Raw genomic sequence first — 42,969 nt, 5'->3', positions numbered from 1 at the left:
TGGGGGAAGGATGACGGGTTGGGGGGGGGAGGATGACGGGGTGGGGGAAGGATGACGGGTTGGGGGGAGGATGACGGGGTGGGCAGGGTCAGGCGTCGAGGAGGGTCAGGATCTCCTGGGCCGCGAGGGTTGCCGTGGTGCGGCCTTCGCGGAGGGCGGATTCGAGCTGGGGGAGCCGCGTCTTGACCTGCGGGTTGTCCTTCAGGCGCTGCAGCATGCGCTCTTCCAGCATGGCCCACATCCATTTGACCTGCTGCTCGGCGCGACGCGCCCGCAACTGCCCGCTCTTCTCGAAGAGGGCGCGATGGCGCTGGATCTCGGCCCATAGGGTGTCGAGGCCCTGGTTCCTGGCGCCGGAAATGGCGATGACCGGGGGAGACCAGAGGGCGCCGCGGGCGACGAAGATCTGCAGGGCGGCCCGATAGTCGGCCACCGCCGCCGTCGCGCGGGCCATGTTGTCGCCATCGGCCTTGTTCACGGCGAGCATGTCGGCGATCTCGATCACCCCCTTCTTGATGCCCTGGAGCTCGTCGCCGGCCCCCGGCAGCATGAGGACCAGGAAGAAATCAACCATGTCGGCGACCGCCGTCTCGGACTGGCCGATGCCGACGGTCTCGACGATGATCACGTCGAAGCCGGCGGCCTCGCAGACGATCATGCTTTCGCGGGTGCGCCGGGCGACGCCGCCGAGGGTGCCCGCGGAGGGGGAAGGGCGGATGAAGGCGTTGGGATCGACGGCAAGACCCGACATGCGGGTCTTGTCACCGAGGATCGAGCCACCGCTGCGCTGACTGGTGGGGTCGACGGCGAGGACCGCGACCTTGTGGCCGGAGGCGGTCAGATTGCCGCCCAGCGTGTCGATGGTGGTGCTCTTGCCGACGCCGGGGACGCCGGTGATGCCGAGACGATGGGCATGGCCCGCATGGGGAAGCAGCTTCAACAGCAGCTGCTGGGCCAGCGCCTCATGATCGGCGCGGCGGCTTTCGACGAGAGTGATGGCGCGGCCGAGAGCGGCCCGTTCGCCGGCAATGACGCGCCGGCTCAGGTCGTCGAGGTCGAGGATCGGGGGCTGAGCATCGGTCATGGGAAGCGTTCATATAGGAGAGACCGCCGAAACTGAAGCCTGGGGATCACGTCGTGGCGGGCGTGTCAGCGGTCTAGGAATGGAGGCCCGCGGTGGAGAATATGTTGACGATCACCACGCCCACAAGGATGAAGCCGATGCCGATCAGCCCGGGCAGATCGATGCGCTGGCCGAGGAGGAAATAGCCGACGGCTGAAATCAGCACGATCCCAAGGCCACTCCAGATGGCATAGGCGATGCCGACGGGGAGGGTGGTCAGGGCATGGGACAGACAATAGAAGGCGGCAGCATAGCCGGCGACCGTCAGCAGCGACGGAGCAAGGCGGGTCATCTGGTGAGACGCCTGCAGGGCGCTGGTGCCGATGACTTCGAAGACTACGGCGCCGACCATCCAAAGATATACCGGCATTTTGCCTCTTTTCCTTCTGGGACGCCCCGCCGCCCGCGGCTCGGCTTAACCTCAGCTTAGCAACACAGACGGTAAGCAATAGGTCCGCCCGCCGCAATCCGGCACATTAATCGGCATGACCGGCGGACCGTCCGCTGCGCAAAGAGGAGACCAACCCATGCGCCTTGCACTTCCCATCCTGCTGTCCCTTGCCCTCGGTGCAGCTCCCGCCGCTCACGCCTGCACCACCCTGCAGCTGACGGCCAAAGATGGCGCGGTCGTCTATGGCCGCACCCTGGAGTTCGGGTTCGATGTCAAATCGGAGGTCCTGGTGCTTCCCGCCGGCACCGAGATGACCGGCAGCATGCCCGATGGCGGCACAGGATTGCGCTACAAGACGAAATACGGGATGGCGGGCGCCAATGCGCTCGGGATGAACATCATGATCGATGGCATCAGCGAGAAGGGCCTGAGCCTCAGCGCGCTCTATTTCCCGGGCTATGCCTCCTATGCCAAGGCCACGCCGGAGACCAAGGACCGGGCCATGGCGCCGCAGGAATTCGGCGCCTGGGTGCTCGGCAGTTTCGCGACCCTGGACGAGATCAAGGCCGGCCTCGACCAGGTGGTGCTGGTGGCGACCGATGTGGAAGCGCTGGGCGGCCCTGCGCCGCTGCACTTCCTGGTGCGGGATGCTGAAGGGCGGTCGATCGTCATCGAACCCATCGACGGCACGCTGGTGGTCTCGGACAATCCGGTGGGCGTCATGACGAACTCGCCCACCTTCGACTGGCATCTCACGAATTTGCGCAATTACACCAGCCTCACGGCCCGCAACCTGCCGACCTTGGTGCTGGGGGGCGGCTTCGCGCTGCCGCAATTCGGCCAGGGCACCGGGATGGCAGGGCTGCCCGGGGATTCGAGCTCGCCGTCGCGCTTCGTGCGGGCGGTCGCTTTCAGCCAGACGGCACTCACGCCCAAGACGGCCGATGAGGGCGTGCTGCAGATCCTGCACATCATGAACAATTTCGACATCCCGATCGGCTCGGTGCGGGAGGTCCAGGGCAAGGAGATGCATACGGATTACACCGTGTGGACGAGTGCGGCAGACCTCAAGAACCTGCGCTGGTACTTCCGCACCTATGAGGATCAGAGCATCCGCGTCGTCGATCTGAAGGAGGCGCTCGAGGGGGCAAAGGGCCAGGTGGGAACGATCAAGATGGACGGCACGCCGCAGCCGATCGAGAACGTCTCACAGCAGGACTAGGGAAGACAGAGGCGACCTCAGGCGGTCGCCTCGACAGTCTCGGCGATCTCAGGCTGTCGCCTCGACCGTCTCGGCGAGGAAACTCGCATAGGCCCTGGCGATTCCGGTGTCGAGATCGATCTTCGGCGACCAACCCATGGAGCGGAGCTTGTCGGCGGCCATCAGCTTGCGCGGGGTGCCGTCGGGCTTCGTCAGGTCGTGGACGATCTCGCCGGAGAAGCCCACGGCGGCGGCGACACGCTGGGCAAGCTCCAGGATGGTCACATCCTCGCCGGAGCCGACATTCACATGCTCGAAACCGGAATAGGTCTTGAGCAGGAAAACGAGGGCATCGGCGCAGTCATCGGCGTGAAGGAATTCCCGGCGCGGCGTGCCGGTGCCCCAGATGGTGATCGACGTCTCCCCACGCCGCTTGGCCTCGTGGGCCTTGCGGATGAGGGCGGGAAGCACGTGGCTGGATTGCAGATCGAAATTGTCGCCGGAGCCGTAGAGGTTCGTCGGCATGGCGGAGATGAAGTCGCAGCCATGCTGTTTGCGATAGGCCTGGGCGAGCTTGATCCCGGCGATCTTGGCAATGGCATACCACTCGTTGGTGGGCTCGAGCGGGCCGGTGAGCAGGGCCGCTTCGGGGATCGGCTGGGGCGCAAGCTTGGGATAGATGCAACTGGAGCCGAGGAAGAGAAGTTTCTCCACGCCAACCGTGTAGGAGGCATGGATGATGTTGGCCTCGATCATGAGGTTATCGTAGAGGAAATCGGCGGGATAGGTGTCATTGGCGAGGATGCCCCCGACCTTGGCCGCTGCGACGACCACCGCATCGGGCCGGGCCGCCGCAAGGAAAGCCTCCACGTCAGTCTGCCGCTTCAGATCCACCTCGGCCCGGGCAGAGGTGAGGACCTCGCAGTCCTCAGCGGCCAGCCGACGGACGACGGCGCTGCCGACCATGCCCCGGTGACCGGCGACCCAAACCCTTTTTCCCCGCAACTCATACATCACGCATCCTTCATAATCGCGGAGGTCGCCATCACCTTCAGATCCTCCCGGACCATCTCCCGGGCCAGATCCCTGGCGGAGGTGTCATGGCTCCAACCGAGTTTCCGCTTCGCCTTGCTTGGATCGCCCAGAAGAAGTTCGACCTCGGTCGGGCGGAAGTAGCGGGGATCGACCTCCACCAGCAGCCTGCCCGTCGCCCGGTCATATCCCTTCTCGTCGACACCCGATCCGCGCCAGTCGAGAGTAATGCCGATATCCGCAAAAGCCCACTCGACAAAATCCCGCACGGGCGTGGTGACGCCGGTGGCGAGCACGTAGTCGTCGGGGATGGTCTGCTGCAGCATCAGCCACATGCCGCGGACATATTCGCGGGCGTGACCCCAGTCGCGCTTGGCGTCGAGATTGCCGAGAAAGAGCCGGTCCTGGCGGCCGTGATGGATGGCGGCCACGGCGCGGGTGATCTTGCGGGTGACGAAGGTCTCGCCGCGGATCGGGCTCTCATGGTTGAAGAGGATGCCATTGGAGGCATGCATGCCATAGGCCTCGCGGTAATTGACCACGATCCAATAGGCGTAGAGCTTGGCGGCCGCATAGGGCGAGCGGGGATAGAAGGGGGTCGTCTCGCTTTGCGGCACCTCCTGGACCTTGCCATAGAGCTCGGAGGTCGAGGCCTGGTAGAAGCGGGTCTTGTCCACGAGCCCGAGCAGGCGGATGGCCTCGAGCAGCCGGAGCGTGCCGATGGCATCGGCGTTGGCGGTGTATTCGGCGGTCTCGAAGCTCACCTGGACATGGGACTGGGCGGCGAGATTGTAGATCTCGTCGGGCTGGGTCTCCTGGACGATGCGGATCAGGTTCGTCGCATCGGTCATGTCACCGTAATGCAGGAAGAAGCGCTGATCGGCGGTGTGCGGATCCTGGTAGAGATGCTCGATGCGGCCGGTGTTGAAGGAGGAGGAGCGGCGCTTGATGCCGTGGACCTCGTAGCCCTTCTCGAGCAGCAATTCCGACAGATAGGCGCCGTCCTGGCCCGTGGCGCCGGTGATCAGCGCAACCTTGCCCTGCGAGTGTTTCATTCGACCTCCTCAATGAGACGGGAAAACTAGCCCGGCCCGAGGTCGATTCGGGAGAAAAATGCACGTTATGGGAGAGTTTTCCGAAGTTATAATCGGAGCGTGCAAACTCCCCGGGATCACTTGGCGGTGGAGCTCCAGGATTGGGCGACGCCGACGCCCAGGATGGCGGCATAGGTGATGGCGACACCTGCCATCTGCAGGCTGAAGTCAACGAGGGCATGACAGCCGACGAGGACGGAGGCGGTGAATGCGATCAGGGGCAGATGCCAAGCGCGGCGACGGGTGATGGCGCCCTTGAGGCAGGTGAAGACCAGCAAGAGCACCGCGAGGATCAAGGCGATGCCGACCGGCAGGCCAAGGCCCAACAGCACCTCCAGATAGGTGTCATGCGCCTTGTCCCAGACGCCGAAGGCGCTGACGCTCTCGTCGCGATAGAGGGGGAACATGTCCTGGAAGCTGTTATAGCCGGTGCCGTACCAGAGGTTGTCCTTGATGGCCGTCCAGGTCGCGGCATAGGTCTGGAAGCGGCCCTCGGCGTCATTGTCGACGCTCGAAAACCGCCGGAACAGAGCCTCGCCGCTGAAGGAAATCCAGGTGGTGAAGGTCACGAGGGCGACGCCCACCACGGCGAACTGACCCCAAGCCGACACGCGCCGGCGGCGCAGCAGCCAGACCAGGAAGCCGAGAACGATGGCGAAGACGGTCGAGGCAAAGCCCGCCCGCGACTTGCTCAGGATCAAGGCGCTGAACACGGCGAGGAGCGGTACGGCATAGACCAGAATCGGCCCCGACTGCACGGCGACCGTGGCCAGCTGGCGGCCGAGGGAGGCGCGGTCGCTCTGCGCCAAGACCCTGGACAGCTGCTTGGTGAGCGTGAACAGGAAGATCACGCAGCCCAGGCCGGCATAGGTCGCGAAACTGTTGCGGTTGACGAAGGTCGAGGTGAGGTCATCCCTGTAGAACAGCTTCGGATACCAGAGAATGGTCTGCGACCCCAGGCTCCACAGGATCAAGCCGTAGAAGGAATAGACCGCCACCGCGACGCCGATCGCCCAGATCAGAAATTCGGCATTGTCGACGTCGCGGCAGAGCTGCAGTGAAAGCCAGAAGATGCCGGCATAGGTCAGAAGCCGCATGAGCCCGGTGAGCGTCATGTCGGGGTTGACGGAGGGATGGCCTGCGGCCTCCAGGCTGCCAATGGACCACAGGGGGTGGGTGGGCAGGATCGAGCCGAAGGCGTCGACCTGCACCAGCATCCAAACGACCACGACCGCGATCAAGACGGTCGGCACGATGATGCGGCGGAAGGGAACGGGGAGGGTCGCCCCCCGAACCAAGGCCGGCACCGCATAGGCGAGCAGGAGCAGGGCGGTCGCCAAGGCATAAATGGCCCAGGCCAAGGGCTTGTTGCCGCCGAAGGGCAGAGGGCTGAGCGCGATCAGGGCGGTGAGGGCATAGAGCAGGAACCGATTGGTCAAGGTCGACGTCACGGCCGGGCGCAAAATCTCGGCCTCGCCGTTCGCCGCCTGCCTCGGTGCGCCCACACCGTCCTGCACCATCGCCATCATCACCGCCTCACCCAATAAAACGCCGCCACCTTTACCGCCGAATATGGTCACCAAGTGGCCAAAGTGACGATTCGCTGCGTCAGGCGAGTTTTGGCTGATAATGCGGGCGGCACAAGTCCTGCCGCGACCCCTGGCCGACATGCGGGATCGGGGCGCAAAAACGACGGTGCTGCCTAATGCGACGTCCCGTAAACGTCGGGAAGCGGCTCGCCGCGCCGCAGACCGTCGATCCAATCCTTCTCCTTGACCACGTGCTGCTGGGCGGCCTTCAGGATGCGATCGGCATCGGCGAGGGGAACCACGACCACGCCGTCATCGTCGCCGAGGATGATGTCACCGGAGCTGATGGGCACGCCGCCGACCGAAACGCTGCCGTCGACAACGCCGCCGAAGCCGTGATGGGGCCCGCGCGGAACGAAGGCCCGACAGAACATCCTCAGCCCCGCCTTGCGCATGTCGGCGACGTCGCGCACGGCCCCATCGACCACGGCGCCCCCGATGCGGCGATAGACGGCCGCTTCCGCCATCATCCCGCCCCAGACCGCGACATCCTCAACGCCGCCGGCATCGACGACCACGATCTCGCCCGGCCGCGCCTGTTCGATCTGGACGCAGATCGGCCCGCAATCGCCAACCATGACGACGGCCGTGCGCGCCTGGCCGCACAGGGTCATGCCGGTGCTGATGGGCTTGATCCGGGCGATCATGACCTGGGTGCGGTTCATGCAGTCGGAAGCGACCGCCGGCGGAATGGCCCGCCAGGCGTCCAACTCCGCGGCGCTGAGAATGCGGAAGTCGGCATCATGTTTCTGTAAAGCCATTTGGCGTCCTGTCAGTTGGAGCGAGAGGGGCAGGGAGGGATCAGGCGGCGGCCGCGGCATCCCATCCGGGATTGACGTTGTTCCGCAGCCGGTTTTCGAACAGATAGTCGAGCAGGATCTCGGCGGAGAAGGTGCGCATGTCGAGATAGCCGGCCTCGGAATAGAAGGCCGCGTGAGGCGTCACGACGAAGCGACCGGCGAGCCAGGGCTCCTCATCCCGCCACGCCTGGAGCAGCGGAGGGGTCGGCACCGGCGGCTCCTTGGGCAGGACGTCGAGGCCGGCGGCTGCGAGGTGGTTGCTGCGCAGGGCATCATAGACCGCATCGACGTCGACGAGGCCGCCACGGGCGATGTTGATCAGGATGCCGCCCGGCTTCATCTGCGCCAGTTCCGCTGCGCCGATGATGTTGCGCGTCTTGGCCGATAAGGGCAGGTGCAGGCTGACGATGTCGGAGCGGCGCAGGAGCTCTTCCTGGGTCCTGACCCTTTCAAGGCCAAGACCGAGTTCGTGGCCCTCGGGGAGGTAGGGGTCGACATAGATGACTTTCATATCGAAGGCTGCGGCACGCCGGGCAACGGCGGTGCCGATGCGGCCCATGCCGATGGCGCCGAAGGTGGCGCCGCGGATCCGGCGGACGACGGGCACGTCCTCGGCCAGGAAGCCCTTGTTGAAATCGGCCTTCAGGCGCTTCTCATAAGTGCCGAGGCCGCGCACGAGATAGAGAAGCAGACCGAGGGCGTGGTCGGCCACTTCGGTCGTTCGTAATTGGGCACGTTGCAGAGGGGGATCCCCCGGCTGCGGCAGGCGTCCCCATCGACATTGTCGTAGCCGACACCGACGCGCACGATCATGCGGCAGCGATCGAGCTTGGCGATGACCTCCGGCGTGATCTTCATGCGATGCCAGACGAGCACCGCATCACACTCCCGCCAGGTCGCGTCGGGAATGGCGGAGGCGTCGGTCTCATCGAAGACCTGGTAATCGAGCCGGTCGCCGGAGACAGCCCGCTCCACATCCAGGTCGCGGAGATGGGCATCCGGCACGAGCACTTTAAAGGCGGACATCACTTTTTTCCTTGGGCAGAGAGGCTCACAGCACTTTTTCCAGAAAGTTCTGCAGTCGGGGATCGGCGGGGGAATGGAAGAGCTGCCGCGGCGGGCCATGCTCCACGATCACGCCACGATCGGTGAAGAAGACCTCGTCGGCGAGCTCTTCGGCAAAGCGCATCTCATGGGTGACCAGGATGCAGGTCATGCCCTCGGTCGCCAGGTCGCGGATGACGCTGAGGACCTCGCTGACCATTTCCGGGTCGAGCGCGGCGGTGACCTCGTCGAAGAGGATGATCTTCGGCTGCATGGCCAGGGCTCGGGCGATCGCCACACGCTGCTGCTGACCGCCAGACAATTCGCCAGGATAGGCCCGCTCCTTGCCGCTGAGATGCACCTTGGCGAGAAGGGCGAGCGCCCTCTCGCGAACCTTGGGGCGGGATTCCCCCAACACCTGGACCGGAGCCATGATGAGGTTCTCGAGGACGGTCCGGTGCGGGAACAGATTATATTGCTGGAAGACCATGGAGACCTGGTGGCGAAGCGGGACAAGGGAGCGTTCGCTCCGCAAGGTCTCCACCGCGAAGTCGCCGACGCGGATGGTGCCGCGATCGATGGGGATCAGGCCGTTGATGCAGCGCAGGAGGGTCGACTTGCCCGAGCCGGACGGGCCGATGATGCAGACGACGCCGCCCTCGCGGACGTCCATGTTGACGCCCTTCAGCACCTCCACATTGCCGAACGACTTGTAGACGTCGCGGAGTTCGACCAAAGGTGCGGCCGGTGTCTCGTTGGTCATGTCGACCTCCTGATGCGACGCTCGAGCCATCGCGTCAGAACCGCGATCGGGAAGGCGAAAATGAAGAAGAGAAACAGGACGTAGATGTAGATGCCGGTGGCGAACTGGTCGCCATCGCTGGCGATCACCACCCGGGCGAGGGACAGCACGTCCTCGGTGCCGGTGACCACGACCAGGCTGGTGCCGATGAACAGCGTCGCATAGGTGGTCATGATATTCGGGATCATCAGCGGAATCGCCTGAGGGACCACCACATGGCGGAGAATTTGGAGACGCCGGTAGCCCAGTGCCCTTGCGGATTCCCATTGGCCGGTGGGAATGGCCTCGACGCCACCCCGGAACACTTCGGCCATGTTGGCGGTGACGGGGAGCGAGAGCCCGACGATCGCCTTCATGGTGGGGGAGATGAAATAGGTGGTGCCGAAGAGGGTGACCTCGAAGGGCAGCAGATAGAGCATGGCGTAGAGGATCACCAGCCAGGGCGAATTGCGCAGCACATTCATCAGGAAGGACGACGGCAGGCGCATGGCCGGGTTGGACGAGATCAGGCCGATCCCCAGGACGACGCCGCAGACGCCCACGATCAGCATGGCCCAGAGGCTGATGATGACATTGGCGCTGAATCCGCCGCCGAAACTGCTGAGATCGGCAGACCCGGTCAACAGGAGCGGGGAACGCAGCGCCAGGCCGTGCAGGATCGTCCCGGTGCTTTCCCCATAGACAAGAACCATCAGCAGCAGGAGAAACAGGGAGACCCCGATCATCCCGAAGATAAAAGCCTTGAGCTCGCTATGCGTTCTCACGGCGTCATACCCCGTAGCCGGGAATGCGGGTCGCGGCCGCGATGCGGCCGATGACCAGCACCGCGAAGGTCGCGATCAGGATGTAGATCACCCAGATCAGAACCATGACCTCCAGGTTGCGGAAGTTCTCGAGCATGATCTGGGTCGCGTAATACATGAGGTCGGCGACGGCGACGAGGACGGCCTGGGACGAGGTCTTGATGAGGCTGACGACATTGTTCGTCATGGCTGGAATGGTCAGACGCAGCCCCATGGGCAGTTCGACATAGCGGAAGATCTGCAGCCTCGTATAGCCGAGGGACCTCGCCCCCTCGATGGTCTCGCGCGGCACGGCGAGAAGGCCGGAGCGGATGATCTCGACCGCAATCGCCCCGTTATAGAGCCCGAGCGACAGGACCACGCAGGTGAAGCCGGTGAACAGGGGAATGCTGCGCCCGGTGGCGGGATCGGTGAGGGAGAGACCGATTTCCGAGAGCAGAAAGTAGAGAAAGAAGAGCTGCACCAAAGGCGGGGTGTTGCGGAGCAGCTCGACGATGATGGTGACGACGAGTTCGAGGACCGGCAGCTTGAAGTGGAGGCAGGCGGCTCCAAGGATGCCGATGATCAGCATCAACACGATCCCCAATGCACTCAGCAACAGGGTCGTGCCGACGCCGCGGAGCAGCCACTGCTGGTACAGCGGGTCCGCCAGCCATCCGAAATCCAGCTCCATGGCGGCGGGCCCGATTCACAGTCCTCAGTTGGTCTTCGCCTTGGCCGCGGCGGCCTGCTTGGTGACGAAGTCGGACTCGCCCATGCCGAAGGTCTTCTCGGCGCCGGTGAGCACACCGGCAGCTTCAGCCGCGGTGATGGCCTTGTTCACCGCCGCCTGGAAGGCCGGCTCACCCTTGCGTAGGCCACCGGCGATGGGCACGAACTCGTAAGCGGGCAGAACGACGGCATATTTGCCCTTCCAGCCGTCCTCATTGGCCTTCTGGGTCAGGATCGCCTGATCGAAGGCGATCGCCTCGCAGCGGCTATCCTGAAAGGCCTTGAACATCTCAGAGGTGCCGGGGAACAGAACGGTCTCGGCGCCCCACTTCTCCGCCAGAGGCCGGTTGTACATGTTGCCCTGGATGCCGCAGACCTTGCGGCCCTTGAGGTCTTCCCAGGCCTTGATGGTGGTATCCTTGGCCGCGAGCACCACGACGCCGCCCATCATGTAATAGTCGTTGGTGAAGTCGATCACCTTGGCCCGATCAGGATTACGGCCGAGGGTCGCGAAAATCACATCGATGCGGCCCTGGTTCAAAAACTCGATCCGGTTCGAGGCGACCACGGGGACCAACTCGATCGCCGTCTCCGATCCGAGGATCTCCTTGGCGACCGCTTTCGCCAGGTCGACCTCAAAGCCGATGATCTCGCCCTTGCTGTCCAGGAAGCCGAAGGGCTTGTAGTCGTTCTTAATTCCGACGATGAGCTTGCCGCGCTCCTTGACCCGGTCGAGCTGGTCGGCATGGGCCGCGCCTGTGAGACTCGTCCCCATGGTGATCAGCGAGACAGCAGCAATCAGAGTTCTGAACAGCTTAATCATCGAGGTCCCCTCAAATGGTGGTGCCGGCTTTTGCCTTTGCGCAGCAAGGATCGCTGGACGCGCCATAATTTTCAAATAGTTTTACTTCGCAGCAGAATAAGTGAAACTTATGGGGTGCCCGTGAAAATCCGACAATTGGAAGCCTTCCAGGAGGTGATCACGGCGGGCAGCGTCACGCGCGCCGCAGAGCGGCTGGGTGTCTCGCAACCGGCCGTCAGCCAGCTGCTGGGGCAATTGGAGCGCGGCTGCGGGTTCAAACTCTTCGAGCGCCGTGGCAGCAAGATCATTCCCACACGGGAGGCGGAAGCCCTCTATACGGAGGTGCAGCGCATGTTCGTCGGGGTCGGCCGCATCGCGCGCGTGGCGGCGGCGTTGCGCGACCAGAGCTGGGGCTCGGTGAAGATCGCCGCCTTTCCTACCGTGGCGCGGCGGATCGTGCCGGAAATCGTGCAGGCCTTCGCCGCCGATCGCGAAGATGTCCGGTTCCATCTCGAAAGCATGCGGTCGCAGAGCCTGATCGATGCGGTGGCCGCCCAGAATGTCGATATCGGCTTGAGCGTGCTGCCCGGCGACCGGCCGGAAGTGGAGAGCACACTTCTGTACCGGATGCGCACGGTCTGCATCGTTCCGCGGAAACATAGGTTGGCGGAGGCCGGGGTGGTGCATGCCCGGGACCTTGCCGGCGAGGCCTTCATCTCGCTGGGACCGCAGGACCATTCGCGCACCATCATCGACCGGGTGTTCGACGAATTGCGCGTGCCGCGGGAGATCCGGATCGAGACCGGACAGTCGGAGACCACATGCTCCTTCGTGGCGGCGAATGCCGGGATCGCCATCGTCGATCCGATCTGCGTCTACAACATCGACCGACCGGACTTCGCGGTGCTGCGCTTCGAACCGGCGGTGCAGTTCGATGTCTGGCTGATCCGGCCGCGGGCGACGCGATCGTTCAACCTGGTGGATTCCTTCAGCCATTATCTGGAGGCGTCCCTGCTGGACGAGCTTGTGAAGGCGGATGCCTTCGGCGTTGGATGAAGGCTCCAAAATCCCAGAGCCGCCGCTTTACGGGAGGGGGGAGGCCTCGGCTGCGGGCTTTTTGCCGGCCGCCTTCTCCCGCAGCCATTGGAAGACCACGTAGAGGGCGGGGATCACGAAAATGCCGATAACGGAGGCGGCGATCATCCCGCCGAAGACCGGCGTGCCGACGGCCCGACGACTGGCGGCACCGGCGCCTTCGGCAATCACCAGCGGCAAGAGGCCCAGGATGAAGGCGAAGCTGGTCATCATCACCGGTCGGAAGCGGAGCCTCGCGCCCTCGATGGCGGCTTCGGTGATGGTCTTGCCCTTGCGCCGCTCCTCCACCGCGAACTCCACGATCAGAATGCCGTTCTTGGCAGCGAGCGCAATGAGGACGACAAGGCCGATCTGGGCATAGACGTCGAAGCTCATGCCCGAGAGCCACACCGCGGCCACCCCGCCAAGGACGCCGACGCTCACCGAGAGCAGCACGGGAATGGGAATGTTCCAGCTTTCATACAGGGCGACCAGGAAGAGATAGGCGAAGAGCAGGGCCAAGCCGAGCACGATGGGCGTCTGGCCGCTCGCCCCCTTCTCCTGCAGCGCCGTCCCCGTCCATTCGTAGCTGTAGCCGGGCGGCAAGGTGGTCGCCGAGATCTGCTCCATGGCCGCCAGCGCCTGGCCCGAGCTGAAGCCCGGCGCGGGCGATCCGTTGATGATCGCCGAGCGGAAGCCGTTATAGCGGATCAGGGCCTGAGTGCCCTGGACCAGGCGGGCCTCGGCCAGGGATCGGAGGGGTACCATGTCGCCCTTGGCGTTGCGGACATAGGTCCGGTAGATGTCGTCGACGGATTTGCGGAAGGGGGTCTCGGACTGGATGTTGACCTGCCACGTCCGGCCGAACAGGTTGAAATCATTGACGTAAAAGCCGCCCAGGGTCGCCTGCAGGGCAGAGAAGATGTCGCTCACCTCGACGCCCAGGACCTGGGCCTTCTCGCGATCGATATCGAGGAAGATCTGGGGCGTGTCGGCGGCGAAGGTCGAGAACACGCCGCCGAGTTCGGGCTGCTGGTTGGCCGCGACCATCATGCCCCGCAAGGTGGCGGCAAGGTCGGCGGGCGGCTGACCCTGCAAGGCCTCCAGGACGTATTGAAAGCCGCCGGTGCTGCCGAGGCCGAGGATGGGGGGAAGGTTGAAGGGGAAGACGACGGCCCCCTGGATCGCCGCCAGTTGCGGCTGCAGGCTGGCGATCAAGGCGGCGGCACTCTGGGCAGGGTCGGTCCGGTCCTCGTAAGGCTTGAGGCGTATGACGAAGAAGGCGTTGTTGGAGGAGGCGAGACCGTCGATGAAGTTGAAGCCCACGACGGAGAGCGCGCCCTCGACCCCCGGCAGGGGGCGGATGATGTCCTCGACCTGTTCGGCGATCGCCTGGGTCCGGTTCACGGAGGCCCCTTCGGGAAGCCGCATGGCAGCGAAGAAGGCGCCCTGATCCTCCTCGGGAAGAAAGCCCTGGGGCGTTATGGAGAAGAGGCCGAAGGTGCCGGCCAGGGCGAGTGCCACCAGACCGACGCCGAGTATCGCCACGCGGACCAGCCTGCGGACGCCGAAGACATAGCCGTCGCGGATCCTGTCGATGCCGCCGAGGACATAGCGCATGGGCCCGCGGCTCGGGGCTGAGCGCTTCAGGAGCACCGCGCAGAGCGCCGGGCTGAGGGTCAGGGCGTTCAAAGCGGAGATCATCATGGCCACGGAGACGCTGACCGCGAACTGGCGGAAGAGCTCGCCCGAGATGCCGGGAATGAAGGCCACGGGCACGAACACCGACAGAAGCACGAGGGTGATGGCGATGATCGGGCCGGTGATCTCGCTCATGGCCTTCTTCACGGCGTCGGGAATGGAGAGCTCGGGCTCCTCCTCGATGACGCGCTCGACATTTTCGATGACGACGATCGCATCGTCGACCACGATGCCGATGGCCAGCACCAGAGCGAGGAGCGAGATGGTGTTGGCGGAATAGCCGACCGCCAGCAGGACCGCGAAGGTGCCGACGATGGACACCGGCACCGCGATGAGGGGAATGATGGTGGTCCGCAGCTTGCCGAGAAAGAGGAAGACCACGATCGCCACGAGCACGAAGGCTTCGAGCAGCGTCTTGATCACCTCGTCGATGGTCGAGAGGACGAAGACGGTGGTGTCGAAGAACATGTTGTAGGTGAGGTCCTCCGGGAACCGCGCCGACAGCTCCTGCATGGTCTTTTCGACCTGGTTGGCGACGTCGATGGCGTTGGCCCCGGGCGATTGATAGATGCCGATGGAGGCCGCCGGGGCGCCGTTGAAGCGGGCGTAGCGGTCGGAGGACTGGGCGCCGATCTCGACGCGGGCGACGTCACGGATGCGCACGACGGAGCCGTCGGGATTGGCGCGGACGACAATCTTGCCGAATTCGTCCGGCTGGGTGAGGCGCCCCTGGGTCTTGATGGTCAGCTGAAATTGCTGGTCCGGCAAGACCGGCGCCGAGCCGACGCGGCCGAGGGCGGCCTGGACATTCTGACCGCGGACAGCGGTGATGATGTCGTTGGGAGACAGTTTGAGCGCCGTGAGGCGGTCCGGATCGATCCAGATGCGCAGGGAATAGTCCAGGGGGCCGAACAGGGAGGCCTGGCCGACGCCGCGGATGCGGGCGATGGGATCGACCACGTTGATGGTGGCGTAATTGCTCAAATAGAGAGCGTCATAGGTCCCCTTCGGCGAATAGAGCTGGATGACCTGGAGAAGGGCCGAGGACTTCTTCAGGATCGTCAGGCCCTGGCGGGTCACCTCGTCGGGCAGAGAGGGGGTGGCCAGGGACGCCCGGTTCTGGACGTTGACCGTGTTGATGTCGGGGTCGCTCCCCAAGGCGAAGGTGACGTTGAGGCTGTAGCTGCCATCGGCACCGCTGGTCGACTGGTAGTAGAGAGCGTTGTCGACGCCGTTCATCTGCTGTTCGATGGGCTGCGCGACGGTCTGCTCCACGACCTCGGCGTCGGCGCCCGGATAGGTGCCGCTGACGGTGACCTGGGGCGGGACGATGTCGGGAAACTGCGCCACCGGGATGGTGAAGATCGAAATCAGCCCGGCCAGGGTGATGACGATCGAAATCACGAAAGCAAGGCGCGGCCGATCGACGAAAACGGCCGAGATCACGCCTCAGGCGCCTTGTTCGGGTGCAAGGGTCGTGGCGGTCACCGTCTGGCCGGGCCGCACCTTCTGAACCCCCTCGACGATGATGTTCTCGCCGTCCTTGATGCCGGAATTAACGACCACGTCGGTGCCCTGGGTCTGCCCGGTCTGCACCCGACGCTGCTCCACCTTGTTGTCGCTGCCGACGACCATGACGTAATAGCCGGCCTGGTCGGTCTGCAGGGCCGCCTGGGGAACGACCAGCTGGGGTTCGGGCTGCCGGGCCCGCAGCGAAACGGTGACGAACTCACCATCGACCAACTGCCGGTCGGGATTGGGCAAGGTCGCGCGCATGTTGATCGTGTCGGTCTGCTGGTCGACCTGAGGATCGGTGTAGTTCCAGATGCCACGATGGGGATATTCGTCGCCATTGGGCAGTTGGACCATGATCTCGATCTTCGCCTGGCCGCCATCGGGAAGCGCACGGTTCTTGCGAATTTCCTCGAGCTGGCGGACGCCGACGGGGAACAGCACGTAGATCGGATCCTGGCTCACGATCGTCGCCAGAACGCCGGATGCGGCGTTGACCAGATTGCCCTGGGTATAGGTGGTCCGCCCGATGCGGCCGTCGATGGGCGAGGCGATATCGGTATAGCTCAGATTGATCTGCGCCTGCTTGAGGATGGCCTCCTTCTGAAGGACGCCGGCCTTGGCGCTGTCGAGGTCAGCCTTGTTCTGATCGACGCTGGACTGGGGGACGCTGTCGGTCTTGCGCAGGCCGAAGGAGCGGTCGTATTTCAGCTGGGCATTGACCACGACCGCCTGGGCCGCCACGAGATCGGCCTGGGCCTGCTCCACAAGCGCCTGATACTGGTCCTTCTCGATCTGGTAGAGGATGTCGCCGGCCTTCACATCCTGTCCCTCGCGGAACAGAACCTTCGCCAGGAAACCCTCGACACGCGCCCGGGTCTCGACCTGCTCAATGGCCTTGATGCGGCCAACGAACTGGAACTCCCAGGCGACGCCCTTGGTGGTCGCCGCCTGAACGGAGACCGCTGGCGGCGGGGCGGCGGCAGCCTCCGTCGTCTTCTCGTCGCAGCCCGTGAGGAGGCAAAGGCTCAAGGCCGCTGCCACGACCAACACGCTGCCTCTCAACTTTCCTGGATGACGGACCAAAACGCCACTCGCGCGCCTGAATTCCCGGTGAGCTTACATGCTTCGACGGGGACATGGCGATCACATTCTGTGCCACCTCCCCCAAAGTCTAGACCACCGCCGGCCGGTCAGGCTTTCCACGCACTCCATCGCGCCCGTCGGCAGGATGGCCGGTCCATCGATCATTTTTCGGATGCTGCCGCGATCTTCCGCATGGCGAGGCCCGCGCACATATACATGATGACATAGACCAGGACCCGGTAGGTCGCGGCCGAACCGGGCGGAATGCAGATGAAGGAGAGGGCTGCAAGCCCGCGGCGGCCGACTTCATGGGCGAGGCGGATGACCTCGTAATCCGACATGCCGAAAGGCTCGGCCAATTCCCCCAGAATGTCGCCCGGCGCCGGGCCGGCACCACCGAGGACATCCATGTCCCAGTGGCAATAGACGGCGTCGGTCCCGTCATAGGCGTGATGGAGCTCGTTCACCAGGCCCTCGATCCCCAGCCCGGAGCGGATCTTCCACATGGGATAGAAGTGGGTGCCCTTGCTCAGGAACATCCGCACCATGTCCTTGTTCTCGTGCATGCCGCGCTCGCCGATCTCGACGAGGTGCCGCTGGTCGAAATTGTCGAGAAGCTCGTAGCATTTGTATTTCCAGGAATCGGAGCCGGCGATGCGCGGGTCCATGGTGAGCTTGTCCATGGGCGCGATATCCCAATGGGTGTCGAGGGACACGCAGCCGACATTGCCCTTGGTGCGCTCGGAGACGACCTTGGCGATGGCGAAGGAGCCGCAGGGGCTGTTCTGGCCGATCACCACCGGCACGGCGCCGGCGGCCATGGCGTCATTCACCTTTTTCTCCACGGCCGCCTGAGCGCGCAACACATTTTCCGCCGTGGGAGCGACCAGACATTCCGGCGGAATATCCGCATCGCCATAGTCGACGACCTTCAGATGCTCGAAGACATCGAGGTCGAAGTCCTGGATATAGCCCGAGCCGTAGCGGATCGACTGCTGGCGGATGCGCTTGGGGGCGGCGAGCCATTCCTCGGCATCGACGCCCATATAACCGCCCCAGCCCGCGACATAGGGTGCGCCGATGATGACCACATCGGCGCCGGCAAGCTCTTCCGGCGTGGTCGCATGGGGACGCGCCATGAAGGTCGGCATGTCGGCGGCGATCATCGGGACATACCAGGGGTTCATGAAGGAATAGGTGTTGTCGATCGACCCTTTCCGAATTTCCTGCCAGCTCGGGTAAGCCATGTCCGTGTCCTCTCCTTGCGCTGCCGGCGCTGAGGACGGATTACCGCTCAGGATTGGCGCGTTGTCATGCGCAAATTTCGCGCGGGGGCAGAGGCTTGCGGGGAATGAGGGGAGCAGCAGGTTCGTGTCCACGATGCGCGGACGCTTGAAGGCTCCGGAAAAGGGGCCAAAAAAGAAAAGAGCCGGATCTGTTAGGATCCGGCTTAAGTCCCTTGATGCCCTAGCCAGGGCACGCTGGGCCAACCTGGGGTGAGGGGAACGGTTGACCAGCAAGCGGAAAGTAAGGGGAGGGAGTAATTTCCGCTTCACGCGCTCTATCGAGTGCGTGGTGATAATTTGCGCAATGATCGCCCGATTAACAAGCAAACGTTGAACATGGTAGCCATGCGGCGGCGGCATGGCTAAAATCGTGATCTTTACGCGAACGTCAACTTTGTTGTGGTAGAGACTTCGGCGCTGCACAATTGAACTGTTCAGCCCTTCTTGTCAGTTTGAAAAGACATTTGAAAACAGAACCTTGCTCATCAGGGTGGGTGACGAGGGGCGGCGAAAGATGCTCCTGAACGCGCGTCACAAGGGCCTCAAAACTGCCATTCCTTGGCCTTGGTGACGATGAAATCCCGAAACACAGCCACCCGCTTCGAGGTCTTCAACTCCTCAGGATAAACCAGATATGTGTCAAATTCAGGCACCTCCGCCTCAGGAATCACCTGGATGAGACCGCTGTCGCGGCCCACTGCATAATCGGGTAGGGAGGCGATGCCGACCCCCGCCTCAACCGCCCGGCGCAGGCCATAGACATTGTTGATTCGAAGTACCGAAGCGCGAGGGCTGCCGGGGGGCCGGCCGGCATGTTCGAGCCAGTTCACATTGGCCAGATAGGTGGGCGCGTGACCGAAGGCGAGAACCATGTGATCGTCCAGTTCGCTCACCGTTCGCGGTGCACCATGACGACGGACATATTCCGCTGCTGCATAGAGATGATAGTGCACGGTGAAGAGTTTGCGCTGGATCAGATCGGGCTGCACCGGCCTGCGCATACGTATGGCGATGTCGGCCTCGCGCATTCCGAGGTCGAGTTCCCGATCGTCGAGCATGAGTTCGACGCTGATCTCAGGATAGAGCTCCATGAACTCGCCGATCCGGGGCGTGAGCCAGACAGAACCCAAGCCGACGGTCGTGGTGAGGCGCAGATGACCCGAGGGCTTGTCCTTGGAGTCCATGAGCCGCGTCTGGGCGGCAGCAAGCTTGGTGAAGACCTCATGGGCGGTGCGGTACAGCAGCTCGCCCTGCTCGGTGAGGATCAGGCCCCGCGCATGGCGATGAAAGAGCGGCACCCGCAGATCGGCCTCAAGAGCGCTGATCTGCCGGCTGACTGCGGATTGGGACAGTCCCAGGTCGCGTCCCGCATGAGTGAAGCTACCGGCATCGGCTACGGCGTGGAAGATGCGGAGCTTGTCCCAGTCCATGGGACGGGCGGAGGCCGGGATATCGGTGGTGGCAGGCAGATCATGCAGTTTCATGCGCCCATCTTCTTGTTGTGCCGGCCTACTCCGCGGCGGCCTCGGCATATGGCTCGGCCTCGCCGACGGCGGCGAGGAAATGTTCGGCATCCAAGGCCGCCATGCACCCAAGGCCCGCCGCCGTCACGGCCTGGCGATAGGTCTCGTCGGTGACGTCGCCGGCAGCAAAAACGCCGGGGATGTTCGTCTTCGTGGTGCCGGGCCGCGTCTCGATATAGCCCGAGGGACGCAGCTGAACCTGGCCCCGGAAGAGCTCGGTCGCCGGTTGGTGGCCAATGGCGATGAACACGCCGTCGCAGGTCACGTCCTCGGTCTCACCCGTGTTCACATCGCGCAGGCGCACGCCGCTCACGCCGCGCGGGTTCTCGGTGCCCAGCACTTCCTCGAGCTCGGCGTTCCAGCGCAGGGTAATCTTCGCATTGTCGGCCAGCCGGTTCTGCAGGATGCGCTCGGCGCGCAAGCTGTCGCGGCGGTGGACGAGGATGACTTCGGAGGCGAAATTCGTGAGGAAGAGAGCCTCCTCTACGGCAGTATTGCCACCGCCAATAACGACCACCTTGCGGCCCCGGAAGAAGAAGCCGTCACAGGTCGCGCAGGCCGATACACCGAAGCCCTTGAACACCTCCTCGCTGGGAAGGCCGAGCCAGCGGGCCTGGGCGCCGGTGGCGATGATCAGGCTGTCGGCACGATAGAGGTGGCCGGAATCGCCCTCCAGCTCGAAGGGGCGCCGGGAGAGGTCGACGCGCATGATGTGGTCGGAGACGATGCGGGTGCCCACATGCTCCGCCTGACGCTGCATCTGCTCCATCAACCAAGGTCCCTGGATCACATCGGCGAAGCCCGGATAATTCTCGACATCGGTCGTTATGGTCAACTGACCCCCAGGCTGAATCCCCTGAATGAGAATTGGTTCCAGCATTGCGCGGGCAGCATAGATGGCAGCCGTGTACCCGGCCGGGCCCGAGCCCAGAATGACCAATTTAGCATGCGTCATAGTCATAGCAGCGTGCTCCCTAGGCTCCGAGATGTAAGCTGCGCCAGAGGTCCTGTCCAGGGACGATCACCGCCTAGGGTGAACGCCGTGCTCGGCCGCGCAGAGCTGCTTAGGGATAGCGCAGGGGCCCCAAGCTGCCTATAAAGCGGCCAATCGACAGCGGGGCGAATCGCCCGAGGGGTCACATGGGCCGGAAGGGCAAGCTCGACAAGGTCGATCTCCGCATTCTGCTAGAATTGCAGGATGACGGACGGATGACGAATATCGAGCTCGCAGGCCGGGTGGGCATTTCCGCTCCCCCCTGCCTGCGGCGGGTGCGGGCCCTGGAAGAGGCCGGCTACATCACCGGCTACCGCGCCATCCTCTCCGCCGAGGCGCTGGGCTTCGAAGTCACCATGTTCGCCATGGTCGGGCTGCACAGCCAAGCCGAAGCCGATCTGCAGGCCTTCGGCGATACCGTGGCGGCCTCAGAGATCGTGCGCGAGTCCTACATGGTCTCCGGGGAGAGCGACTTCCTCCTGAAATGCGTGGCCCCGCATGTGCAGGACATCCAAGCCTTTGTCGGGGACCTCACGGCTTTGCCGAATGTCGCCAGCGTCAAAACCCGGCTCGTGCTCGGGGTGACGAAATATGAGCCCGGGGTGCCGATCACAAAAGCCTGACCTCTGCACCCTGCATCTTTGAGCCCAGGTTCAGCCCGATTTAGGCCGCAAGGCGGTCAGAGGCTCCGCCAGCCGATCCAAGACTGGGGATTCGGTCCTGATCATAGAATCGTCAAGGAACGGCCATGGCAAAGCCAACGGATGCCCTCTTGCAGAACCTCAATCTCATCCAGACGCTGCAGAGGACCAATGCGGCAGCGGCGAAGTCAGCCCAAGGGCTGCGCTCGACGATTGCGGATTGCTTGAAAAAGATGGCGGCGGCGGCTGCATTCAAACGCGGCGACGAGCCGGCGGATCTGGCGCCGCCGCCCAAGCCAGAGCCGCTCGACTGCGATCTGGATGCCTGTACAGCAGCCGCCGAGCCGAAGCCGACGGTCGACCAGGCCGCGCTGCACGTATGGTAGAGGCCATCGCGGCAGCCTGATCGAGGAGACCGAGCAAGACGGCTCAGTTGCCGTTGTAGCTTACCTTGAGGATCTCATAGGACTTGCCGCCACCGGGAGTGTTCACCTCGACGGTGTCGCCGACGCCCTTGCCGATGAGCGCACGCGCAATCGGGGAGGTGATGGAGATGCGGCCCTGCTTCACGTCGGCCTCGAACTCGCCGACGATCTGGTAGGCAGCCTCCTCATCGGTGTCCTCGTCGACCACCGTGACGATGGCCCCGAACTTCACCGTGTCGCCGGAGAGCTTCGAGACGTCGATGATCTCAGCGCGCGAAAGCTTGTCCTCAAGCTCCGCGACACGCGCCTCCATATAGGCCTGCTGCTCCTTGGCGGCGTGATATTCGGCATTCTCCGAAAGGTCGCCGTGCGCACGCGCTTCCTGGATGGCCAGGATGATTCGCGGGCGCTCGACCGTTTTCAGATGCTTGACCTCATCAAGCAGCGCTGCGTGGCCATTCGCGGTCATCGGAACCTTGTCCATCATCATCGTCCGTCACTTCAAACCTGTTCGGTGCGACGCTGTCGCCACCTTGCTTCTCAATCGGTGATTTGAGGAAATGAGGAGCTTAAGCACCAACTATGCGCAAATTCGCAAGACGGTGCAACAAAGCTCTCCAGCCCACCTCAAGCGTCAGTGTGCTGCCTGCTCGCGGCAACATAATCTTGAAGCGGCCGCACTTCAAGCGTGCCCGCCTTATAAGCCGCAATCCCCTCGGTTGCAGCGATCGCGCCTGCAAGCGTCGTATAGTAAGGGATCTTGTGATAAAGGGCGGCCCCGCGGATCGAGCGCGAGTCGGATAGCGCCTTGGTGCCTTCGGTCGTGTTGAAGACAAGAGCCACGCGGCCGTTCTTCATGGCATCGACAATGTGAGGCCGGCCCTCGAGAACCTTGTTGATCTTTTCACAGTCGATGCTGTTTTCCATGAAGTAGCGTTGGGTTCCGCCTGTCGCGATGATCGAGAAGCCGAGATCGCGCAGCTTGCGAATGGCGGAGAGGATCCGAGGCTTGTCCTCGTCGCGGACCGACACGAATACCGTGCCCGAGGTCGGCACGGTCGTGCCCGAGCCGAGCTGGCTCTTGGCGAAGGCCGTGCCGTAATCGAAATCAAGGCCCATCACTTCACCGGTGGAGCGCATTTCCGGCCCGAGGACCGTGTCGACACCGGGGAAGCGCGCGAAGGGGAAGACGGCCTCCTTGATGGCCACATGATCATAGACCGGGGCCTTGAGGTAGAAATCCTTCAGCTTCGCCCCCGCCATCAGCTTCGCGGCGATCTTGGCAATGGGAATGCCGATCACCTTGGCCACGAAGGGGACGGTACGGCTCGCCCGGGGGTTGACCTCGAGCAGATAGATCTCACCATCCTTGATGGCGAACTGAATGTTCATCAGGCCCACGACATCAAGGGCTCTCGCAAGCGCCCGGGTCTGGACCTCGAGCTCGGCGATGGTGTCGGGGCCGATGGAATGGGGCGGCAAGGAGCATGCGGAGTCGCCGGAATGGATGCCCGCCTCCTCGATATGCTCCATGATCCCGCAGACGAAGACGTCGGTGCCGTCACACAGCGCGTCCACGTCGATCTCGATGGCGTCGCGGAGATAGCTGTCGATGAGAACGGGGCTGTCGCCGGAGACGACGACCGCCTCGGTCATGTAGCGTTCCAGCTGGGCCGGCTCATGGACGATCTCCATGGCCCTGCCGCCCAGCACGTAAGAGGGGCGAATGACCACGGGATAGCCGATCTCCTCGACGATGCGGCGGGCACCCTCGGCCGAGGAGGCGATGCCATTGCGCGGCTGGCGCAGGCCCAGCTTCTGGACCAGGGCGCTGAAGCGGTCGCGGTCCTCGGCGAGATCAATGGCATCCGGGGAGGTGCCGAGGATGGGCACATTGGCCTCCTCCAACGCGCTCGCCAGCTTCAGGGGCGTCTGGCCGCCAAACTGCACGATCACGCCCTTGACGCGGCCCGACTGATTTTCGACGCGGATGATCTCCAGCACGTCCTCGGCGGTCAGCGGTTCGAAATAGAGCCGGTCGGAGGTGTCGTAGTCGGTGGACACGGTTTCCGGGTTGCAGTTGATCATGATCGATTCGAGGCCGATCTCACCCAAGGCAAAGGCGGCGTGGCAGCAGCAATAATCGAATTCGATGCCCTGGCCGATGCGGTTGGGGCCGCCGCCGAGAATGATCACCTTCTCCCTCGAGGAGGGCGCGGCCTCGTCGCCATCATCGCCGGGAAGGCCGGTCTCGTAGGTGGAATACATGTAGGCGGTGGGCGATGCGAATTCGGCCGCACAGGTGTCGATGCGCTTGTAGACGGGATGGACCCCCAAGCCATGGCGGTGGGTGCGGATCTCGGCCTCGGTGGCGCCGACCAACTCGGCCAGACGCGTGTCGGAAAAGCCCATGGCCTTGATGCGGCGCAGATTGAAGGCGTCCTGCGGCAGGCCCTGGGACCGGATCTTCTCCTCCATCTGCACGATCTCGTGGATCTGGGCGATGAACCAGGGATCGATCGGATAGGAGGCGTGGATCTGTTCGTGCGGCACGCCGAGGCGCAGGGCCTGGGCGACCTTGATGAGCCGATCCGGGGTGGGGCGACCGAGGGCGGCGCGAATGGCGTTCTTGTCGTCGCCCTGGCCGATGCCTTCGATCTCGATCTCGTTCAAGCCGGAGAGGCCGGTCTCCATGGAGCGCAGGGCCTTCTGCAGAGACTCCTGGAAGGTGCGGCCGATGGCCATGGCCTCGCCGACGGATTTCATCGACGTGGTCAGCAGGGGCTCGGCGCCCGGAAACTTCTCGAAGGCGAAGCGGGGGATCTTGGTGACGACATAATCGATGGTGGGCTCGAAGGAGGCCGGCGTCGCACCGCCGGTGATGTCATTGTCGAGCTCGTCCAAAGTATAGCCCACGGCGAGCTTGGCAGCGATTTTGGCGATGGGGAAACCGGTTGCCTTCGAGGCGAGCGCCGAAGAGCGCGACACGCGCGGGTTCATCTCGATCACAATGAGGCGTCCATCGGCCGGGTTGACGGCGAACTGGACGTTCGATCCCCCGGTCTCGACCCCGATCTCACGCAGAACCGCGATCGAGGCGTTGCGCATGATCTGATATTCTTTGTCGGTGAGCGTGAGGGCGGGGGCGACCGTGATCGAATCGCCCGTGTGCACGCCCATGGGGTCGATATTCTCGATGGAGCAGATGATGATGCAATTGTCGTCGCGATCGCGGACGACCTCCATCTCATATTCCTTCCAGCCGAGAACCGATTCCTCGATCAGGATCTCATTGGTGGGGGAGGCGTCGATGCCGCGCTCGACGATGTCGAGATATTCCTCGCGATTATAGGCAATGCCCCCGCCGGTGCCGCCGAGCGTGAAGGAGGGGCGAATGATGGCCGGCAGACCGATGATCTCCAGGGCCTGCAGAGCCTCGGGCAGGGAGTGCGCGAGCTCAGAGCGCGGCGTCTCCAGCCCGATCCTGGTCATGGCTTCCCGGAAGAGCTCGCGATCCTCGGCCTTGTCGATGGCGTCGGCGGTCGCGCCGATCATCTCGACATTGTATTTCTTGAGCACGCCCATCTTGCGGAGAGACAGCGCCGTATTCAGCGCGGTCTGGCCGCCCATGGTGGGAAGGAGGGCGTCCGGCCGCTCCTTCTCGATGATCTTGGCGACAATCTCGGGGGTGATGGGCTCGATATAGGTGGCGTCCGCGAGGTCCGGATCAGTCATGATCGTGGCCGGATTCGAGTTCACCAGGATGATCCGGTAGCCCTCGTCCTTGAGAGCCTTGACGGCCTGGGTACCGGAATAATCGAACTCGCAGGCCTGGCCTATGATGATGGGGCCGGCACCGATGATGAGGATGCTTTTGATGTCTTGTCGTTTAGGCATGTCGGAGGGGGCGCCCTTTACCGGCGGCAATCGGGGGGCTTCCTACACCATCGATTGGAGCATGGCCAGTTTAGAATCGACGACATCCAAACGGCCCGGCTCGCCGTCTGCCCTCAGGTGGGAAGTCCGAGGATTGCTACTGCCGAAATGACGACGACGGCGACCGTCGCCCAGACCGCCAAAGACAAGATCATGTTCATGATGGCTACCCCGACACTTGTTCAGCGTGGCCAGCATCCATCATGATTCCAAAACCCGGCATGAACTCCCCGTTCATCCGGCAGTCATCGTGCAGAAACGAGAAAGCGCCCCGTCAGTGAAGACGGAGCGCTTTCTACGTGCGGTTCCTGGAAAGGGCCCTACCCGACGCAAGGGGGGATAGGGGGAGAGGCAGGTCGAGCCATTTCCAAACCGCTCGGTCTCAAACGTCGCGGCACTGAGCCACGCTGCAGGGCTCAACCGTGATGCGTCCCGCCGGGGGCCATGCCTGATTCTTGATTGCGATCACGCTGCGCACCGGCTGTGAAGCGGCTGCGGCCGGCTGGCTCTCGATGATCTGGGTCGCCGCAACGGTCGGCGCGGTCGCCTGGGTATCGGGGATCACCACCGCCGCGAAGCCCGAGATCATGCCCGTCGCCACCAGCATCGCCATAATAAACCGCTTGTTCATCTTATTCTCCCGCGCCCTTTTGGTCGCCCGGTCTTAAGTAATTGTTAACCAGACCTTGCCCTACTGGCTTGTAACCCAACCTGAATGACACGTTCATTTGTCATTCACTTTCCGTGCCAGGCCAGAGGCTGATCGTCCGTGCTGCCTTGGCGTATCGCCCTTCGTCCCTCAGCAGCGCTCATGCTAAGGAAACATTCACCATGGCCACAGGTTCCAAAAAATTTCTCACAGAGCCGTGATTCTTGTTGACTTAAAGTGCAGAAGCGCGGGTGGGCGGTTCGCGAAGTCGGTGCAAGTAAAACGAAAGAAGAGAAGCAAATGGAAGGGCTTAGCGTACGCGGCATCGAGCCGGGAGACCGGGCGCGTTGGGAGGAGCTGTATCTTGGATATGCTACTTTCTATCGAGTGCATCAGACACCGGAGATGCGTGCAACGGTCTGGTCCTGGCTCATGGAGTCGACCCATGAAATGGCAGGATTGCTCGCATTTTACGAAAATTCGCCGGCCATCGGCCTGGCTCATTTCAGGTCATTCGCCCGTCCGCTGACGGCAACGACCGGCCTGTTTCTGGACGACCTGTTCGTGGACCCGGATCATCGCGGCACAGGTGCTGCCGATCTTCTTATCCGTGCCATCGCTGAAAAAGGGCGCGATCGCGGCTGCTCGGTCGTGCGCTGGATCACGGCAGAGGACAATTACCGCGCCAGAGGGCTTTACGACCGGGTGGCAAGCCGGACCCCCTGGGTCACGTACGACATCAAGCTGTAGGGTGAGTGGGGATCAGGGGCCGGCGGACAGAAGCCATGCCCCCGAGACTCAGGTCTTCTCTGCCTCGATGTAGTCGACGAAGCGCTTGAAGAGGTAGTGGCTGTCCTGAGGGCCGGGAGAGGCCTCGGGATGATATTGCACGGAGAAGACCGGGCGGCCCTCCATGGCGATGCCGCAATTGGAGCCGTCGAAGAGGGAAACATGGGTCTCGACGATCCCCTCGGGCAGGCTGTCGCGGTCGACGCTAAAGCCGTGGTTCATGGAGGTGATCTCCACCTTGCCCGTGGTGTGGTCCTTCACCGGATGATTGGCCCCATGGTGGCCCTGATGCATCTTGCGGGTCTTGGCGCCGACGGCAAGGGCCAGCATCTGGTGGCCCAGGCAGATGCCGAAGACCGGCTTGCCGGAGTCGATCAGCTTCTTGATCTGAGGGACCGCATATTCACCGGTCGCCGCCGGATCCCCCGGACCGTTGGACAAGAAGACACCGTCGGGGGACAGCGCCAGTATATCGTCGGCCTCCGTAGTGGCGGGAACAACGGTCACCCGGCAGCCCTGACTGGTCAGACACCGCAGAATGTTGCGCTTCAAACCGTAGTCGATGGCGACCACATGATGCCGGGTCGGGCCATCGGCACCGAAGCCGTCGGGCCAGGTCCAAAGGCCTTCGTCCCAATCGTAACGCTGGGTCGAGGTCACGTCGGGGACGAGGTCCATGCCCTCGAGGCCCGGCCAGGCGGCAGCCTCGCGCTGCAAGGCCTCGATGTCAAACTCGCCGCGGGCGTTGTGGGCGATGACCGCGTTCGCCGCGCCACGCTCGCGGATGAGGGCCGTCAAGGCGCGCGTGTCGATGCCGCTGATGCCGATGATGCCCCGCGCCTTCAGCCACTGGTCGAGGTGGCGGCCGGAGCGATAGTTGGACGGCTCGGTGATGGCGGTGCGCATGATGCAGCCGCGGATGCCGGAGGAGGCGGCGAGATTGGACGTCTCGATATCCTCGTCATTGGTGCCCACATTGCCAATATGGGGAAAGGTGAAGGCAATGATCTGGCCGGCATAGGAGGGATCGGTGAGGATTTCCTGGTAGCCCGTGATGGCCGTATTGAAGCAGACCTCGCCGACGGCGGAGCCCTCCGCGCCCACGCCGAAGCCGCGGACCACCATGCCATCGGCGAAGACGAGCAGCGCGGTGGGGCGGGGAACCGCCCAGTCGCTGGTCTTGGGCGCAGATGTGGACGGGGCATCCGGCTGGGAAGCCGGGCCAGAGGACGGGCGCATCGACATGGTTGCGTCTCCTAGGAGGCCCGCATTCGGGGAGACATACGGGCGTTCGGATTTGGCGCGGCCGATCCGGCGCCGGCGCGTCGAGGGATTACCTATGGAACCCGGGCTGCGAGGTCAATAGGCGCGCGCTCGGCAAAATGTATGATGTCGCCGATTCGAGGCCGGCGGTGATCGGCGACGGTCACGGGAATAGACATAGAGGATGAGATCATGAGCGAAACGATCAAGGACCAGGTGAACGAGACGCTGAAGACCGCCATGAAGGCGCAGGACAAACTGCGCGTGTCGACGCTGCGGCTGATCAATGCGGCGGTCAAGGACCGCATGATCCAGAATCGCGGCGACGGCAAGGGCGAGGTCGATGATGCGCAGGTGCTGGAGATCCTGGCGCGGATGATCAAACAGCGCGAGGAGTCCGTGACGATGTACGAGCAAGCCGGCAGGGCGGAGCTGGCCGAGCAGGAGCGGGGCGAAATCGCGATCATTCGCGAATTCATGCCGAAGCCCCTGTCCGACGGCGAGGCGCGGGCGGCGGTCGAGGCTGCGATCGCAGAGCTCGGTGCGGCGGGTCTCAAGGATATGGGCCGGGTCATGGCCGTGCTGAAGGAACGCCATGCTGGGGCGCTGGACATGGGCAAAGCCGGCGCAATCGCGAAGGAACGTTTGAAGTAGAGGTCCAAAGAAAGGACATAATTCTCAGGATAATGCCCGACGAATTAGACGAAAGCAGTTATTGCTCTTTAAATTTTATTAATGAAACTCAAATTTAAGCTGTCGAGATTGCCATGCCTTCTATTCCAGTCGGTCACTTTGAACATACGAATTACAATGTCCCAGAGTTCATGGGTTATACCGGAAAATTTTATGGTCGAACCCAAGAATTAACTGCAAAATTAAATAATGACGGCGCAGGAGTTCTGACAAAGGTCGGAACCGGCGGCTTAACTCTTTCCGATGCCGAGTTATTTTTCAAGAGCGCTGTCGATCCCATCAAGAAGTCGTTTGTGCAGTGGAGGAACTCTTTCGTCAAAGTCAGCGATCTCCCTGCTAAGAATGCCGAAAACCACTTCGATCTGATGGTGCATCCGGTCGTCTCGGGGGCAGAAAAACTAAAGGCTCATCTGAAACTCACTGCAGGCTCTGACCCCAGCACCCAAGCCAGCCAATTGGCGGCACTGAAGGATGAACTCAGCAGCTTCAAGACGAATGCAGACAAACTGCTCAGCTCCATAAGCGCCAACGAATACGGATATGGCGTCAATGCCCAGATTGCACAGGCTAGAAATCTGGTCCGCCAAAGCGATGATGGCACAGGCGAGCCGAAGGCGCGATTGGTCCTGGACTGGCTGGCGCAGAGGCAGGGGATCGGCGGCGGCGTGCCACTGGCCGAGCACTTGCGTCGGCTCGGTCACGAGGAGGAGGCCAACTTGCTGGAAGCGGCACTGGCCAAAGGCGCAGGTTTTGCAGCGGGCCCTGCGGCGGCGGCCCATCCGGGTGCGGCCGGGGCGGTCGGTGCCGGCGAACTTCCCCCAGACCTCGTGACCGTTCAGCCCTTTCCGGCGACCGATGCCAACATGATCATGGGCTGAGCGGAAGGGCTTGCCCCAATTTTCCTGGGCGAGGAAGGTCTTCCCCTGGAAGCCTTCGACTGGCTTGCCTTTGCCTCCCCTGAAACGAATGGTTCCTATGAACTGATTCAACCAAAATGTATAGTAGGTGAAAAATGTTTACAAAAAGCAATGTTCAAAACACTAATTTCGGGAGTTATAATGCGGAACAGTTTGGAACATACTTAGACAAAGTTCGTAATTGGGCATCGAAAGTTCCGGATGCTCATTCTATGATCGACCTAAAATCGAACAGCTCCTGGGATTATTTGTCCGAGTCACTCGTCTCCTTGAGGTCTTCATTGGGTAATGGGCCCCGCTTGCTGGAAAAGGCAACTGGTTGGTCAGCGCCACAGGCACGGGAAATTTTCGGGAAATCCATGGGCCCCACCGATGTGCTGATTGCAGCGATTAACAGCGACATCAAGAGGGGGGTTAATGCGGATAATTTTGATAAGTTCGCTGGACAGATGGACAAACTGAAATCATCGCTGTTCCAGGGGGATGCCACTCTGAGGGACACGTTGGGGCTGCCCGCAAAGACCCATAAGGCTGAGTTCGCCACTCCTTCCCTCTTCGTCGGAGGGCAAAATCATGGACCATTGTCTCCCGACGACGAGAAGGCTATCGGGCGCATCGCGGCGTGGCTCAAGGAGGAGGATGCCTCCGGCGTCTTCGTGCCGTTCTCCGAGTATGAACGAAAGGTCGACAATCCCTGGATTGCCCAGGATGACGGGTGGCAGGCAGGGTCGTCTCAATCGGCTTCAGCCCTGGTTCCCAATGTCGGATCGCCCGGCTTCTTCGAGGGTCTCGAGCTCGGCATCGAGGACCGATCGATGCCGAGCCCTTTCTGGCCGGCAGGGAATTCTCAGGCTGGAGAGTTCGTTGGGTGAGAGGCATGGCGGCGGGCTCGTGGGCTCGTTCCCATTGCTCAAGCCGATCGTCTCGCGAAACCGTGGGCCGGCGTCATTGATCGCCGGCCAAAGGCTTTTCGATTCGCTTCGAGGGGTGATTCGGCGTTAAGCTCTTCGGCTTGGGTTCCAGGGTCGTTCATGCGGTTTTCTGACAGCTTTCTCGACGAGATCCGACAGCGCGTATCGATTTCCCAAGTGGTCGGCCGCAAGGTCGTCTGGGATCGGCGCAAGAGCATGCCGGCGCGCGGGGATTATTGGGCCTGCTGCCCCTTCCACCAGGAGAAGTCGCCGTCCTTCCATGCGGATGACCGCAAGGGCCGCTACCATTGTTTCGGCTGCAAAGCCTCGGGCGACATCTTCACGTTCATCGTCGAAAAAGAAGGCTTGAGCTTTCCCGAGGCCGTGGAGCGGCTGGCCGGGGAGGCGGGGCTGCCGATGCCGGAGCACTCGCCGGAGGAGCGGCGGCGGGAGGAAAAGCGCACCGGGCTCGTGGAGGTGATGGAGATCGCCGCGCAATTCTTCGAGGCGCAGCTCAAAGGCAATGGCGGCGCCGAGGCGCGGGACTATCTCGACCGGCGCGGCGTGGGGGCGCAGCAGCGAAGCCTGTTCCGGCTGGGATATGCCCCCGACGACCGGCAGGCACTTAGGAGCCATCTGGCAGAGAAGGGCGTCAGCCTGGAGCTGATGATGGCGGGGGGGCTGGTGATCGGCGGCGACGACATTCCGGTCGCCTATGACCGGTTCCGCCACCGGGTCATGTTCCCGATCAACGACGCCCGCGGCCGGGTCGTAGCCTTTGGCGGCCGGGCCCTGAGCGCGCAGGTCCAGGCAAAATACCTCAACTCGCCGGAGACCCCGCTCTTTCACAAGGGCGCCATGCTCTACAATCTCGACCGGGCGCGGGCGCCCGCCTATGAGAGCGGCACCCTCATGGCGGTCGAAGGCTATATGGACGTCATCGCGCTCAGCGGGGTGGGGATCACGCCGGTCGTCGCGCCGATGGGGACGGCGCTGACGGTGGAGCAACTGCGTCTCATGTGGAAGGCTGCCGCCGAGCCGACACTCTGCTTCGACGGCGACGAGGCCGGCATCAAGGCCGCCTATCGTGCCGTGGATACGGCGCTGCCCGAGCTGAAACCGGGATATTCCGTGAGCTTCGTGTTCCTGCCGGAAGGACAGGATCCGGACGATCTGGCGCGGTCGGGGGGGCGGAAAGCGGTGGAGGCCGCCATGGAGGCGCGGATCGGGCTTGCGGAGGTGCTGTGGCGGCGCGAGCGCGAAACCGCCGATCTCACCACACCGGAGCGGAAGGCCGATTTCGACGCGAGACTGGATGCCGCGGTGGCGCGAATCGAAGATGCCCGAGTGCAGGCCCATTACCGCAACCACTTCCGGGACAAGCAGCGGGAAGCGCGCTCAGGCTGGACAGCGCGGCCCACGGCGCGGTCGCCGCGGCGGTTTCCTCAGCCCGTTCCCGCACTGGCCCGCTATGCCGGCGGCACCGTGGAGCGCAGCGGGCGCGGATTTTCCGCGACGCCCCCCTGGCTCACGGAGGCGAGCGCCAGCCCCGCCCTCAAGGCCCTGGCCGGCGCCAAGAGCTTCGAACAAGGCACACCCGAGCGCCGGGAGCGGCTGATCGTCCTGACGCTGATCAATCATCCCTTCCTGCTGGAAGAGAATCCCGAGGCGATCGCCGAGATCGATTTGTCAAGTCCGGTTCTTGACAGGCTCCGCCGCGAAATCCTAGATATCGCCGCTCTCGAGGAGGGCCTTGACAGTGGGAAGCTGCGCGACCACCTCACGACGAGAGGTTACGCAGAAGACCTCGATCGACTTCAAGCGGGACTTACGCATCGCAGTGACTGGTTTGCGTTTCCAGATGCCGCGGCCGAGGATACATTGCTGGCGTGGCTCCATATGATCGCTTTGCATCGCAAATCGGGAAGTTTGCGGAAGGAACTCGATGCCGCCGAGCGCGCATTTGCGGAAGATCCGTCGGATTTGTCGCTGGCGCGGTTGAACGAAGCGAGCGAGCAATTGCGCTCGACCATCGGTGAGGAAGCCTCGATCGAAGGATATGGGGATGCCTCAGGCCGGGCTCGCGGGACGATTGGATGACCGGCGTAACCGGGGGGCGGGGCCGGCATGTTTAAGCCGCGGTTAACGCTCAAGGGGTAGCACACTCCTGAGCGTGGACGAATCGACGAATGCGGCTTCTGGCCGGTTCGAATGTGGAACATTTTATGCATCCGTCTTGCGGATGCAAAACAGGTCGGCGGAGACGCGCGGAATGAGCACCAACGCGGCAGAAGAAACGGAAGTCCAGGAAGCTGCTCCTGAGAACCAGGATGGTCCGCTGCTGGACATGTCGGATGCCGGCGTCAAGCGGATGATCAAGCTCGCGAAGCAGCGCGGCTACGTCACTTATGAAGAACTCAATGAAGTCCTCCCCTCCGAAGAGGTTTCGTCAGAGCAAATCGAAGACATCATGTCCATGCTCTCCGAGATGGGCATCAATGTCGTAGAGAGCGAAGAGGAAACGGAAGAGGGCGCAGAGGAAGTCGACCGGCCCGAGCAGCCCGCCTTGCCGGTGAAGCGTGAGCGCGCCGCCTCGGAGCCGATGGAGCGCACGGACGACCCGGTGCGCATGTATCTGCGCGAGATGGGCTCCGTCGAACTCCTGTCCCGCGAAGGCGAAATCGCCATCGCCAAGCGTATCGAAGCGGGACGCGAGGCGATGATCGCCGGGCTGTGCGAAAGCCCGCTGACCTTCCAGGCCATCATCATCTGGCGCGACGAGCTGAACGAGGGTCGCGTGCTGTTGCGCGACATCATCGATCTCGAGGCGACCTATGCCGGGCCCGATGCAAAGGCCCCCATGGCAAGTCCCATGGAGAATGGCAATGGCGCGGCAGCCCCTGCCGAAGCCGCCGCACTGCGCGATGCGCCGGGCGGGGACGAAGAGCCGCCGATCGACGAGGATGACGAGGATCCCGACGAGAATTCGGTCTCGCTCGCCGCGATGGAGGCCGAGCTCAAGCCGAAGGTGCTCGAGACCTTCGACAACATCGCCCAAAACTACAAGAAGATGCGGAAGCTTCAGGACCAGATGGCCGAGCACCGCATGCAGACGAGTGCCCTGTCGCCGACCCAGGAGCGCCGCTACGGAAAACTGCGGCAGGACATCATCGTGGATGTGAAGAGCCTGTCGCTCAACAACAACCGCATCGAGAACCTGGTCGAGCAGCTCTATGACATCAACAAGCGGCTCCTGTCCCTCGAGGGCCGGTTGATGCGGCTTGCCGAAAGCTATGGCGTCGCCCGGGACGACTTTCTCAAGGAGCACCAGGGCGCCGAACTCGATCCGCGCTGGCTCGCCCATGTGTCGAAGCTGTCCCGCAAGGGATGGCGCGAATTCTCCTCAGAAGAGAAGGACACCATCAAGGATCTGCGCGGCGAGGTGCATCACCTGGCCAGCGAGACCGGCCTTGAAATCCCCGAGTTCCGCCGCATCGTGCATATGGTGCAGAAGGGCGAACGGGAAGCGCGCATCGCCAAGAAGGAAATGGTGGAGGCCAATCTCCGCCTGGTGATCTCCATCGCCAAGAAGTACACCAATCGCGGACTGCAGTTCCTGGACCTGATCCAGGAGGGCAATATCGGCCTGATGAAGGCGGTGGACAAGTTCGAGTACCGCCGCGGCTACAAGTTCTCCACCTATGCCACATGGTGGATCCGCCAGGCGATCACCCGATCGATCGCCGACCAGGCGCGGACGATCCGTATCCCCGTGCACATGATCGAGACGATCAACAAGCTGGTGCGCACCGGCCGCCAGATGCTGCACGAAATCGGCCGCGAGCCGACGCCGGAGGAGCTTGCCGAAAAGCTCGGCATGCCTCTGGAGAAGGTCCGCAAGGTGATGAAGATCGCTAAGGAGCCGATCTCGCTCGAGACGCCCATCGGCGACGAGGAAGACAGCCATCTGGGCGACTTCATCGAAGACAAGAACGCCGTGCTGCCCATCGATGCGGCCATCCAGAGCAATCTGCGCGAGACCACGACGCGGGTGCTGGCCTCGCTCACTCCGCGCGAAGAGCGGGTGTTGCGCATGCGCTTCGGCATCGGGATGAACACCGACCACACGCTGGAAGAGGTCGGCCAGCAATTCTCGGTGACGCGCGAACGCATCCGGCAGATCGAGGCGAAGGCGCTGAGGAAGCTCAAGCATCCCAGCCGCAGCCGCAAGCTCCGGAGCTTCCTGGACAATTGATGCAGACAGGCCTGTCGCGTCGGGCCTGTACCGTACCCTTCGACGCAGGGCTCAGATCTTCTTCAAGGCCGCCGGCTTGTGGGCGGCCTTGGCCCCGGTCTTGGCGCTCTTGACGATGTATTCCGGATTGTCCTTGGACGCTTCGACAGCGTGCCCCCTTGATGCGGGTGGGGCTGGTCTGCTTCTTCACCACCGTCCCGTGAGTTTTTCCCTGGCTGGTGTTCCAGGCCACCTCATCGCCGGGCTTCAGTGTCTTTGCCATCCTGTCCTCGCCTCGCTCCTGGCCTCAGAAACCGGGAGACGGACGGGGAGTTCCCCTCCCGTGCCGGGCGAGGCCTACAGGAACAGGCTGTGTTGATCCGCCAAAGGCGATGCAGGTGAGACGTTGACCAAGGAATGAGGGCCAGGATCGGAGGGCACAAGATCGATCGGTTGGCGCATGAGATTTTGCACCGAGAGCTCCTGATACGGTCCCTGATTGGAGTGAATGCGGAAGGTCTCCAATTCGATGGACACCGGAGGTGGTCGATGGCCGCGCACGATCGGCGCCATCGCGTCGAGGTCGATGGTGGCGAGCTGGGATGCGGCGTTGAACTGCACACTCCCCTCCCGCTGTGGCGAGAGCATCTTAGAAATCGCTTTGAACATCACTTCTGCCTCAATGCCGAATAGTGTGGCGCAATCTGCTGTATATCTGTGGTTGAAAGATGGTGGGGGAGGGGAGACTTCGCGCCCACGGAGGCTTGACCCGTGAGACGGGATGCGCCAAATGCTGGAGCCATGACCGATCCCCGGACGTCCGCCATCGCCCTCGTCGCCCGCTATTACGCCGCCTTCAATGCCGGCGATGTTCCGGGCATGCTGGCCTGCCTCTCCGATGACGTCGCCCATGACGTGAATCAAGGCGGGCGGCGGCACGGGAAGGCCCTGTTCGCCGAATTCTGCGCGCATATGAGCCGCTGCTACAAAGAGCGGCTCGACGATCTCGTCATCATGGCAAGCGATGACGGGCGCCATGCCGCGGCCTCGTTCACGGTGGTGGGCGCATATCTCGCGACCGACGAAGGCCTGCCACCCGCCGAAGGGCAGACCTATTCACTGCCGGCCGGCGGGTTCCTCGATCTCGAGAACGGCGCCATCACCCGGGTCGCTACGCATTACAATCTCAATGACTGGATTGCCCAAGTGGAAGGGCGCGCTTGAGTCTCACCGTCACGGCGCTCACGGGGAACGACGTCGCGGCAGCGATTCCCCTCATCGCCAGGCTGCGGATCGAGGTGTTTCGCGACTGGCCCTATCTCTATGACGGTGACCTCGACTACGAGGCGCGCTATCTCGCAGATTTCGCCCGATCGCCGGATGCAACCGTGATCGCGGCCTTCGATGGGGAGCGCCTGGTGGGGGCTTCCACAGCAGTGCCGCTGGCGCATGAACCGGAGGCCTTCCGCTCGCCTGTCGAGGAGGCTGGGATCGACGTGTCACGGGTGTGCTATTTCGGGGAATCGATCCTGAAGGCGGAGTATCGCGGCCGCGGCATCGGCCATCACTTCTTCGACGGACGCGAAGGCCATGCACGCCGGCTGGGCTTGCCGATGACCCTGTTCTGTGCCGTCATCAGGCCCGCGGACCATCCCCTGAAGCCTGCGAACTACCGACCGCTGGACGATTTCTGGCGCAAGCGCGGCTATGAACCGGTGCCCGGATTGATCGCCCAGCTCGCGTGGAGGGATTGCGGCAGCGACGGCGAGACCGAGAAGGCGCTGCAGTTCTGGATGCGAGAGACCGGCGCATAGCGTTCGGCGAGGCTGAGGGTCCTCGAGGCAGGTCGTGGCCGGGGATCGCCTCTGCGCATCGCCCGGCTCCCACGATTTTTCGCTTCCCGGATGTCGGGGCTGCCGATCCGCATTCGTCCTCTGCGCAGGGGGCCGGCTGATCGACAACAGGAGTAGCAAGAATGCGAGTGATGGTCCTGGTCAAGGCGACGAAAGACAGCGAAGTGGGGCATATGCCGTCGCGGGAGCTGATGGCGGCGATGGGCGCGTTCAACGAGGAGCTTGCCAGCGCCGGCGTGATGCGGGCCGGCGAGGGGCTGAAGCCGTCGTCGCAGGGCAAGCGCGTGGCCTTCAAGGGTGCCGATCGAACCGTCATCGACGGCCCGTTCGCCGCGACCGAAGAACTGGTCGCCGGATTCTGGCTCTGGGAGGTGAAGGACATGGAAGAGGCCTTGGCATGGGTCAAGCGCTGCCCCAATCCCATGCCAGGCCCGAGCGAAATCGAAATCCGTCCTCTCTATGAGGAATCCGATTTCAGCGAGGTCTAAGGCCTAAGGCCTGCAGCGTGAAGCCTGAGGTCTGAAGCCTGCGGTTTGACGGCGGCGTGCGCGCGTCCTCAGGGGAGACCGGCCTGCCGGGATCCGGCAGGGGAGGCGACGGAGGCCTCCGCCAGGGGCTGGTAGACGTGGAACAGGTGGCGACCGACGGCGCGCAGCGTGCCCACGAACTCGTTGACGTGGTGGTCCAGGCCCTGGGCAGCATCGATCACGTGCTGCTCAGTCAGCAGACGCTCCAGCACCATGGCATGACAGCAGGCTTCACCATCAGCGCGTTCGAGCACGCTGTCGGCGTGAGCATTGCGCCTGCGGGCCGCCTCCTTGATGAGACGCCGGGCATCATGGAGGCTCGATTGTGCGGCATAGACGGCGGCACGGATATCGTGCTCGAAGCCGAAGCCGCGGCGGGATGGTGATCTCAATGTCTTCTCCAGCACGAAAATCTGGCTGAAGAAGGCAACTTTCGCCGTCCGGTACCGGCGCATCAGCGCCTCGAGCTCCTCGACAGACACCACCGCCATGACTCACTTCCGCATACGGGACCACCGCTGCAGAATGTCACTTATCGGATAACAATCCCTGTACGCACTTCCTTAAATTGCAACGCAAGGTCGCATTACTTGAGCTGCCAAGTGATGTTCACCTCGATCGAGACCGTCTGCTCGCCCTGCGCGATGGGAACGGAGTCCGGGGCGGCCTTGGCGAATGACTGGCGCATCATCGGCTGGGGCGGCTGATAACCGCCATTCTCGGAGAGGGAATAGACGGGCCCCAGGGTGACGCCGGCCGCCGCCGCATAGAGATCGGCCTTGGCCTTGGCATCGGCCACCGCCAGGCGCCGCGCCTCATTTTCGGCCGTGTCGCGGTCGGCGATGAGGAAGGAGATCCCGTTGATCTGATTCGAGCCCGAGGAGACCACCTTGTCGAGGACGCCGCCGAGCTTTGCCAGGTCGCGGACGCGCACCGTCACCTGATTGGAGACCTCATAGCCCTCGATGCGCGGCGGTTCGTTGCCCTCCTTGGGGTAGACGTAGCGGGGGGAGACGGAGAAATTCGCCGTCTGGATGTCGCGGTCGCCAATGGCGGCGGCCTTCAAGGTCGCCATAATCTCGGCCATGGCGGCATTGTTGGCCGACAGCGCTGCGGCGGCGGTCGCGGCCTGCTCGACGACGCCGATCGAGATCATGGCCTGATCGGGGACCGCCTTCACCTCGCCGGTGCCGGTGAGGCTCAGGGTGCGTGGCGGGGTCTCGGCGCGGGCAGGTGCCTCTGCGGCGGATACTCCGACGAGACAGGTCACGAGGCCCAGGGCCAGGAGGGAGGGGGTCAGACTTCGGGAGCTCATGGGAACAGCCTTCTTCCGGGCAGGGACGCGCGAGGCGGAGGATCCGCGAGGGCGGAGAATCGCGGCCGATTGCGTTTATTCTGCGGCGATCCTCGCCGGTTTTCACGCCCGGCGATGTCCCGCACCGGGAGGGGCTTTGCGCGGGAGGAATTTTGGTGTAGCCAGAAGCCCGTGTGCCGCTGGGCGCATCCGGGCCTGTAGCTCAATTGGTCAGAGCCGGCGGCTCATAACCGCTTGGTTGCAGGTTCGAGTCCTGCCGGGCCCACCATTCAGTCTGCTCCGTCGAAGGACGGCGGCAGTTGCTGCGGAGAATCCACATATTATCAAAGACTTAGCTGGAGAGCGACCAAAAGTCTTGGCTTGGGAGACGACGTTTCCTCGGCTTCAGGTGGCGGAGTCCGGCCGCAGTCTCTGCGGGCCTGTGTCGACAGCCAAGTGTTGGGTTTTGGCGATGCTGATGGATCGGCCGCGTCAGTGTTCGGCAAAGCCAAACAGACGGCGCTGCTCGGTCCAGCAGGAGGGCAGAGCGGCCAAGCGCTTGAGTTTCATGATTGTGAGGGTCGGCGGCTGAGTGCCGGCGAGGATCTGGTCGGTGATGTCAGGGGCCAGCCAGGCCAGCGGCAGGATGCGACTGATGTCGGTGGGATCGGCCTTATGGCGTTTTGCCAGATCGGAGATCGTTGTGGATCTGCCGCTGAGGAACTCGTCGCGCCAGAGATGGGCTTTTGCGAGCAGTTCGACCATCGCGCGATCCCGACGATCGGGGGGAGGGGAGCGGTCGCCGATGACGAGCTTTGCTTCCATTCCACGTCGCCGGATCTTCAGCGGCCGCTCGATCCTGTAGACAGCATTGGCGGAGAGAGTGCCAAGGGATTGCCCGCTGATTTCGAGGGAGATGATTCCGGGTGAGAGTGTCACCCGATGAATCAGCTGCTTCAGGAGGGTGCGCTGATCACTGCTGTTGCCTGACCTTATCTGCTGCCTCAGATGGCTGATCTTCATCAGCGACGTGCGTTGGCTCTCGGCATCTGTCCCAATCCAATCGAGGAGGTTGGTCTCCCTTTGCAGGGTATCGTCGAGGGCGCCGAGGACGGCACGCTCGAGCTCATCGGCCGGCAAGCGCCAGGCTTGTGGATCCTTGCGATGCGACTGCATCAGCCGATGCGAGATGTAGTAGCGGTACCGGGAACGGCCCTGACTGCTCCTATGCTTCTTGGTGACGTGAGACGGTGACAGGCGATCTCCGGTCTCGTCATAGATCAGGCCGGTAAGCAAAAAGCGGCCGCCGACGTTGGTGGACGATGACCGATCCGGCGCCCTGGCGGCGAGACAGTCCTGACATCGTTGCCAGAGGCCTTCATCAATAATGGAGTCGTGCTGACCCTGATGCACTTCGCCCTTGTGGGTGATTTTGCCGACATAGATCGGGTTCGACAACAAGCGATAGAGATGGCCGCGAGAGAAGGGCGTTCCCCCTTGGGTCTGACCATCCTTCAAAAGTCGATGCTTGGTCCTGAGGCCATGAACATCGGCCCAATCCTTCAATGTGCGCACGCTGCCCAATTCCAAAAAGCGGCTAAAGAGTTCTCGGACGGTCTTCGCTTCTTCCTCATGCACCAGGAGCTTGCGATCCTTGAGCGAATAGCCGAGTGGAACCGGGCCCCCCATCCACATGCCCTTGCGCTTGGAGGCGGCGATCTTGTCGCGGATGCGCTCGGCCGTCACTTCGCGCTCGAACTGGGCGAAAGAGAGGAGCACGTTGAGGGTCAATCGCCCCATGGAGGTGGTTGTGTTGAACTGCTGAGTGATCGAGACGAATGAGACATCATGCTGGTCGAAGATCTCGACCATGCGGCCGAAATCGGTGAGCGAACGGGTCAGCCGATCGATCTTATAGACCACCACCACATCGATGCGGCCAGCCTTGATGTCTGACAGAAGTGCCTGCAGGCCAGGGCGCTGCATGGTTCCGCCGGAGATGCCGCCGTCATCATAATGCTGCGGCAGAGCCCGCCATCCGAGGGAGGCTTGCGAGGCAATGTATGCCGCGCAGGCTTCCCGCTGCGCATCGAGGGAGTTGAACTCCTGATCGAGACCTTCTTCGGAGGACTTTCGGGTATAGACGGCGCAGCGCAGGCGGCTCATAGGCCGAAGAACCGCGGGCCGGACCAGCGGGTGCCGGTGATTGCTCGTGCCACTGCGGACAAGGACTTGAAGGTCTGATCCTTCCAGATGAACCCGGCCGACGTGCGATCCACAACATGGGTGATGCCATTCCATTCCCGAACAAATCGGACGCCACTCTTGAGAGAGGGCACGGCGATGGTTGGGTGCTCGCCGGCCTTCAGACGCGACAGTGATCTGCGACTGAGGCCGCCAAAGACCTTGGCCTGGAGCTCGTAGGCGATCGCCCGCTCCAGCAACTGCCGCTTCACCCCCCTAGGCGGAGGATGGTCAAAGATCCTCTGCCATTGGGTGGTAAGTTCGCCGCGTGGGCAGGTCTCGAGCCGGGCCAGGCGCTCTTCGAGCGGTTGGAGCTTGGAGCCCTTCATACCTGCTCTCCGGCAATACGGTAGCGCGTTGCGCCTTTGGCATCCTTTGCTGCAATCAGGCTTATCCCCATGCGCTTGCGGATGGTGCCGGACAGAAAGCCCCGGACACTGTGCGCCTGCCACCCAGTCGCCTTCATCAGCTCGGCGGAAGATGCTCCCTGACTGCGCTTCAGCAGCTTCAGCACCTTGTCAGTCTTTGAAGCCGGCTTCCGCGATGCCCCAACTTCCGTGGCAACCGTATCCCAAGCCGTGATCTGATCAGAATCCATCTTGCGTCTCCATTGCTCTGGCTCCGGTCATCCCGGAGCTTGCACTGAGACGAGCCCGCGTAACGGGCAGATGCGACGTCTGTGGCGGCGTTCAAGTTGGGAACAGTACTGCTCTGTCCGAGGCTGATGTCCAGTCGGGTCTTGTAAGAAAAGCATTGGATATGGCTGCCAGCTATGGAGCAGTTACGATGCGCAGACAGCAAGCAGTCGATGAGGAGCTGTTGCCACTCCCAATGGGCCATCAACTGACAACTCTCACTGACATTTTTTCTGGTTATCCGCCGCCGATAATGGGAAGGCGCAGATCGGCGGCTTTGCGCCCATCTAAGCCGTTCAGCCGAAAATCGTTATCCTGAGACCGGTCATTCGCGATCGATTTCACAGAGCTGATTTGAGTCGGGGCGATCAAAGAGTTCGAAGGCTCAGAAGCGGCCATGATCGGCAAGATAGCGGCATCGTCTTCTGATCGGCTGCTTTGCGATCAGGCGTTCCAGCCGGAGGTGCTTGCGGTCGGACCTAATTGTCAGTTACCGGTAAAGGCATTAACACCCCCCTATGTGGGCGATACCGTGGCCGCAGGTCTCATCGGCCACCGCACCTGAACAGATTTGGACTATCCCCCTATGATCCGTCCCTATTTGGCGCTCTTGCGCGAAGAGCGGTCTGTTTTGCTTTTCGGGATCGGGTGCGCATTCCTGTCCTCGCCGGGACAGACGTTCTTCATTTCCCTGTTCCTCGGGGAGATCTCATCGAGCCTCGGACTGACCGCGGCCCAGCTCGGGTCGCTTTATCTGTTCGCGACCCTGAGTTCTGCGAGCCTCCTGCCAATGACGGGGCATTGGGTCGACCGCATGGACCTGCGCCACTATTCGATCGCCGTGATGATTGGGCTGGCAGCCGCCTGTGCCGTCATGTCGGTCGTCTCGGGACCGTGGAGCCTGTTCATTGCGTTCATGCTCCTGCGCCTCACGGGGCAAGGGCTGATGACGCATCTGGCGGTGACGTCCATAGCCCGCTATTTCACGGCACGCCGGGGCCGGGCATTGTCTCTGGTCGCCATGGGATACCCCTTGGCCGAAGCAGTGGCACCTTCGATCGCCGTGGCGCTGATTGCAGCATGGGGCTGGCGTAGCGGCTATCTGATCATCGGCGGCGCTGTTCTTGCCGTCGCGGCGCCGATTCTGCTCCAATTGGTCTGGAAGAAGACCTCCTTTACACGGGCGCCGGCTCTGGAGGACGGGGCGGCACGGGTGCGCATCCTGGATGGACTCAGAATCGTTATCGGCACGCGCTTCTTCTGGTGTGCCTTGCCGATTTTGCTCTTCATGCCGTTCACCTCGACAGCCTTGGTCTTCCATCTCAATGTAATTGCCATGGAGAGGGGCTGGTCTCAGACTCTTATCGCCATAGGGTTTGTCTGCTTCGCC

42 protein-coding genes, 1 tRNA gene and 1 pseudogene (1 of these 44 cut by a window edge) are annotated in these 42,969 nt (G+C 62.9%); 16 read left to right on the top strand and 28 right to left on the bottom strand.

Annotated elements, in window-relative coordinates; genetic code table 11:
* Window positions 1–88: 88 nt before the first annotated feature.
* Both meaB and FKM97_RS11805 read right to left on the bottom strand, forming a co-directional pair.
* Complete coding sequence (gene meaB / locus FKM97_RS11810; protein WP_144292595.1) at window positions 89–1,084, bottom strand: methylmalonyl Co-A mutase-associated GTPase MeaB; 996 nt, start codon at window positions 1,082–1,084, stop codon at window positions 89–91.
* Window positions 1,085–1,157: 73 nt separating this feature from the next.
* Window positions 1,158–1,493: a DMT family transporter gene (locus FKM97_RS11805; RefSeq protein WP_144292594.1), complete on the bottom strand. Its 336-nt coding sequence runs from the start codon at window positions 1,491–1,493 to the stop codon at window positions 1,158–1,160.
* 157 nt (window positions 1,494–1,650) lie between these two features.
* On the opposite strand from FKM97_RS11805, the gene FKM97_RS11800 reads away from it, so the two are divergent.
* Window positions 1,651–2,736 carry a linear amide C-N hydrolase gene (locus FKM97_RS11800; RefSeq protein ID WP_144292593.1) on the top strand — a complete coding sequence of 362 codons (1,086 nt, stop codon included), beginning with the start codon at window positions 1,651–1,653 and terminating at the stop codon, window positions 2,734–2,736.
* Window positions 2,737–2,784: 48 nt separating this feature from the next.
* Here the strand turns inward: FKM97_RS11800 and fcl are convergent, their stop codons facing one another.
* From fcl to FKM97_RS11755, 10 genes are all read right to left on the bottom strand, one after another.
* Window positions 2,785–3,729, bottom strand: a complete 945-nt coding sequence (gene fcl / locus FKM97_RS11795; RefSeq protein ID WP_144292592.1) for a GDP-L-fucose synthase — start codon at window positions 3,727–3,729, stop codon at window positions 2,785–2,787.
* Entirely contained in the window at window positions 3,729–4,802 is a 1,074-nt protein-coding gene (gmd, locus tag FKM97_RS11790) for a GDP-mannose 4,6-dehydratase (RefSeq protein WP_144292591.1), read from the bottom strand. The genes fcl and gmd overlap by 1 nt, the downstream gene beginning before the upstream one ends.
* A gap of 116 nt (window positions 4,803–4,918) precedes the next feature.
* On the bottom strand, window positions 4,919–6,370 hold the full coding sequence (locus tag FKM97_RS11785; protein WP_170240878.1) for an O-antigen ligase family protein: 1,452 nt from the start codon (window positions 6,368–6,370) through the stop codon (window positions 4,919–4,921).
* 173 nt (window positions 6,371–6,543) lie between these two features.
* The gene (locus FKM97_RS11780) at window positions 6,544–7,191 is read right to left on the bottom strand and encodes an RraA family protein (protein WP_144292589.1); all 648 of its coding nucleotides are present in this window, start codon (window positions 7,189–7,191) and stop codon (window positions 6,544–6,546) included.
* A 40-nt stretch (window positions 7,192–7,231) separates the two neighbouring features.
* The gene (locus tag FKM97_RS11775; protein ID WP_205014919.1) at window positions 7,232–7,942 is read right to left on the bottom strand and encodes an NAD(P)-dependent oxidoreductase; all 711 of its coding nucleotides are present in this window, start codon (window positions 7,940–7,942) and stop codon (window positions 7,232–7,234) included.
* On the bottom strand, window positions 7,873–8,256 hold the full coding sequence (locus FKM97_RS26540) for a Rossmann-fold NAD(P)-binding domain-containing protein (protein ID WP_205014917.1): 384 nt from the start codon (window positions 8,254–8,256) through the stop codon (window positions 7,873–7,875). The genes FKM97_RS11775 and FKM97_RS26540 overlap by 70 nt, the downstream gene beginning before the upstream one ends.
* 25 nt (window positions 8,257–8,281) lie before the next feature.
* Entirely contained in the window at window positions 8,282–9,037 is a 756-nt protein-coding gene (locus tag FKM97_RS11770) for an ATP-binding cassette domain-containing protein (protein WP_144292588.1), read from the bottom strand.
* Window positions 9,034–9,840, bottom strand: a complete 807-nt coding sequence (locus tag FKM97_RS11765) for an amino acid ABC transporter permease (protein ID WP_205014916.1) — start codon at window positions 9,838–9,840, stop codon at window positions 9,034–9,036. The genes FKM97_RS11770 and FKM97_RS11765 overlap by 4 nt, the downstream gene beginning before the upstream one ends.
* A 4-nt stretch (window positions 9,841–9,844) precedes the next feature.
* Window positions 9,845–10,552 carry an amino acid ABC transporter permease gene (locus FKM97_RS11760; RefSeq protein WP_144292587.1) on the bottom strand — a complete coding sequence of 236 codons (708 nt, stop codon included), beginning with the start codon at window positions 10,550–10,552 and terminating at the stop codon, window positions 9,845–9,847.
* A gap of 24 nt (window positions 10,553–10,576) precedes the next feature.
* Window positions 10,577–11,413 (bottom strand): transporter substrate-binding domain-containing protein, encoded by an 837-nt coding sequence (locus tag FKM97_RS11755; protein ID WP_170240877.1) that lies wholly within the window; start codon window positions 11,411–11,413, stop codon window positions 10,577–10,579.
* A 120-nt stretch (window positions 11,414–11,533) separates the two neighbouring features.
* Between FKM97_RS11755 and FKM97_RS11750 the strand changes: the two genes are divergently transcribed.
* A complete protein-coding gene (locus FKM97_RS11750) occupies window positions 11,534–12,448 on the top strand; it encodes a LysR substrate-binding domain-containing protein (protein WP_144292586.1) in 915 nt (304 codons plus the stop codon).
* 27 nt (window positions 12,449–12,475) lie between these two features.
* On the opposite strand, the gene FKM97_RS11745 is transcribed toward FKM97_RS11750, so the two are convergent.
* The 5 genes from FKM97_RS11745 to trxB all read right to left on the bottom strand — a co-directional run bounded on the left by FKM97_RS11745 (window position 12,476) and on the right by trxB (window position 20,535).
* Window positions 12,476–15,613, bottom strand: coding sequence for an efflux RND transporter permease subunit (locus tag FKM97_RS11745; RefSeq protein WP_144292585.1), 3,138 nt, complete (start codon window positions 15,611–15,613; stop codon window positions 12,476–12,478).
* A 3-nt stretch (window positions 15,614–15,616) separates the two neighbouring features.
* Window positions 15,617–16,732 carry an efflux RND transporter periplasmic adaptor subunit gene (locus FKM97_RS11740; protein WP_170240876.1) on the bottom strand — a complete coding sequence of 372 codons (1,116 nt, stop codon included), beginning with the start codon at window positions 16,730–16,732 and terminating at the stop codon, window positions 15,617–15,619.
* Window positions 16,733–16,926: 194 nt separating this feature from the next.
* Complete coding sequence (locus FKM97_RS11735; protein WP_205014914.1) at window positions 16,927–18,012, bottom strand: arginase family protein; 1,086 nt, start codon at window positions 18,010–18,012, stop codon at window positions 16,927–16,929.
* Between the two features lie 581 nt (window positions 18,013–18,593).
* Complete coding sequence (locus FKM97_RS11730; RefSeq protein WP_144292625.1) at window positions 18,594–19,481, bottom strand: LysR family transcriptional regulator; 888 nt, start codon at window positions 19,479–19,481, stop codon at window positions 18,594–18,596.
* A 79-nt stretch (window positions 19,482–19,560) separates the two neighbouring features.
* A complete protein-coding gene (gene trxB, locus FKM97_RS11725; protein ID WP_144292583.1) occupies window positions 19,561–20,535 on the bottom strand; it encodes a thioredoxin-disulfide reductase in 975 nt (324 codons plus the stop codon).
* A 179-nt stretch (window positions 20,536–20,714) separates the two neighbouring features.
* Between trxB and FKM97_RS11720 the strand changes: the two genes are divergently transcribed.
* Both FKM97_RS11720 and FKM97_RS11715 read left to right on the top strand, forming a co-directional pair.
* Complete coding sequence (locus tag FKM97_RS11720) at window positions 20,715–21,191, top strand: Lrp/AsnC family transcriptional regulator (protein WP_144292582.1); 477 nt, start codon at window positions 20,715–20,717, stop codon at window positions 21,189–21,191.
* A gap of 125 nt (window positions 21,192–21,316) precedes the next feature.
* Window positions 21,317–21,595: a hypothetical protein gene (locus FKM97_RS11715; RefSeq protein WP_144292581.1), complete on the top strand. Its 279-nt coding sequence runs from the start codon at window positions 21,317–21,319 to the stop codon at window positions 21,593–21,595.
* A 43-nt stretch (window positions 21,596–21,638) separates the two neighbouring features.
* On the opposite strand, the gene greA is transcribed toward FKM97_RS11715, so the two are convergent.
* The 3 genes from greA to FKM97_RS11700 form a co-directional block, all read right to left on the bottom strand.
* Entirely contained in the window at window positions 21,639–22,118 is a 480-nt protein-coding gene (greA, locus tag FKM97_RS11710) for a transcription elongation factor GreA (protein ID WP_144292624.1), read from the bottom strand.
* Window positions 22,119–22,261: 143 nt separating this feature from the next.
* Entirely contained in the window at window positions 22,262–25,531 is a 3,270-nt protein-coding gene (carB, locus tag FKM97_RS11705) for a carbamoyl-phosphate synthase large subunit (protein ID WP_144292580.1), read from the bottom strand.
* Between the two features lie 421 nt (window positions 25,532–25,952).
* Window positions 25,953–26,201 carry a hypothetical protein gene (locus FKM97_RS11700; protein ID WP_144292579.1) on the bottom strand — a complete coding sequence of 83 codons (249 nt, stop codon included), beginning with the start codon at window positions 26,199–26,201 and terminating at the stop codon, window positions 25,953–25,955.
* Window positions 26,202–26,519: 318 nt separating this feature from the next.
* Between FKM97_RS11700 and FKM97_RS11695 the strand changes: the two genes are divergently transcribed.
* Window positions 26,520–26,969, top strand: coding sequence for a GNAT family N-acetyltransferase (locus tag FKM97_RS11695; RefSeq protein ID WP_144292578.1), 450 nt, complete (start codon window positions 26,520–26,522; stop codon window positions 26,967–26,969).
* A gap of 48 nt (window positions 26,970–27,017) precedes the next feature.
* Here the strand turns inward: FKM97_RS11695 and carA are convergent, their stop codons facing one another.
* Window positions 27,018–28,253: a glutamine-hydrolyzing carbamoyl-phosphate synthase small subunit gene (gene carA / locus FKM97_RS11690; RefSeq protein ID WP_246105043.1), complete on the bottom strand. Its 1,236-nt coding sequence runs from the start codon at window positions 28,251–28,253 to the stop codon at window positions 27,018–27,020.
* 210 nt (window positions 28,254–28,463) lie between these two features.
* Between carA and FKM97_RS11685 the strand changes: the two genes are divergently transcribed.
* From FKM97_RS11685 to rpoD, 5 genes are all read left to right on the top strand, one after another.
* A complete protein-coding gene (locus tag FKM97_RS11685) occupies window positions 28,464–28,925 on the top strand; it encodes a GatB/YqeY domain-containing protein (RefSeq protein ID WP_144292577.1) in 462 nt (153 codons plus the stop codon).
* 170 nt (window positions 28,926–29,095) lie between these two features.
* A complete protein-coding gene (locus FKM97_RS11680; protein WP_144292576.1) occupies window positions 29,096–29,842 on the top strand; it encodes a hypothetical protein in 747 nt (248 codons plus the stop codon).
* Between the two features lie 398 nt (window positions 29,843–30,240).
* Entirely contained in the window at window positions 30,241–30,753 is a 513-nt protein-coding gene (locus FKM97_RS11675; RefSeq protein ID WP_144292575.1) for a hypothetical protein, read from the top strand.
* A 159-nt stretch (window positions 30,754–30,912) separates the two neighbouring features.
* Window positions 30,913–32,892, top strand: a complete 1,980-nt coding sequence (dnaG, locus tag FKM97_RS11670) for a DNA primase (RefSeq protein WP_144292574.1) — start codon at window positions 30,913–30,915, stop codon at window positions 32,890–32,892.
* Between the two features lie 172 nt (window positions 32,893–33,064).
* Window positions 33,065–35,047, top strand: a complete 1,983-nt coding sequence (rpoD, locus tag FKM97_RS11665; RefSeq protein ID WP_144292573.1) for an RNA polymerase sigma factor RpoD — start codon at window positions 33,065–33,067, stop codon at window positions 35,045–35,047.
* A gap of 51 nt (window positions 35,048–35,098) precedes the next feature.
* Here rpoD and FKM97_RS11660 read toward each other — a convergent pair.
* Together FKM97_RS11660 and FKM97_RS11655 are read right to left on the bottom strand one after the other, a co-directional pair.
* Window positions 35,099–35,309: pseudogene (locus FKM97_RS11660) on the bottom strand (hypervirulence associated TUDOR domain-containing protein).
* Between the two features lie 74 nt (window positions 35,310–35,383).
* Window positions 35,384–35,647, bottom strand: a complete 264-nt coding sequence (locus FKM97_RS11655) for a hypothetical protein (RefSeq protein ID WP_144292572.1) — start codon at window positions 35,645–35,647, stop codon at window positions 35,384–35,386.
* A gap of 180 nt (window positions 35,648–35,827) precedes the next feature.
* Between FKM97_RS11655 and FKM97_RS11650 the strand changes: the two genes are divergently transcribed.
* The 3 genes from FKM97_RS11650 to FKM97_RS11640 all read left to right on the top strand — a co-directional run bounded on the left by FKM97_RS11650 (window position 35,828) and on the right by FKM97_RS11640 (window position 37,367).
* Window positions 35,828–36,250 carry a ketosteroid isomerase-related protein gene (locus FKM97_RS11650; RefSeq protein ID WP_144292571.1) on the top strand — a complete coding sequence of 141 codons (423 nt, stop codon included), beginning with the start codon at window positions 35,828–35,830 and terminating at the stop codon, window positions 36,248–36,250.
* Entirely contained in the window at window positions 36,247–36,840 is a 594-nt protein-coding gene (locus FKM97_RS11645; RefSeq protein ID WP_144292570.1) for a GNAT family N-acetyltransferase, read from the top strand. The genes FKM97_RS11650 and FKM97_RS11645 overlap by 4 nt, the downstream gene beginning before the upstream one ends.
* A gap of 161 nt (window positions 36,841–37,001) precedes the next feature.
* Window positions 37,002–37,367 carry a YciI family protein gene (locus FKM97_RS11640; RefSeq protein WP_144292569.1) on the top strand — a complete coding sequence of 122 codons (366 nt, stop codon included), beginning with the start codon at window positions 37,002–37,004 and terminating at the stop codon, window positions 37,365–37,367.
* A gap of 68 nt (window positions 37,368–37,435) precedes the next feature.
* On the opposite strand, the gene FKM97_RS11635 is transcribed toward FKM97_RS11640, so the two are convergent.
* Both FKM97_RS11635 and FKM97_RS11630 read right to left on the bottom strand, forming a co-directional pair.
* A complete protein-coding gene (locus tag FKM97_RS11635; protein WP_144292568.1) occupies window positions 37,436–37,897 on the bottom strand; it encodes a hypothetical protein in 462 nt (153 codons plus the stop codon).
* Window positions 37,898–37,992: 95 nt separating this feature from the next.
* A complete protein-coding gene (locus tag FKM97_RS11630; protein WP_144292567.1) occupies window positions 37,993–38,721 on the bottom strand; it encodes an SIMPL domain-containing protein in 729 nt (242 codons plus the stop codon).
* Between the two features lie 191 nt (window positions 38,722–38,912).
* Here FKM97_RS11630 and FKM97_RS11625 point away from each other — a divergent pair.
* Window positions 38,913–38,989 (top strand) — tRNA-Ile (locus FKM97_RS11625).
* A 203-nt stretch (window positions 38,990–39,192) separates the two neighbouring features.
* Here FKM97_RS11625 and FKM97_RS11620 read toward each other — a convergent pair.
* From FKM97_RS11620 to FKM97_RS11610, 3 genes are read right to left on the bottom strand one after another with little or no spacing between them, the layout of a single operon-like run.
* A complete protein-coding gene (locus tag FKM97_RS11620) occupies window positions 39,193–40,866 on the bottom strand; it encodes a recombinase family protein (protein WP_144292566.1) in 1,674 nt (557 codons plus the stop codon).
* The gene (locus tag FKM97_RS11615) at window positions 40,863–41,273 is read right to left on the bottom strand and encodes a DUF2924 domain-containing protein (protein ID WP_144292565.1); all 411 of its coding nucleotides are present in this window, start codon (window positions 41,271–41,273) and stop codon (window positions 40,863–40,865) included. The genes FKM97_RS11620 and FKM97_RS11615 overlap by 4 nt, the downstream gene beginning before the upstream one ends.
* Window positions 41,270–41,542, bottom strand: coding sequence for a DUF3489 domain-containing protein (locus FKM97_RS11610; protein ID WP_144292564.1), 273 nt, complete (start codon window positions 41,540–41,542; stop codon window positions 41,270–41,272). Before FKM97_RS11610 ends, FKM97_RS11615 begins: the two co-directional genes overlap by 4 nt.
* 434 nt (window positions 41,543–41,976) lie before the next feature.
* Here FKM97_RS11610 and FKM97_RS26290 point away from each other — a divergent pair, with 434 nt between their 5' ends.
* Together FKM97_RS26290 and FKM97_RS11605 are read left to right on the top strand one after the other, a co-directional pair.
* Window positions 41,977–42,144 (top strand): hypothetical protein, encoded by a 168-nt coding sequence (locus FKM97_RS26290; RefSeq protein WP_170240875.1) that lies wholly within the window; start codon window positions 41,977–41,979, stop codon window positions 42,142–42,144.
* Window positions 42,145–42,165: 21 nt separating this feature from the next.
* Window positions 42,166–42,969, top strand: partial view of an MFS transporter gene (locus FKM97_RS11605; RefSeq protein WP_144292563.1) — the 5' portion only. It continues 411 nt past the right edge of the window; the window shows 804 of its 1,215 coding nt (coding positions 1–804); its start codon is at window positions 42,166–42,168; the stop codon falls past the right edge of the window.

It is taken from the genome of Rhodoligotrophos appendicifer (genome assembly GCF_007474605.1).
Lineage (GTDB): Bacteria > Pseudomonadota > Alphaproteobacteria > Rhizobiales > Im1 > Rhodoligotrophos > Rhodoligotrophos appendicifer.
Note: the sequence above shows the minus strand (reverse complement) of the source record. Positions and strands in the feature narration are given on the sequence as shown.

Coding starts and splice junctions, on each gene's coding strand:
- meaB (WP_144292595.1), bottom strand. CDS start 1,084: ATGACCGATGCTCAGCCCCCGATCCTCGACCTCGACGACCTGAGCCGG.
- FKM97_RS26540 (WP_205014917.1), bottom strand. CDS start 8,256: ATGTCCGCCTTTAAAGTGCTCGTGCCGGATGCCCATCTCCGCGACCTG.
- FKM97_RS11695 (WP_144292578.1), top strand. CDS start 26,520: ATGGAAGGGCTTAGCGTACGCGGCATCGAGCCGGGAGACCGGGCGCGT.
- carB (WP_144292580.1), bottom strand. CDS start 25,531: ATGCCTAAACGACAAGACATCAAAAGCATCCTCATCATCGGTGCCGGC.
- FKM97_RS11770 (WP_144292588.1), bottom strand. CDS start 9,037: ATGACCAACGAGACACCGGCCGCACCTTTGGTCGAACTCCGCGACGTC.
- FKM97_RS11685 (WP_144292577.1), top strand. CDS start 28,464: ATGAGCGAAACGATCAAGGACCAGGTGAACGAGACGCTGAAGACCGCC.
- FKM97_RS11620 (WP_144292566.1), bottom strand. CDS start 40,866: ATGAGCCGCCTGCGCTGCGCCGTCTATACCCGAAAGTCCTCCGAAGAA.
- FKM97_RS11630 (WP_144292567.1), bottom strand. CDS start 38,721: ATGAGCTCCCGAAGTCTGACCCCCTCCCTCCTGGCCCTGGGCCTCGTG.
- FKM97_RS11700 (WP_144292579.1), bottom strand. CDS start 26,201: ATGAACAAGCGGTTTATTATGGCGATGCTGGTGGCGACGGGCATGATC.
- FKM97_RS11760 (WP_144292587.1), bottom strand. CDS start 10,552: ATGGAGCTGGATTTCGGATGGCTGGCGGACCCGCTGTACCAGCAGTGG.
- carA (WP_246105043.1), bottom strand. CDS start 28,253: ATGTCGATGCGCCCGTCCTCTGGCCCGGCTTCCCAGCCGGATGCCCCG.
- rpoD (WP_144292573.1), top strand. CDS start 33,065: ATGAGCACCAACGCGGCAGAAGAAACGGAAGTCCAGGAAGCTGCTCCT.
- FKM97_RS11735 (WP_205014914.1), bottom strand. CDS start 18,012: ATGGCTTACCCGAGCTGGCAGGAAATTCGGAAAGGGTCGATCGACAAC.
- FKM97_RS11715 (WP_144292581.1), top strand. CDS start 21,317: ATGGCAAAGCCAACGGATGCCCTCTTGCAGAACCTCAATCTCATCCAG.
- FKM97_RS11615 (WP_144292565.1), bottom strand. CDS start 41,273: ATGAAGGGCTCCAAGCTCCAACCGCTCGAAGAGCGCCTGGCCCGGCTC.
- gmd (WP_144292591.1), bottom strand. CDS start 4,802: ATGAAACACTCGCAGGGCAAGGTTGCGCTGATCACCGGCGCCACGGGC.
- FKM97_RS11640 (WP_144292569.1), top strand. CDS start 37,002: ATGCGAGTGATGGTCCTGGTCAAGGCGACGAAAGACAGCGAAGTGGGG.
- FKM97_RS11675 (WP_144292575.1), top strand. CDS start 30,241: ATGGGCCCCACCGATGTGCTGATTGCAGCGATTAACAGCGACATCAAG.
- FKM97_RS11635 (WP_144292568.1), bottom strand. CDS start 37,897: ATGGCGGTGGTGTCTGTCGAGGAGCTCGAGGCGCTGATGCGCCGGTAC.
- FKM97_RS11680 (WP_144292576.1), top strand. CDS start 29,096: ATGGGTTATACCGGAAAATTTTATGGTCGAACCCAAGAATTAACTGCA.
- FKM97_RS11800 (WP_144292593.1), top strand. CDS start 1,651: ATGCGCCTTGCACTTCCCATCCTGCTGTCCCTTGCCCTCGGTGCAGCT.
- trxB (WP_144292583.1), bottom strand. CDS start 20,535: ATGACTATGACGCATGCTAAATTGGTCATTCTGGGCTCGGGCCCGGCC.
- FKM97_RS11755 (WP_170240877.1), bottom strand. CDS start 11,413: ATGATTAAGCTGTTCAGAACTCTGATTGCTGCTGTCTCGCTGATCACC.
- FKM97_RS11650 (WP_144292571.1), top strand. CDS start 35,828: ATGACCGATCCCCGGACGTCCGCCATCGCCCTCGTCGCCCGCTATTAC.
- FKM97_RS11780 (WP_144292589.1), bottom strand. CDS start 7,191: ATGGCTTTACAGAAACATGATGCCGACTTCCGCATTCTCAGCGCCGCG.
- FKM97_RS11805 (WP_144292594.1), bottom strand. CDS start 1,493: ATGCCGGTATATCTTTGGATGGTCGGCGCCGTAGTCTTCGAAGTCATC.
- FKM97_RS26290 (WP_170240875.1), top strand. CDS start 41,977: ATGATCGGCAAGATAGCGGCATCGTCTTCTGATCGGCTGCTTTGCGAT.
- FKM97_RS11720 (WP_144292582.1), top strand. CDS start 20,715: ATGGGCCGGAAGGGCAAGCTCGACAAGGTCGATCTCCGCATTCTGCTA.
- FKM97_RS11785 (WP_170240878.1), bottom strand. CDS start 6,370: ATGATGGCGATGGTGCAGGACGGTGTGGGCGCACCGAGGCAGGCGGCG.
- FKM97_RS11730 (WP_144292625.1), bottom strand. CDS start 19,481: ATGGACTGGGACAAGCTCCGCATCTTCCACGCCGTAGCCGATGCCGGT.
- fcl (WP_144292592.1), bottom strand. CDS start 3,729: ATGTATGAGTTGCGGGGAAAAAGGGTTTGGGTCGCCGGTCACCGGGGC.
- greA (WP_144292624.1), bottom strand. CDS start 22,118: ATGGACAAGGTTCCGATGACCGCGAATGGCCACGCAGCGCTGCTTGAT.
- FKM97_RS11610 (WP_144292564.1), bottom strand. CDS start 41,542: ATGGATTCTGATCAGATCACGGCTTGGGATACGGTTGCCACGGAAGTT.
- dnaG (WP_144292574.1), top strand. CDS start 30,913: ATGCGGTTTTCTGACAGCTTTCTCGACGAGATCCGACAGCGCGTATCG.